We start from the raw sequence: 57,671 nt of genomic DNA, 5'->3' as shown, positions 1-57,671 counted from the left end.
GATACTTATGATGATGTTTATTGCTTAGTCTGGCCAATACGCCATTGATATGGTGGTAATGTCCCATTGACACTAAAGTCACCAATAATTCGCTGTTTAAACACTCTCGGATTATGCGATGATAATGTGCGTACATTACGCCAATAACGATCCAATCCTAATTTTTTATCAGAAGCTGAAGCACCTAAAGCATCGAATAAAATCGTTGTCGCATTTAAAACCAAATCTGTAATAATAACCTGTGCTTGAGCACTTTCCAGCTCGGCAATTGCATTTTGATCTTGTTCATAATTCAAATTATGTTGCAATGCTGCCAAATAAGTACGCTGTAAACTTTGCGCAACTTTTTCTATTAAAACGCCTGAAGTATACGCAGCACTGCGCACCTGTCCTACAATTTGCAAGATTTGTGGATCATTTAAAACCAATGAAGTATTAGCATGAGAATAATTACGTGTTCTATGAGCAACAGCCTGTGATACATCATAAGTCGCTGCTCTGGCAATTCCTGTAATAATTGCCAATTGAATCAATTGATAAAATGCAGCAGAATATTTAAAGCGATTATCATCAATTAAAACTTCTTTTGGATCGACCAAAACATCATCAAATATAGCTGTTCCGCTAGCGGTAAGTTGTTGCCCAAAACCATTCCAGTCATCGATAATTTCTACACCTTCAGCCTTTGTTGATACAATAACTGAACCCGAATTTCCTTCCAAATCAGTAATGCCGACTTCAGTCCAATCCGCATATAAACTGCCTGTTGTATAATATTTTTTTCCTTTAACTCTTAATTTTTGTTCTGAATCCAGAAATAAATGTGTCTGAAACTGATCTATAGATTCATTTCCACCCTCAGACCACGCACTTCCTATGGTTTGCCCTTGCTCAAATCGTTCTAACCAGCGTTGTTTAAATGCTTCGTCCTGAGAAATTAAAATATCTTCTGTAAAACCAAAATGTATACGCAAAACTTGTGGTAAGTTCGAGTCTGCTTCTGCCAGTTCCACTAATAAAGCAAATACTTCCGGGATGGTTGCTTCAAATCCGCCATAGCGTTTGGGTAAGCGTAATCGAGTAAAACCAGCATCTTTTAACCATTGGATTTGTTCAATAGGCAAAGTATGTTCAATTTCTCGTTGTAAAGCATGTGCTTTAATTTTTTTAAATATTGGTCGGAAATTCTTAGCTAAAGCCTCGTACCTTGATGAAGGTGGTTCTCCCCAGACTTGATGAATTTGTGTAGCTTGATCATCAGATTTATAGGCTAATTCACTTGATTCAAGTGTAATATTTAAATTACTCACTTATTAGATCCATAATAAAATTTGTCTTGATCATCATCCTATCTCAAGTAAAGATATGTTGAAAAAATAAATAATGATAACCATAGAATAATAAATGATAATAATTTTTGAATTTTATAAATAGCATCTATCAAATAATATACCCAAAGTAATTTATACAATTACTTTGGGTGAGTATAATAGACTTAAAATTTATAATCTATTGAAAGAAAAACTTCTCTAGGATTACCCGGTGTAACCCAAACATCTTTTAGGCTAGAGGTATAATAAGTTTTATTTAATACATTATTTAATGTAAATTGAAAACGTAATTCTGGATTTAATTGATAATATGCATTTAAATTCAGTAAAGTATACGATGGTAATTCAAATCCATCATCAGCAATATTTCCTGCTCTGGCAGAAATATATTGAATATTTCCACCTACCCCAAGTTTTCGGTCATCTTTTTGCCAAAAATCATACATAGCAAATAAATTTGCACTGTGTTTTGCACTATTTAATAATCTAGCCCCAACAGGAATACCTGAATTATTATCTGATTTACTTACATAAGCATCGGTATAACTATAAGCTAAGCGTAGATTTAAATCCTCAATGGGCTGAGCAGCCAAATCAAATTCAAAACCACGACTTTTTTCTTCGCCAGCCGTGATCATATACGCACTATCTATTGGATTGGTTGTTAAAACATTTTGTTTGGTAATATGAAAAATTGATGTTGTTGCGGTTACACGATCATCCCAGAGTTTCCATTTACTTCCTAATTCATACGTCCATGCTTTTTCTGGATCAAATGCATGATTCTGAATATCTAATCCTGAATTTAAATGAAATGATTGACCGACATTCATAAATATTGACCATTGATTATTGGGAGAATAATTAATGGCAAATTTTGGACTAAAATGATAAATATTTTGACGGCCAGATATAGACTGAATGAATTCTTGATATTTTTGCTGATAATAATCAAAACGTCCACCAAGTAAAACTGACCATTCATCATTAAGGGTCATATAGTCACTTAAAGTTAACGCCAGATTATTTTGATGTTCAATGGTCCGATATGTAGGTGCAACTGTAGGTAAATCAATACCATAAACTGGATAATCAATATTTATTAGATTTTGTTCATTTACACCATCTTTTCGATATCTGTGTAAATCATTATCAACTTTGAGTGTACTTGCAGTTGCACCAATATAAAGTTTATGCTGAATATTTCCTGTATTTAGCTCACCAGTTAAGTCTTGCTGAAATAAATAACTTGTTGTAGCGTATTGACGGTAACGGCGTTCCCGATTTAAATTATCATTTTGTTTTAACTTCCATGCTTCGGTTGAATAACCCTGCCAACTATTATGTTTGAAGTTTATTGTACTTTCACTGTTCCAACCATTATCCATTTGATGCTTTATACGAATTTGCTGTAAATAATCATTCATATTCATTAAACCATCTTTGGGTTCACCCAAAAATCTGGATTTAGGAATCTGCCCTAACTGTTGATTAACGGCAAGTACTCCCCGATCAAACAAATTATTGGTTAATGAATATTCACTATCATAATCCAGTTGTGTTTGATCATTAATTTGCCAGGTGAATTGTGGCGCAATAAACAATCGATCATTTTTAACATAATCTCTGAAACTATGATTATTTTCATAGGCGATTCCCAGACGATAAGCCAGATGATCTGTTATTGCATTACTGCTATCTAGTGCAATACGATATTGATCGTAAGTGCCTGCTCGTAAGGAAATTTGATGTTCAGGGCTAAATGATGGTTTTTTGGTAATGACATTTAAGGTACCACCAGGATCACCTGCACCATACATGGCTGCTTCAGGTCCTTTTAAGAATTCAATACTATCAATATTCACCATGTCACGTGCAGCACTCATGCCCAAGTTTGCATTAATACCATTTCTTAAACCAGATGCTCCGAGAGTTTGATCAGTATTAAAACCACGTATGGAATAATTGTCCCAAAGCCCGCCCATGGGATTAAGTGCTGACACACCACTGACTAAACCAATAACATCACTGACACGTTGTACATCTCGATCACGCAATAAATTTGCATTTACTGTTTGTATGTTCTGCGGAGTTTTTAATTCATCAAGTTGAAATTTTGTGGCGGTTTCTGAGGATTTATTCTGATAACCCATAGGTTGATCTGTTGTGTTAATCACCAGAGTTTCAAGCTGACGAATCTGTTCAGCAAACGATAAGGAAGATATGGTTGAAATGATCATACCTACATAAAAAAAACCTACTGGTCGCATACACAACAGCATTCAGATTCCCCAAAAGCCCATAAAAAAGAAACGTTATATTATAACAATAAAATTATTTTAGAAATGCCTAGTTTAGAAATTTTTATTAAGCAAAAATATTTTTACAATAAAAAGTCAGCAGAACATATTTTTTGCTGACTCATATTAAAACAAAGGTTTAGTTAAAAATTATAAAGTACTTGCAAGTTTAACAAATGGTTGTTGCCATTATCATCACCCGCCCCGTAAGATGCAGATGTACCACCAATATTAAAGTCATTTTTACCCATAATATATTCCGCAACAAAAGTAAGCTGTTTATGATCTACAGAAACGCCCAGAATACTACGGGTTGAATCTTTAAATCCTTCGGTATCTTTTTTGTAGGTACTATACATGGCATAAGGTGTAATTGTTCCAATATTACCAACATTTTTAAAAGCATAACTTACATCTGCAGTATAAAAAGTTCCTTTATTAGCAACATCATAATAATCCTTAAAAGATCCCATGGTTGAAATATCTGGGCTGGTTGTATCTTTATTGTTGACTTTATTTTTACCACCTGTCAACGTCAATGCTAGATTGTCATAGGAAATAGTAGAAAATAAAGCCCAAGCTTTACGATCCCCTGTCAGGTTATTTACCTTATTATCAATATCTGAGTACCAATAAGAACCACCGACTTTAGCATTAAGTTTTCCATCTTCAGATAGTTTTAAATCTTTAGAAATACGGGCAATCCACATATTTTTTTCGTCTAATGATTCTACATAATTTGCGGTATAACGGCTGGCATCAGAACTTGAACCATATTTACCGCCATCTTTGGCAAAGTATGCCAGATCAACGTCTGTAGCATTAAAAGGTTGGAAATGATATTTCACGCCTAAATTATGTACATCTTCCAAACCAAACTGCGTTACAATACCGCCATACCAGTTACTTTCCCAGAAACGACTTGGACCAAATGGTACAGGTTGTAAACCCAAGGTTAAATTATCGGTTTTATTGATGTTGTACCCCACATAACCATCAACTAACGATGAAAAATCACATAATTTATCAAACTGATAACAACGATATTCAATGTGTCCAAAAAACTTTGGTGATTTATAATCAAGATTAACTTTAGCCGCATCAAATGTTAATTTATGATCATTGTCTGACCAACTTTTATCCTGGTATTTTGCACGTAAAAAACCTGATAATGTTAACGCGCCTTTATCTGTAGTTTCATCCCCAATAGTTAAAGCACCTGCTTGTGCAGTTGTGCTTAGACTACCAAATGCTAGGATTGCTACAAATAACGTGTTGCATGTACGATGTTGCATATTATAAATCCTCCAAAAAGACTCTGTTCCTATGCAAGATTAATTCCAATATTTATCTTGCATAGAATATTCCCGTAATTAAGCCTATTGACTTGATAAAATTTAAAAATTTATCTGAAACATTGATGATTTCAGGTCTATATAAAGATGCTATTTTTTGAGGTTACACAAAGCATGTCGTCTTGTTTCTAATCAGCATCTAATCTGTATAAGCTAAATATTTACGTTTGATATTGATATGTTCAGCAATATGTTTGGCGTCATGCCATACTCCCCAAATAAAACTGGAACCTCGACCAGTTAAGTAAGGTAAGCCTAAAAAGTAAACTCCAGCCTCAGAGGTAATTCCCTGCTTATGCTTAGGTCGATGATTTTCATCAAATATATCAAGTTCAAGCCAATCATAATCATAGCCAAAACCAGATGCCCAGATAATGCTTTGAATATCTTCATTAACTAGATCAAGCTCAGTGATGAGATTTTTCACACATTCAGGATCTTCCAAAATAATGCGTGCCTGAGGATCTTCTGGTAAATCAAGCCCACTATTGGTAATAAATGCATCAGCCTCATCCAAAAGTTTGAGATAATTTTCTTCACCTTGATGAATATTGTCTGCCAAATCTGCCTGAAAACTGACTTTGCTATCCGTAAATGCCTTGGTCATCCCAACTAAAGTAATCCCTTGATTTGCCAATTTTTTAAAATCAACTGTATGACCGCCATGTGCGCCACTCACAGCAAACCCTTTGAGAGGACCATTATCCGGTTTTTCGGCTTCCCATCCGCCCAACACACCTAACCACCAAACATTATCCCGATCCCGATAACGACGTGGTGGACGTTCATGTTTACCTACAGATAAAAATACTTTTTTCCCCGCACGATTTAGTTCATCCGCAATTTGTATTCCTGAAGAACCTGCACCAATCACTAGCACATTCCCCTCTGGTAGTTGCTGAGGATTTTTATATTGATCAGAATGTATTTGATATAATGTGTCAGATTTTGGTGCAATTGCAGGAATAACTGCTTTTTGAAAAGGCCCTGTTGCAATCACCAATCGTTGTGCCTCTATTGTGCCTTGTGATGTTTGCAGAATATAACCCAACGCATGTGGTTTTTTTGTCACTTTTAAAACTTCTACTCCGGTATAGACTGGTGCATGGATTTGTTTGGCATACGTTTCAAAATAATCTGCAACCTGATCATGATGTACAAAACTTTGTGGATCAGCAGAAAACGCTAAATTTGGAAAACGATCATGCCAGCAAGGGCCATTTGCCACCAAAGAATCCCAGCGTCTGCTACGCCAAGCTTCTGCAATTCTGGCTTTTTCCAATATAATATGTGGAATGTGCAAATTGCCAAGATGTTCACTCATGGCGATACCCGCTTGTCCACCACCTATAATCACTGTATCGATTTGTTCTGGTAAATTCATCATTAGTCCTGAATTCCTGATTGATTTATACGATTTAGGCATGCATTGCAAACATGAATGCGATAAAACAGAGCAGCCCGTAATATGTTGTTTTGATCTTAGAAACTTGTTTAAAAAAATGAAAATCACATATCCAAAAGAAATGAATCAAAAAAAACTAATCGTCATACGAGAAATTTTTTAATCTCTAATACGGATTATCTGAATTAGAAGCAAGGAAAATAGAAATTGTCTTGTGATCGACTATCCGCATACTAGAAAGCGTAATGAAACAAAGGATAGCAACATGAAACACACTCGTATTCGTACATTCAATACCAAAAAAACTTATCCTGAACAAAATCTTGATAATGATCTATGTCAGGCAGTTGTCGCACGTGGACGTACAGTTTTTTTACGTGGTCAGATTGGTCAAAATCTTGATACATCAGAAAATGTCTGTATTGGTGATGCAAAAGGTCAAGCCGAACAGGCAATGTACAATATTGATATGCTACTTAAAGAAGCTGGTGGTGAATTAGAAGATATTTGCAAAATTACTATTTATATTATTGATCCACGTTACCGTGAAGAAGTTTACCGTGTGGTCGGCAAATGGTTAAAAGGTGTTTTTCCAGTATCTACAGGAATTGTAGTTTCTGCATTGGCCCGTCCGGAGTGGCTGGTTGAAATTGATGCGACTGCGGTGATTCCCGATTAATCATAAGGAGAAGTGTATGACATTTTCCATTGTGGCACGTTGCAAAACTACCGGTCAAATGGGCGCTGCCGTAAGCTCATCATCCCCTGCTGTGGCTGCACGTTGTATACGTGCCCGGGCAGGCGTAGGTGTGGCAAGTAGTCAAAATATTACGGACCCACATTTAGCCCAGATTTTACTTGATTTAATTAAATATGATGTTGCTCCAGATGCTGCTATTCAGGAACTGGTGTCCGATACAGATTTCATTGAATATCGTCAACTTCTTGTACTCAATACGCAAGGTCAAGCTGCAACATATAGTGGTGAAAAAACACTGGGGGTTTATCAATCACATATCGGACAGGATGTAGCATGTGCAGGTAATCTGCTTGCTAATCCTGAAGTCCCCAAAGCCATGTGTTTGGCTTTTGAACAAAGCCAAGGCTGTCTGGCCGAACGCTTGTTGCTGGCCATGCAAGCAGGGCTGACTGCCGGAGGTGAAGCAGGTAATGTGCATTCAGCAGGTTTACTGGTCGTTGACAAAGTCCCGTGGCCTATTGTGGATTTACGTGTAGACTGGACAGATAAAGATCCCATTGCAGAACTCTATAGTATCTGGAAAATCTACAAACCACAAGTTGAAGACTATGTTCTACGCGCACTAAATCCTTCATCTTCTCCAAGTTATGGTGTTCCGGGGGATCCCTAGTTACAACCTTAAATGGAATCATTAAACCGTGTTAAATCGCATTTCGCTACGTCAAATGGAATATTTTGTTGCCACTGCAGAAAGTGGCAGCATCATTATTGCATCTGAAAAAATTCATGTTTCATCTCCTTCTATTTCTGCTGCCATTGCGCATATTGAATCAGAACTTCAAGTCCAGTTATTCATTCGGCAACACGCTAAAGGGCTAATTCTAACCAATGTTGGAGAACAGGTCATGAAAGAATGCCAGTGTATTCTGGCACAGGCAGGCAGTTTATATTCACTGGCAGCCAATTTTTCAGGATCAATACGTGGCCCATTAAAACTTGGCTGTTTTACGGCTTTTGCCCCTATGTTATATGCCGAAATCATTCATGGCTTCAGTAATTTATACAAAAATGTTGAACTGGATTTGTGTGAAGGGGATCAAGAGGTGCTGATCAGTGGATTATTACGTAATGTTCTGGATGTGGTACTCACCTACGATTTGAATATTGATGAAAATTTTATTCATTTTGAATCATTGGCTTGTTTACCACCTTATGCATTATTTAGTGAAGAACATCCACTTGCTCATGCGTCAGCCGTTACTATGGAAGAATTAGCAGAGTATCCAATGGTATTACTAGATATGCCATACAGTAATGATTACTTTATTTCGCTGTTTAAAAGCAAGAATCTTAATCCAAAGATTGTTAAGACTTCAAAAAATTCCGAAGTTATTCGTGCCATGGTTGCCAATAATATTGGCTATAGCATTTTAAATGTCAGGCCAAAAATTAATTATTCCTTAGATGGCAAACGTCTGGTACGCGTACGTATCTCAGGCGATCAAAGACCAATGCATATTGGTTTGGCCACAGCAAAAAATGTGGTTCTAAACACCGTTGCTCAGGCATTTATCAGTCGTTGCCGAGCATTTATTTCCGATCAATACATTCCGGGTATGGGAGCACCACATTTTTATGATCCACATATCCGTACAAAGGAAGATGAATAATGTCTGACCTGCACAGTGTCGAACGCCTAAAGCAATTAATTGCCTTTGATACCACATCCTGCAAAAGTAATCTTGAATTAATCAATTATATTAAACAACTTTTTGAAAGCCACGATATTGAAGTCAAATTAAATTTTAATCAGGATAAAAATAAAGCTTGTTTATTTGCGACTACAGGTCCAAAAGATATTCCTGGTATTCTGTTGTCAGGACATACTGACGTAGTCCCTGTTGCAGGTCAAAACTGGCATAGTGATCCATTCCTTGCACTTGAAAAAGACCAAAAAATCTATGGCCGAGGTGCAGCAGACATGAAAGGCTTTATTGCCTGCGCCATTGAAATCTTGCTACAGGCCAGTCAAAAAAATCTTCGTAAACCGTTACATCTGTGTTTATCCTATGATGAGGAAATTGGCTGTATCGGCGTACGCAATATTTTACAACACCTATCGGAATACATGATTGCACCAATTTGCTGCATTATTGGTGAACCAACTTCTATGCAAATTGCCACCGGACATAAAGGTAAAGCCGTATTTCAGGCCATGTGCACAGGACAAGAAGGACATTCTGCGCTTGCGCCACAATTTACGAATGCCATTCATGTTGCCAATGCGCTGATTAACTCAATGACGGAAATGCAAAAGCAAATTTCTCAAATCGGAGCGCAGGATACCGATTATGATGTACCGTATACAACACTTCATATCGGTAAAATACAAGGAGGTAAAGCATTAAATATTGTTCCCAACGAGTGCATTATAGATTATGAAATTCGTAATATTGCACAGGATGACACTAAGCAAATTCAACAAAGCATTCAACAACATCCAGCTTTAAATGCTTTTAAAAAATTTATTTATATTGAAGAAATTAATCAATATCCAGGATTAATGACTTCGCCAACCATTCAGGCAGTGAAATTTATCCAATCCTTATTACCAGAGCAGACCCAGACCGGTAAAATTTCATTTGGAACAGAAGGCGGACTATTTGCCAATCAATTGCAATGCCCTGTTTTGGTCTGTGGCCCTGGTTCAATTAATGTTGCACACAAACCGGATGAATTTGTGGAAATAGATCAATTGCTACAATGTGATCAATTTTTACAGAAGTTATTACAAACTTTGCAGTAAAAGTTTAAATTTTATTTTAGTACAACCTGAACAGTATGTTTTCTGCTCAGGTTTTTTAGATTCATATTTTCCATATAACTGCATCACGATTTAGAAATTACTTATTAAATCCAAATCCGCTATAAAAATAATAAGCAAAAAATTTATAGATTCTGGAGGTTGGAATGGAGTTCAATTGGACTTACGCATTCAGTTTATTAACTAATCATGATTTTTGGAATGCCACACTTACAGTCATTGAACTCAGTGTTCTGGTGTGGATTTTGGGTATTGTTTTTGGTTTTGTACTGGCATTAGCAAAACAATCAAGATTTAAAGTTATCTCAACAAGTAGCAGTTTGTATATCTGGTTCTTTAGAAGCCTGCCTTTGCTGGTATTATTGGTATTTATTTTTAATTTGCCACAAATTTATCCATCAAGCAGCGTTTTGCTTGCCTCTCCATTTATTTCCGGCTTACTAGCAATGACTTTAAGTGAAGCTGCATATATTGCCGAAATTCATCGAGGTGGTCTGAATTCAATCACCAAAGGTCAAATTGAAGCAGGCAAAGCACTGGGATTAAAGTACACAGGCATCCAACGGTTGATCGTTATTCCACAAGCATTACGAATCGCCTTACCGACATTGGGCAATGAATATGTCACTATTGTCAAATTAACTTCTTTGGTTTCGGTAATTTCCCTGACCGAAATTTTATTGGTTGGTCAACGATTATATACCCAGAATTTTCTAGTCATGGAAACCATGCTGGCTGTAGCTTTTTATTATGTTTTAATTGTTACCGTATTTGGCTGGCTGATGAGCTGGATTGAAAAACGTATGGATGTAACACGTAAAAATCTAGGATTACTTCGGGAAGATGATCCTATTCTGGCAGATATTTCCAGTGCATCTATCTCAAAACGCAAGCAAATTGTCGCAGAGCAACAAGGTCAATATGCACTTGAAGCAATCGACATTCATAAATCCTATGGTGATCATGATGTCTTAAAAGGCATTAATTTAAATGTCAAATGGGGAGAAGTAATTTCTATTATTGGGCCATCTGGATCAGGAAAAACGACCTTTATTCGTACACTAAACGGTTTAGAAAAATTAAATCGTGGTACAGTAAATCTATTAGGTCATCCATTTTTAAAAGATCAAAATCTTACAGATGACTCTGCATCATATAAATCACAGATTATTCATGTGGGCATGGTATTTCAAAGCTTCAATCTTTTTCCACATAAGACTATTTTAGAAAATGTCATGCTGGCACCACAATATCATCGACTGGATACATCCTTAGCCAACAAAGTCACTGCACTTGCCATGTTAGAAAAAGTGGGAATGAAGCAACATGCCAATAAATACCCACATCAGTTATCCGGAGGACAACAACAACGCGTTGCTATCGCCCGTGCCTTGGCAATGCATCCATCTGTTATTCTATTTGACGAACCAACCTCTGCTCTTGATCCCGAATTGGTCAACGAAGTACTTAAAGTGATTGAGGAACTGGCTGATGAAGGTTTAACCATGATCATTGTTACGCATGAAATGAATTTTGCCTTTAAAGTATCAGATCGTGTGGTCTTTATGGAAAATGGTTATGTCGTCGCTGATGACAGCCCAGAAAAGTTATTACAATCGGAAAATAGTCGTCTACAAAATTTTATCCAGAAACATTGATTGAACATGATTACTTTGCAATTTACTCTGTTCTGTAATCAATATAAATAAAGCAAAATAAATTGCTAACCGTGCATAATACAGTGATGGAATATTCTGTAAGGAATCCACCAAGAAATATTTCATCACGAAACATTATTATATGATTGATTTAAAACCTGTTGAGTATAATTGAAGCTTATTTATCAAAGAACCCCGCTCAACCAACATAGAAAATCGACTGATCTAACATTTAAAAGTCATGAGCGAGTTCTTCTGCTCCTTTTTCTATTCCAACTTTTGCGGCTTTTAAAGCACCAACGCTTGCACCAATATTATATGAATTTGGATATTGTTTTACCACTTTTGCTTCAATTAATTTCTGAGTTTGTGCATCGTATATTTCTACCACATACATTACCGATCCCATAAATGCCCCCTCTCTTCCTCTGATACTTTGTACGCCATTATAAAGCGAACCACCAATATCAAATTTAGTTATAGGACCCAAAAAAGTATTTGTTTTTGTTGCGCCTGTAAGTGTTAATTTTATTAGCAATGTTTCTGGTTCAAGTCCGGAAGTAATCTGAAAGCGACTTGATAACGCCTTTTCAAATTGTTGATGCATATATTGAGCAAGTTCCTGTTGTTGTTGTTGATTTAAATCCTGTAATTGGTGGTCTGATCCTTGATAAATTGTTACTGGTGCAATAATAGCTCGATTATACGATTTCCAATTTACATTTGTTTTATAAATATACGGTTCTTTGTATTGTTTTTTATTATGATTCTCAATCAAATGTTGAGATGAGGCAAGATCGCGATATGCCACTGGTTTTATACTAGCACATGCTGTGATTAAACTTACAAGTAAACAGATTAACAAAACTTGATTAGACTTTTTCATATATCACCACTCTACAATAAAAAATTAAAATGATCTTTGTACAAACTAGACAATAAGTGTACATTATCACCTAAAAAACAAACCGTCTAGTCTGTTTTTATATAAAATTTTAGCCATATCTATCTCAGAAGTTACTGTCTACATCACAAAATTTTTAGTTTTAAAAAATCTTTTTTAGATTACAAACATTTTATCAACATAAGCTTCCAAAGCTTTTATATGAATTTTTGCATAGATCTTATGTAAATTACTCGATTCGCTAGGTATGACTTAAAGCACAATGAGTTTGATTTTTAGATAATTTTATCATCAGGGTTATTTTACATTTGCATAGTTAATAACTTTTATGGTAATAACTGAACTATTATCATAAAAGTTATGTGAGATAATCTATTCATTCTTAAAGTCTTATATCATCATTAAAGAATTGCTCTAAGATTAATTATCTGTATGTTTTAATCTTTCCCACTGCGTATTATCTTTTAAGCGATCAAATAATTTTTCACTCTCTTCGTCAGAAATAATACGACCACCCAATAAAGAAAAAATTGCAAGTCCTCTAGCCGCCATCCATCTTAGAATTGCAAGTTCTGGATCTTCAGCTTCTGCTCTAATCTCCTGAATAATTTTTGAATCCTTTTCTAAGCTAGGTGCAAGAAGCATTGGATTTTCCATTAATGCGCCCAGAATGGCAAAAGCAATGGGATCTGGTTTACTGTATATTTCATATAAAGTAGAAATTTGAGCTACCAAATTGGCTTCTTTGTGATGATCTCCAAGTTCTTTTAGATGTTGTTGGTGGTGATCACTAAAATAGGTAACTTGATGTTCCAGTAACGCCTTTATAATTTCTTCTTTATTCTTAAAATGATGTGTTAATCTTCCCTTACTTATTCCACTTTCCTTTGCAATAGCATCAAATGTAAGTTTTGATGCGCCATCACGCGCGATAATGGTTAATGCAGATTGAATAATCAAATTACGGGATTGTTCAGAACGAAAGGTATTTTTCATTTAGGCATATCAACGCAGAAGTTTTAAAATTACAACTAAAGAAAATCATCCATTATTTTCAAAGAACAGTATATATGATTTATGTGGCAAACAAAAAATTATCTTTTTATATGAATTTTTAATCAGAATACATTTGGTAATAATGCGTTTAAAGAAACTGCTATCTCATTAGTATTCATTATGTTTTGGCTAATCATATAAAAAACAGGATCAATTTCTTAATCCTGCTTACTTAATTAAAATTTAAAATATCAATCCATAAAATCAGGCTCTTGCTCAACCAATAAAGCTTTCATTTCCATAAAATGGGCTTCACTAAAACTCTCAATCTTTTCCCAATCCTGAGCCGTTTTTTCTGCAACGGCATCATCCAGAATTTTTAGCGCTTGTCCTGTTGAATAAGCTGTCGTAAGAATCTGACAAGCACGTTCTATGGTATACATATCATCAAAAGCAACACCAATTGAATGTGAACCAATCAACACCCCATGATTACCCATCATTAAGCGTTTTTTGTCTTGCAAAATATTTGCAAGACGTTGACCTTCGACTTTGGAGTCAGCCATACCACCATAATGTTGATCATAGGCAACCCGATTAAAATAACGTGCTGTATTTTGATCAATTGGTCTAATGGTCGGATTTTGTAAACTGGCAATTGCGGTTGAAAATATCGGATGCAAATGCAAAACAACACGTACATCTGGCCTCAACATATGAATTTGACCATGAATTGCCCATGCTGTTGGATCAATTTCACCACGATTAAAACTGCCAACATCTTCGGCATCTACAAGAATCAAATCACTGGCTTTAATTCTTGAAAAGTGCTTCCACTTTGGATTAAGCAAAAACTTCTTACCATCAGCCGAAACTGCTGCACTAAAATGATTGGCAACAGCTTCATGCATACCCATTCTGGCAAATATACGAAAGCATGCGGCTAAATCAATACGAATTTGTTGTTCGTTCACGTGTCTATCTCTCAAACCTTGTTATATTTATTCTATGAACTTTTTACCTGATGCTGGATCGGATTTTTAATAACCATGCATAGGAATTTCAAAATTACTTTCTTGTACGAACTTGAGTATAACTATAGATAACAGATATCAAACTGATATCACAGGAATTAACGATGGGAGCTACCCTATGCGTATTGTAAAATCTTATCTTCATCCGCTATTGGCATTCATGCTTGCCGCTGGCTTAACTGCCTGTAACAAAGAAAGTGCATCAACTGAAAATGCCAGTTCTTCCGGAAATACAGCAGAAACCATTAATATTGGTTCTGATATGACATTTCCACCTTTTGAATATATGGAAAATAACCAGCCAGCCGGATTTGATATTGATTTAATGAATGCCATCCTAAAACAATCTTCTGCTACAGCGAACTTTATGGATACAAGATTTTCAAATTTAATTCCAGGACTAGATGGCAAGAAATATGATGCTGTTATTTCAGGTATGTACATTACACAGGAACGCCTTAAAAAAGTAGACATGATCCCCTATTTTAAATCAACTGAATCAGTTGTCGTATTAACTGATTCCAGTTATAAACCAAAAGTACGTGATGATTTATGCGGAAAAACCATTGCAACACAAAAAGGTTCTTTATATCCGGATCAATTAAATCAACTTTCTAAAGAAAGTTGTCTGGCAAAAGGTAAAACAGCCATTACAGTACGTGAATTCGATACCTCACCACAAGCTGTACAGGCGGTATTAGCCAAAGCTGCCGATGCCCAATATGATGATAGCAGCGTGGCACGAACTACAGTCAAAAAACTTAATGGTAAAGTTGAAATTACTTCTACAGAACCATTCTTTCCATTTTTAGGCGGTATAGCAGTGCGTAAAGGTGATACAACGACTTATAATCGAATTAACGAAGGATTACAAAAACTTAAACAATCCGGTGAATATGATGCCTTAATCAAAAAATATGATTTGCAAGCACCTACTGAAGAAGAAATTAAGAAATTAATGAACTAAGTAACTTATTAAACTTTATAATTGCAGACAACAGGCTACCAAGATTAACATGGTGGCCTGTGTTGACTTTCACATCAGTTTGCTTATTTGAGCATTATAATTTATTGGACAAAATTGTGTTCCCTAATATTTTTCCGATTGGCAATGCGTTCATATCTATTCGACTATTTATACTTTTTAAATAATTCTAAAAAATTTTCCAATTCCTGTTCATCGTAATGATCAGATAAAACATGATTTTTTAAATGTCCTTCCAACAATTCATTCATTAATCCGTTGACAGCACCACGAATTGCTGAAACCTGTTGTAAAACCTCAATGCATGGTGTTTTTCCTTCACTGACAGTTTTATAGACAGTATTCATCTGTCCTTGAAGGCGACTAATACGATTCAAAACTTTTCTGTTGTGTTGTAAATGAGCCATTGAAAATCTACTCCAAATAGCAATATACTCTATGGGGTATTTTAACATGGTGTTAACAATATGCTCAACCGCTTATCAACAAAACATTCGCATCAATTTGATGAAGGTAATCCTCTGGCTCAAAGGAGAATCTTGATTGCGACCATATTTACAGGCCTTATGATGGTTGCTGAAATTTTTGGTGGAATTTTATTTAATTCTATGGCTTTGCTAGCTGATGGTTGGCACATGAGCTCGCATATGGTGGCTTTGGGTTTGGCATATCTTGCTTATCGGGCAGCTCGACACTATGCCCATGATGAAAGATTTTGCTTTGGTACATGGAAAATTGAGATTTTAGCAGGATACACTAGCGCAATTTTGTTAATGGTTGTGGCTGCAATAATGTGCTATAGCTCACTTGAGAGATTATATAATCCGATCCAGATTCATTATAATGAAGCAATTCTCATCGCAATTTTAGGTTTAATCGTGAATCTAATTTGCGCATGGCTACTACATGATAATCATCATAACCATGATTCTCATGAATATCACTCGCACCGCAATACGCATGATCTTAATCAAAAGGCTGCTTTTCTTCATGTTATTGCAGATGCCACGACATCGGTATTGGCCATTATTGCACTGTTTGCAGGAAAATATTTTGGTTGGAATTTTCTGGATGCGATCTTAGGTATTGTTGGTGTAATTTTAGTTTCTAAATGGGCATGGGGATTAATTCAGCAAACAAGCAAAACTCTTTTGGATGCAGAAATGAAAGAACCAGTTGTTGAAGAAATTCGAGACGTTATTAATAATTTAAATCCAGCAATACAAATTACTGATTTACATGTATGGAAGGTCGGTAAAAGCAAGTTTTCCAGTATCCTTGCGCTGGATACGACAGATCATACTTTAACCCCAAAAATCGTAAAACAGGCTTTATCCATACATGAAGAGATTGTACATGCCAGTGTAGAAATAAATTTTAGGTAAGGTAAAATGCGAGATTAAATACCTCGCATTTATAATACAGACTTTAATCAATTTTTGGATGTTGGTCTGCAAGTTTCTGCCGTTTTTCCTGTAATTCTTCAATTTTTTGATCTATTGCTTCTATTTTATTTTCAAGATTATCATGGAACTCTTCGAGTAATTCCACGGCTTCTTCCTCACTGGTTGCCATAGGCGTTGCACCAATCAAAGGTTTATTTGAAGTTTCTTTTAAATAAAAAGCCGTAATAAAACCAACCACACCACAGAGCATCAAATAATAAGCCGGCATAAGAATATCTTGAGTTGTTTCCACAAGTGCTGCCGTTAATGCCGGTGTTAAACCTGCAATCACCACTGAAACATTAAATGCAATCGCCAAAGCACTATAACGAATTGCTGTAGGGAAAAGTGCTGGTAAAGTTGATGCCATAACACCGATCAACATATTCAAAGATAATGCCAGCATCAATAACCCCAGAAAAATCAATGGTTCGTTATCAGTACCTAGTAAATAGAATGCTGGTAATGATAAAAATAATAAACCAAAACTACCTGCAAAAATAAATGGCCTTCTGCCCCATTTATCACTCAACCAGCCAATGAATGGTTGTACAAATAGCATTCCCACCATTACTGCAATGATGATTAGTACACCATGATCTTCTGAATATCCTAAATTATGGGAAAAATAGCTTGGAAGATAGGTCAAGAGCATGTAATAGGTAACATTCGTACACAACACAATACCTACACAAACCAGTAAACTACGTTTATGTTGACTGGCAATTTCTTTAAAACTAATTTTTTGTGGTTTCTGTTGCGTAGTTTGATTTTCACTATGTTGTTGATATGCTGGTGTTTCTTCTAATGCATTACGCAAATATAAGCCAATAACACCTAAAGGTAACGCTAGAAAAAATGGAATACGCCAGCCCCAGTCAATAAAACTCTCTGAACCAACCAAATAAGTAATAAATGATACTGTTCCAGCACCTAATACAAAGCCCGCAATTGAACCAAAATCCAGCCAACTCCCCATAAAGCCACGTTTACGGTCTGGGGAATATTCTGCAACAAAAATGGCTGCACCTGCATACTCACCACCAATGGAGAAACCTTGTGCAATTTTAACAATTAACAATAAAATTGGTGCCCAGATCCCAATCGTTTCAAAAGATGGAATAAGACCAATACCAAAAGTACTTAATGACATGATAATAATGGTTATAGCCAGAACATGCTGACGACCATATTTATCCCCTAAACGCCCAAAAAATAAACCTCCTAATGGACGAAAAATAAAAGGCACAGAAAATGTCGCCAACGCAGCAATCATTTGTATGCTAGGTGATGCATTTGGAAAAAATACTTTTCCCAGCACATATGCAACATAGCCATACACACCAAAGTCAAACCATTCAATCGCATTACCTAATGCAGCAGCAGTAATGGCCTTTTTGGTTTTATCATTGTCAATGATATTAATATCATCAATACCGATCGGTTTTCTTTTTCTTCTAAATGCGCTCATATAAGCATCCTATTTTATCAATCTGCTTTACAGCGCTTAAACTGTTACACAGTAAAATTAAAAAAAGGACTATTGCATAACAAGAAAAAATAAGTTAATAATCAGAAAAATCCGACTTATTTTTTATTATGATGCATTAAATCCAAAATAATCATAGGGTTAGAATAATAAAGAATTTTTGGTGATTAAATGTTTGAATTGATTGGTAATAACTTAGTGTATTTTTATAAGATCAGTTACACTATGTAACTTAATCTTGAATTATAGAATATATTCAGCTATTATGTTTGCAGAGGAGAAAATTTTATTATTATTACTCTAATTATATTTCACCATAAATTCACAATTTTTTTCATTAATTTAGCCCGATAAACTGCTGCCTGATTTTCAGGATTACGTTTATTTTCATTTTCATAAAATGCTTGCCATGATTTAGCCATTTCAAGAGTTAATCCTTTATTTTTCATGACTGCAATATCATCAATATTAACCGTTTCATAACGTTGTTTTGCTTGTTGAGGGCCACTTCCCCACTGAATAACTTCTTTGCCAAATTCAGGTAAAGACATATTGTTTGGGGTAGCAGGAATAGCTTTTCTTGCAATTTCAGGATTAACTGAACCTGATATTTTGACCTGCTCAGTTTGTTGACAGCTCATTAAGAATATAGCTGTTATCATTAAACAGATACTTTTAAAATTTCTATATTTTTTCATCATTTTACCTTTAATTACTGTTCAACCAGTAGAATTCCTGCATTTCTCTTATAGAGTCATCATTATTACCTGTCTAAAAACAGTTCAGCAAAGAATCAAGTAATTTCCAAAGAAATTCCATGGGTTATTCAAATCATAATCCCTAGAATTTGAAATTAACCTCAGCAATAAATTGTCTGCCACTTGCAGAGCGTATCTCACTGGAAGTATTTATATACTGATTTTTGTGATTTGTCAGATTATTAATGGTCAACCCTAATGTTGGTTTCAATTTTGATGTGAGATTAAGATCATAATTGAATTTAACATCCCAACTGAAGTATGGTTTCATTCTTGTTGCTGTATATTGGGTGCTAACAGTTTCACCATTATAAACAAATCTATTGGCTACAGGAATGGTACTTTTTACCATAGCATCATAACTGCCTTTGTAACGTAAAAACTGATTAATTCGTAAGGGAAAATTCTGGAATTCTGTATTCCAGCCCAATCTCAATGTCCACGGCTGATTATAGTTATTTGCTGGACGGTTAATATTTTCAATGACTTTACCATCATATAAAATATATGTAGGATCACTATTTAAAATATCATCATAATCATTGAAATTACGTATGGTGTCTGTATAGTCTGCTGCAAAGTAAAAAGAATTTAAACTATTATAAATTTTGACAGGAATATAATTTTGTAAGGTCAAACTATAAATATCAGATTTACTTCTTCCCGTATTACTATAATTATATATTAATGGTGATGTAGTAATTCTTAGTTTTCTGATCTGATCCTCATATTTTCGATCCAGATATTTTAACTGCCAGTCCAGATGAGAAATTCTACCAGAAACAGCAAATAAAAATTCGTCTGCATAAGGTGTATCTAGTTGTGTACGGCTGATATTTGTAGTCGAATATGCTGAATTATATGCCCAGTCATCATTGATGTTTTTTCTTGTTTCATAATAGGCAAGTGCATTAATGCCATCCTGTAATGCATAGATAAAAGCATTTTGGGCATAATATCTATTCCAGCCTGTAGTAAGTACCAGTCTATCATCAGCAAAAGGCAAATATTCAAATCTAGAACGAGGAGCAAAGTTATTATTTTTCGTTAGGCTATCATAATCTGTACGAATACCTAATCTGGCTCTTAATATATTTTTCCAATTCATCTGATTTTCCAGAAAAGCATAGGCTCGATCCTGCTGGATATCAATTGTACCTGCCTGATGAACCAGTCTTTTGCCATGTGCCTGTCCTGAAGTTGTACCAGAACTATAGGTCAAATCACAATATGGATCGACCGTCCCTTCATCTGTGGTGCATGTGGATACACCCAGAATGCCATTATTTTTACTAGGAACATAATATGAATAAAAATCAACAGGGCGATACCAATTCGCCTGATCATGTCCATAGCCTGCGCCAAGAGTAAATTGGTGTTCTACACTGCCCCAGTTTAATGGCAGAAAAACAGACTTTAGGGCATATTCAAAAGTTTTTTGATTATTTTGTAATGCACCTGCTCCACCTTCCGAAGCAGTAGAACTATTACTCCAATTTTTTGCAGAGGATGTTAACCATACAACAGATGATGTATTATCTGTATCCCGATGAATATCTTTTTCCTGATATACAAGACTTTGAGTGATAATCGCAGAATCAAATTTATGTTTAAATTCCACATCAATGGCATCATTACTGGTGGATTGATCAGATTTACTATTTAATGAATTTGTCACATATTTCTTGGCTTGATCTTCCCCATGAGATAATCTTAATTTAACATCATGTTTTTCATTAAATTGATAAAATACCCCCAGATCTACATGATCAACCGCTCTAGTTTGGTTATAATTCCTACTATCTGCCAGACTGGATAATAAATCAATATTAGACCATCGATGTGATGTAGCTAGGCTTAATCCAAGTTGCTCGGTAACATTGCCATAAACAGATGCACTTATTCCTTGTTTGATAAATTTCTTTTGATAATTATCATCCCTATTTTCTTCAAATTCGGCTAATTCATCATCAGAAACATAATTATATTTTGACCATGAACTACTGGTATAGTCATAATTTACATTACCGTGAATTTCTCCTATTTTAGTTTTGGGCGCACAGGTCGATGCTTTTACCACACCACCTGTAAATTGCCCAAATTCTGCACTAACATTACTATCAAGAACTTGTAAATTACAGATAAGATCTGTGTTTAAAGTTACTGCCTGTGATGAACCTGACACTGCATTAAAATTATTATCATTATCTCCTGCAGCAGGATTCAATAAGTTTCCTACATTGGTATTATCCAGTAAATATTTATTTTCATAATATAATGCACCATTAATACTTATATTTTGTACAGATAATTCTCCCTGTGTACCTGCTGCCTGACTGGCATTATCAAACTGAACATTAGGATGGATTTTCAGGAAATCTGAAATGGTTTTATTACCTGATGTATTTTTTAGCTGCTGCTGATTATATTCTGCTTCACCAACAACTGAAATATGTGCATTTACATGCAATGGGGCAAGTTGTATAACCTCATTTTCAGTTTGATCATCCTGAGCAGAATAGGCATGCTGAACATAAACAAGAGATACAATGAGAATACTCAAATATGTTTTACAATACATAATAAATTCTAATGTTAATATTTATGATAATTATTATCAATATTTGTAAATAAATCAATTTATATTCATCTTTTTTATATTATGTTTTTCATTTTTATATGCTTATTTAACAGATAAGCCAGAATTTACATCATATAAATTTTAGTTTATCTGTGTATCTCGCCTAAAAGTTGATGATGCGTTTATTACTACTTTATCAGCTATGATCAAAGACCTAATTTTTTTGCAACATAGTCCGCATCTTTATCGCCACGACCTGATAAATTGACAACAATATTTGTTGTGGCATCCATTGCGCCAGCTTCACGAATGACCCAAGCCACAGCATGAGAGCTTTCCAAAGCTGGAATAATGCCCTCAACTCTAGATAAAGTCATAAATGCGTCCAGACATTCCTTATCTGTGACAGATTGATATTGTACTCGTCCAATATCTTTAAGATAACTATGTTGTGGACCAACTCCAGGGTAATCCAGTCCGGAAGCAATCGAATGAACTGGTAGTGGCTGACCTAATTCGTCTTCCAGAACATAACATGCCATACCATGAATTTGTCCAGGTTTACCCAGACTTAAAGTTGCTGCATGTTGATCTGTATCAAGCCCTTTCCCCGCAGGTTCTACACCAACTAGCTGTACTTGATCATCTGCCAAAAAAGCACTAAATGCACCAATAGCATTTGAACCACCACCAACACAAGCCACGACATAATCAGGTAATTTTGCAAAATGCATCTGAGCTTGTTGTTTAATTTCCTGCCCAATAATTGCCTGAAAATCCCGTACCATTTTAGGAAATGGATGTGGGCCAACAACAGAACCAATGGCATAGATATATTGCTCAGGATCCTTGAGATATTCTTCAAAAGCACTATCAACTGCATCTTTGAGTGTCGCTGTACCTCGAGTGACTGCAACCAGTTTGGCACCCAAAATTTTCATCTTTACAACATTAGGGTGTTCTTTTTCAATATCAACCTGCCCCATGTGAATTTCGCATGGAATACCTACCAATGCACATGCTGTAGCCAAAGCAACACCGTGTTGACCTGCTCCAGTTTCTGCAATGACTTTGGTTTTGCCCATATATTTTGCTAATAATGCCTCACCCAGACAGTGATTGATTTTATGGGCACCGGTATGATTTAAATCTTCACGTTTAAAATAAATTTTGGCGCCGCCTAGTTGTTCAGATAATCTTTTAGCATAAAATAATGGGCTAGGCCGTCCCACATAATCTGTAAATAGTTCCTGTAATTCTTGCTGAAATTCTGGTTTTTTCCGAATGTTTTCATAAGCAATATTAATATCATCCATGGCTTTTTTAAGATGTGGCGGAATAAATTGTCCGCCATATTGACCAAAGAAACCATTTTGATCCGGAAGTTCTACCCCATTGAGTTGCTGCTGTGTCATATTCTTTCTACCTTATTTTTAACGTGCCAGATAACGTGTCATATCTTCAATGCCTTTTAATGTCATTGCAAACATGTTTTTTTCAAAGATTTCGCTAATGAGTTGAATACTTTGTGTATATTGCCAATATTGCTGTGGTTCTGGATTAAGCCATGCAGCTTTATCAAAATACTGCTGCAAACGTTTTAACCAAATTTGCCCTGCTTCATCATTCATATACTCAACTGAACCACCTACAGACATTAATTCATACGGCGCCATACTGGCATCTCCGACAATAATCACCCGATAATCTTTGCCATATTTATGTAGTAAGTCAAAAGTATTGACCCGAGTATGTTGTCTACGGTGATTATCTTTCCAGACATAATCATAGATGCAATTATGGAAATAAAAAAATTCCAGTATTTTAAATTCAGTTTTGGCAGCACTAAACAGTTTCTCGCATTCCTGAACGTGCACATCCATAGAACCACCAATATCAAATAACATCAATACTTTGACACGATTACGGCGTTCAGGAATCATTTGTACATCCAGTATGCCTTTTTGTGCAGTATGCTGAATGGTAGATTGCACATCAAGTTCTTCTGCTGCACCTTCTCTGGCAAATTTTCGTAAACGGCGTAATACTATTTGCATTTGTCGGGTTGCCAGCACTTGTTCATCATCAAGGTTTTTAAATTGTCTTTGTTCCCAAACCTTAACCGCAGAACGTTTTCTAGCTGGACCAGCTATTCGGATTCCTTCAGGATGATCACCATAGGCACCAAATGGTGATGTACCACCAGTACCAATCATTTTATTGCCACCTTGATGTTTTTTATGCTGTTGCTTTAAACGTTCATCCAGCATTTTTAATAATTGTTCGAGTGAACCTGCTTTTTGTAATTCGGCTCTTTGCTCTGCACTCAAATTTTTTTCTAACAATTCCAGATCAAACCATGCTTTAGGAAGCTGTTGAATTTTTTCTAATAATTGCTCGATATCCAGTTGTTGAATACCATCAAAATAATCTTTATAGGCACGATCAAATTTATCAAAATAACGTTCATCCTTAATCATAATGGTTCGAGCTAGCCAGTAAAATTCTTGCTGATCAGCAAAAACAATACCTGAAGCAATCGCCTGATTTAGATCAAGTAATTCTCTTGTCGATACAGGAATACCATATTGCCTCAGGGTATAAAACAATCGGATAAACATTCTTAACCCCTATTAACGGCGTGCCAAAAATGCCAATCGTTCTAACAGTTGTATGTCTTGTTCATTCTTGATTAAAGCACCATATAAAGGTGGAATACTGTTTTCACCAGATTGTTGCAAAATATTTTCCGGTAAATCATCTGCCATGAGCAAACGCAACCAGTCAATAAGTTCACTGGTTGACGGTGGTTTTTTGAGATTTGGAATGTCTCGCAATTTGAAGAAAATTTTTAGAGCATCGTCCACAAGCTTTTGACTAATTTTTGGAAAATGTACATCGATAATCTGACGCATGGTTTGTTGATCAGGAAATTCGATGTAATGGAAGAAACAACGTCTTAAAAAAGCGTCTGGTAATTCTTTTTCATTATTTGAACTAATAATAACAATTGGACGTTGTTTTGCTGTGATGGTTTCTCCAGTTTCATATACATAAAATGACATTTTATCCAGTTCATGCAACAAATCATTAGGAAATTCAATATCAGCTTTATCAATTTCATCAATCAATAAAACACAACGCTGATCTTGAGAAAAGGCTTCCCATAATTTACCCGGTTTAATGTAGTTATGAATATCATAAACCCGATCATCACCCAACTGACTATCACGTAACCTTGACACGGCATCGTATTCATACAAGCCTTGCTGGGCTTTGGTGGTAGATTTAATATGCCAGGTAATCAGTTTTAAATCTAAACTTTGGGCAATTTGTTCAGCAAGTAATGTTTTGCCTGTCCCTGGTTCACCTTTAACCAACAAAGGTTTTTCGAGAATTCTTGCAGCATTGACTGCAAGTTTTAAGGCATCAGTGGCGATGTATTGTGCTGTACTATCAAATTGCTGTGTTGACATGTATTGCTTATCCATTCATAACTTTATTTTGCTTGGTTGTCTGATACTTTGACCACAAAAATCCGATTAAAAAACCAATCCCTGCGACAAATAAGATTGCTGCCAAATTGGCAATAATCAAAGTATTTTCTTTGGTTAAGATACCAAAGATCAGACCAATAAATGCTGGAGCTAAACCGGCATTACTACCTTCTGAAACAGTTGGTGTAGCCAACAAGGCAAATAAAATAATCCATGTAATTCCACCAATCGGACTCGGTAGACGGCGAGCAATGTTATACCATGCCCAAAGCGCAATAATTGTGCCACCAACATAAACTGTAATGGCAATGGCATTTTCCGGAATGGCATCAAATAGACTTAAAAAGCTATTCCACCATGAAGCAATAAGATCAAGCACCACGCAAACCCTCTGGTTCCACTGCATTCGGATTAATTAATCCTTCCGGTGGCATCTGTACATAATATCCCTGTTTTTCCAGTGCTTCGAGTACAGCAATTGCAGAAACACGTGCTAACTTACGTTGTTCATGCAGTTTAATATTCATGACAAAAGTTGCACGACCAAACGCCTGCATAAGCATTGCCGGAACATTGGCAAAGGTTTCATGTGGTTCATCATCAGGGAAACTGGGGCGAGCGATGTAAATATACATTTCGTCTTTTTTACTTGATTTATAAATATCACAATGCATGGTGCTATTACCTATATTACAACAAATGAAGAATACTCGACTTTTAGCACAACGTCAGTAGGCTTGTTACGAAATTCTTTAATTTCTCGAGGGAAGAGAGAAAATTTTAAACTTATAAATACTTTGGTAGAAAATCTATTTTTAACAAGAAATATTGGATCTTCGTGCCGCAATATCCTGAGCAAGGATTTCAATCAGTGGCAATGTCAGCAAATTTAAACGCCAACCAGTCAGGTAGATATTTAATGTTGATAAATCTTGTCGTTCATTAAGAACAAAGCTTTGTAGTTGCTGTAACCATTTTTTACGCAACAAAACATCTGTTGGAATTCCGTACTGTTGACTGATTACTGTAAGTAATTGCTGAATTTTATGCGTAGTTTCATCTAAATAATAACGATAAGGTTTTGCTAAGCGTTTCGGCCATTGCTTCTGATCGGGTAACTCGTTAAGTAATTTTAGAATATGTTTACCATGCTCACGTAGAATTGCAGGTTTAACCTCTCCGAGTTCAAATAATTGCTGCATGGTATGCGGTGTTCGCTCCAACATACGATGAATGGTATTATTTTTTAATATAAAGCTGCGTGGTTGATTGGTGTCTATCGCAAGTTGTTCACGCCACATGGCCAATTGCTGAAGTTGCATCAGTTGTCTGGAAGAGTGTCTATAGTTAGCTGCATCCAGATATAATTGATCCAGTGGTAATTTTTCTGCCAGACTTTGACAATAATGCTGACAATCTTCCACAACAAAATGATAGATTCCTTGTTGTTTTAATCTTTGAATCACATTTTCAGCCAATTGTGGTAAATAATAAACATCGGATACAGCATAACGAATTTGCTCTTCACTGAGTGGACGAGCCAACCAATCTGAGCGAGTTTGATCTTTTTCGACATCAACATTTAATATTTCAGCCAAGGCAGCTTGATAACCCATCTGCATACCATATCCTAGAAAGGCCAATGCAATCTGGGTATCTAATACATTGTTTAATGGTGCATGTTGAGCATAATGGTAGATTAGATCAATATCTTCACCACAAGCATGAAATATATTTAATCTGGCCTGAAATAATTTTTGCCATAAATCGGCCAAATCCAGATGACCATCAATTAGATAAACCTGATCATTTATATTAATTTGCAGGACGCCTAATTTAGGATAGAGCGTATCAACTTTAATAAACTCAGTATCCAACGCATTTAAAGCACTGCAATTTATTTGCTCGACAAGGTGCGAGAGTTGCGTTTGCTGATCGACCCACTGGTAATACATAGATATCCTTAATTCTTCAATTTCTATTACAGAAATTAAAGATCATGATGACTGGTTAAGTGGTAAACGATGGGTTAGCGCCTGATGTAAGGTATGGCTATCTACATATTCAAGCTCGCCACCTTGCGGTACACCTTGAGCAATACGGGTAATCTTGATTGGAAGATGTTTACAGGATTCAACTAAATAATGTGCAGTCGCTTGTCCTTCGACAGTGGCATTGGTTGCCAGAATGACTTCCCGAATTTGTCCTTGAGATAAACGCTGTACCAAATAAGGAATACCAACTTCTTCGGGGCCAATACCATCCAAAGGCGATAAATGCCCATGTAACACATGGTATTTGCCTTTAAAACTACCGCTTTGTTCTATGGCAAATACATCTGCAGGCGATTCCACAACACACAATAACCCATCATCACGCTCGGTATCCTGACAGATATCACAGATTTCATGCTCTGTCAGAGAATGGCAAATTGAGCATTCATGAATATGCTCAATTGCCTCCTGAAGTGCTTGTGCTAATTCCAGCGCACCAGTTCTTTGTCGCATAAGCAAATGTAATGCCATCCGCTGCGCAGATTTGGAACCTACACTGGGTAACAAGCGTAACTTTTGCACCAATGTACCAAAACGGTCTGTATACACGTGCATTCAACTCCAGTTATTAAAATAAGCCTGATAAGCCCGGTGGTAATCCCATACCGCTATTCGCATCTTTTAGGCGTTCATCAGAAACTTCTTCAGCCTGACGTACTGCATCATTAATGGCAGCGGCAATCAAGTCTTCAATCATTTCTGGATCATCCTGTAAAAGATCAGGATTGATTTCAATACGTTTTACCACAAAACGGCAAGTCATGGTTACTTTCACCAAACCACCACCAGCTTCTGCCTGCACTTCAGTTTGAGCAAGTTCAGCCTTGGTTTTTTTGACATTGGCTTCCATATCTTTTTGCATACGCTGAGCTTGTTGCATCAACATATTAATATTCATAAATTGATCCTTTTGCGATTACACACTATTTAAAAATAACTAATTTAAAGCTGATCCAAACCACGTTTTAGGTCGGCAATAATATCATCAATATCTTCTAGTCCTACAGACAGACGAATTAAACCTTCCGTAATCCCTGCTTCGGCTTTAGCTTCTGGTGAAAGTTTACCATGTGTTGTGGTGGCCGGATGAGTAATGGTAGATTTTACATCTCCCAGATTTCCTGTGATTGAAATAAACTGGGTAGAGTCAATCACCTTCCATGCACCTGTGCGTTCACCCTTAACCTCAAATGCAACGATACCACCAAAGCCAGTTTGCTGAGCTTTTGCTAATTCATATCCTTGATGCTGTGGTAATCCAGCATAATAAACTTTATTGACATTCGGATGCTGTTCTAGCCATTCAGCCAATTTCTGTGCATTTTCACAGTGAGCTTTCATACGAATTTTTAGAGTTTCCAGACCTTTAAGAAAAATCCATGCATTGAATGGGCTTAAACTTGGGCCAAGAGTACGTACTACACCAAAAACTTCTTCAAGTAATTGATGACTACCTACAACTGCACCACCTAAAGCACGTCCCTGACCATCAATATATTTGGTTGCAGAATACACTGCCAGATCTGCGCCTAATGTCAATGGACGCTGTAAAGCTGGTGTGCAAAAGCTATTATCAACAACTAATAATGCGCCATTTGCATGGGCAAGCTCTGCCAATGCACTAATATCAGCAATTGCCGATAATGGGTTAGACGGTGATTCTAAAAATAATAACTTGGTACGCTCAGGTTGAATGGCCTGTTTCCATGCATCTAGATCTACCAAGTTAACAAAATCGATATCAATACCGAATTTACGCACGTATTTATCAAATAAAGATACACTTGAACCAAACATATCTCGTGAACAAACCACATGATCACCAGTTTTTAAAAATGCCAGCACCACAGCCAGAATTGCCCCCATACCAGAACTGGTGGCAACTGCTCGCTCTGCACCGTCCAGTGCAGCCAGACGCTTTTCAAATACGCTTACTGTTGGATTGGTAAATCTTGAGTAAATATTTCCCGGTGTGTTCCCTGAAAATTTCGCGGCAGCTTCTTCGGCATTTTCATAAACAAATGATGATGTAAGAAAAACCGGTTCACTGTGTTCACCTTCAAAGCTACGGCTATGGCCGGTACGAATTGCCAAAGTAGCAAGTTCATATTCGTGGTCAGTTTGCTGACTCATAACGTTATTCAGTCCAAGACTGTCCTATGTAAAAACTTAAGCTCATTGTGCTGCGCCTTGGCATTTCGGTCAAGGTAATATGCGGATTTTACTGCATGATCCTATCACTAAAGTGTTAATTTATGACCACTTTAGCATAGCTATGACCGAGTAAAACATCTTGACAAGATAAATTAATCAGCGTTTATTGATTGGCATCTAAAATATGATTTAAGGTTTCTTCATGAGTTTAACGGCGGCATTTGTTGGATTAGGTGCAATGGGCTATCGAATGGCAGCGCATTTGCCCAAGTCATTTGATCAAGTATTAGTATGGAATCGTACGTTCAGTAAGGCGCAGCAGCATGCCGAACAATACGGAACTCAAGCTGTTAGCATTGAACAAGCAACACAGGCAGATATCATTTTTTCCTGCTTACCTACCAGTGCCGATGTTGAAAGTATTATTCGGCAATATCCACCAAAAGCAGGTGCAATCTGGATAGATTGTACCAGTGGTGAACCCGAATCTGCCAAACGTATGGTCGAATTTTTAAAACAATATCAGGCAGATTATCTGGATGCACCAGTCTCTGGACAAACCATTGGTGCTGAAAAAGGCACATTAACAGTAATGGTTGGCGGTGACACTGCTGTTTTTGAGCGTGCACAGACAGCGATTGAACCTTTTGCAGGATTAATCAAGCATGTAGGCGAACCGGGCGCCGGTTTTGCCGTAAAAGCTGTAAATAATATGCTTTTGGCTGTACATTTATGGGCAACAACCGAAGGGTTTACTGCACTTAAAGCGAATGGTGTTGATCTTCAAAGTGCGCTTGAATGTATCAATACCTCCAGCGGAAAAAGTGGCGTGACTGAAAATGTCTTCCCACAACGGGTATTAAATCGTCATTTCCCATTAACTTTTGCCTTACCTTTATTGGCAAAAGATACTGGTATTGCACTGAAACTTGCACAAAGTGTGAAACTGCCAACCCCATTATTAAGTCTGACACAAAATCTGATTCAGACAGCCAGCTTGACTGCCGCCCCCGATAGTGATTTTTCCGCAGCTGTCAAATTGTATGAATCATGGACCAAAATCACATTAGAATAAATCAGTGTCTACACCTTTTGTATATAATTTGTCAAAAATGCCAATTGCGGTTGTTTTTATCAATGACGACCGCAATATAGACTCTATAATTGAATCTCCATCAACGCCTGATAAAGGAAGATACATGATGAAAATTGCCAAAAATCTTGTTTTAGCTGGTCTGATGTTAACAGGCATGATCAGTGCAACTGTTTATGCAGAAGATTGTAAATCTTTGCAGGAACAAAAAAATGTTCTTTATGCAGCAAAAGGTTATTGTTTTAAAGATAAAGATGCTCAAGCTAAATACGGTGCAGACTGTCATACTAAAAAACCATCTTTTAGTGATGCAGAAAGTAAACGTCTTGCGCAAATTGAAGCAAATTTAAAATCTTTAAACTGCCCGAAAAAAGATTAACCTTCTGTCTGTCGTAACTTACAAGGAACGCATAATGACGTATAACGAGCAAAATATTTTTGCCAGAATTTTACGTGGTGAATTACCTGCAATCAAAGTCTATGAGGATGATAGAACTTTAGCCTTTATGGATATTATGCCTCAGGCCGAAGGACATACTCTTGTCATTCCTAAAACTGCCGCAGTCACTTTATTGGATTTGCCTGCGGAAGATGCTGCTTATACTATTCAGATTGTTCAAAAAGTTGCAAGAGCTATTGAAAAAGCACTCGATAAAAAAGGCATTATCTTGATGCAACTTTCTGGTGAGGAAGCAGGTCAAACTGTACCACATGTACATTTTCATTTGATTCCCGAATCATTACATCAATTACGTCAACATGCTGGTCAAATGGGTGATCAGGAACATATCAAGAGATTGGCAGAGAAAATTAAAGCAGCCATTGCATCTGAATAATTAAATTATTTTAAAGGTTAAATCTCAAACAAACCTCATTAATTAAGCTGCCAAATTTGGCAGCTTTTATTTTAAATTACTTTCTGTGGTGTATATCTGGATTTAAACCACTGTACAATTTTTTCCAGATACAAATAAATAACCGGCGTAGTATATAAGGTTAGGAATTGCCCTAATGCTAAGCCACCGACAATTGCTATACCCAAGGGTTGACGCATTTCTGATCCTTCCCCTAGACCCATAGCTAATGGAATAGCACCGATCAATGCAGCCATATTAGTCATCATGATAGGCCTAAAGCGTAAAATTGCTGCATGTAAGATCGCTTTATGCGCAGTTTCACCACGACGTTGCAACTGAATGGCAAAATCAATCAGCAAAATTGCATTTTTTACCACAATTCCAATTAATAAAAACATGCCTAGTAATGCAATCAGGCTAAAAGGCATTTTGATCAGCCATAAGGTCAATAAAGCACCCAATGCGACTGCTGGAATGGTGGATAGAATTGTTAGTGGATGTATCAAGTTTTCATAACTGATTCCCAGAACAATATACATCAGCACGGCAACCGTAAGAATAATCCAGGGTGTAGATAACCCGGTTTGCAAACTTTCTGCCCGTGCATCCTGATCTGTGGTGATAAAGATACTGTCTGGCAGCATAATTTTAGGCATAATGCTACGAATTGCCTGATCTGCCTGTTCCTGAGTATAGCCATTTTTGACAACATAACCGACCCCAAGAGCCGCATATTGATTACGGTGTGTGACGCGATCATTTGCTAATCCATACGACCATGTCGCAAAACTGGTTAGAGGCACATATTCATCTTGATCATTCAAAACTTGTACTCGAGCTAATGATTCGGGATGTTCCGTAAAACGCTTATCCACCTCCATGACAATATGAAATTGATTACGATCAGCAAAAATTGTACTGACTTGTCGCTGGGAAAAAGAATTATTTAATACACTGGCAATATCAGACATATCAATTCCCAGTAGCTTGGCTGCTTGGCGATCAATTTGTAGTACAACTTGCTGTGCACCTTCATCACCAATGGTTTCAACCTCTTCAAGCTGAGGAAGTTTTTCCATTTCCTTTGCTACCATAGGCGCCCATTTTCTAAGTAAAGCAGTACTGTCCGACTGTAATAATAAAGTGTATTCATTGGCATTGTTACCAAACGGATCATCCAGCATAATGTCCTGATCTACTTGCGCATTAAAAACAGCACCTGCTATAAATGGCGCATTGCGCTTCAAACGATCAGCGACCTGTTGAGAATCTAAACCGCCCCGTTCTGCCTTCGGTTTAAGATTCACCAATAATTTTGCATTGGTAGTACCAACGTCACCTGCTGTTCCAATGACATTTTCCACGGCTGGATCTCTCAATACATATTCGGCAAAGGTTTGAATTTTAGGTTGCATCACCTGAAAAGAAAAACCATCATCACCACGTAGAAATATTGATAAACGCCCAGTATCTTGTTTGGGTAACATAATATTGGGTAAAGTTTTATATAAATATGCAGAAGCTGCAATACAACCAATCCAGATCACAATAACCAGGTAGCCATGTTTAAGTAACCATGCCAATGAATCTCGGTAATAGTAAGTTAGTTGCTTTACCAATGCCTGACTAAATTGATAAAGTCTAGAGTTTTGTACATTGGCCACTGGGGTAAAAATACGTGCCGACAAACTTGGAATTAAAGTTAAGGCAACAATTACCGATAACAAAATAATAAATACCAGTGTTAGGGAAAATTCTCGAAATAAACGCTCAATCACCCCACCCATAAATAAAATTGCGACAAAAATCACCATAAGTACAAGATTCATGGCAATTAAAGTCATACCAACTTCTTGCGCTCCCTTTATCGCAGCCTGATAAGGATTTAACCCCTGCTCGATATAGCGTTCAATATTTTCCAGTACCACGATAGCATCATCAATGACCAATCCAATTGCCACAATAAGTGCCATAATAGAAAGATTATTTAGTGAGAATCCGGCCAGATAAATCACAGAACATACGCCTACCAATGTTACCAGCATGGCAATGGTGGGAATAACTGCACTACGTAATCGTCCTAGCAACAGACATGTCACTATAACAACCAGACACATGGAAAATAACAAAGTAAAACGTGCTTCATCCAATCCATGACGCACTGCTGAAGAACTGTCCATCACCACTGTCAAATCGCTGTCTGCCGGAATCAGAGCACGTAAAAATGGTAACTTTTGTTTGATTCGGTCAATGGTCGCAACTGTATTGGCATTTGGCTGACGACTGATCATCACAATCACCGCAGGCTTATTATTATGAAATCCTGTGACATAGCGGTTTTCTACTGAATCGCTAACTTCAGCAACATCTTTTAGATGTACATAATGATTACCATTACGATGAACAACTATATTGGCAAATTCACTGGCATTTAACTTGCTCGAAGCTAACTGGATCTGCCATCGCAAATTACTCTGTTCCAAAACACCAACAGGTTTCACCTGATTATAATCACTAATCGCCTGACGTACCTGTTCCAAGGAAATTCCCTGATTCATTAAGGCATTTGGATTCAGTACTACCCGTACAGCAGGCATGGATGCCCCATTAATAGTAACTTCGCCAACACCGGGAATCTGGGCAATATGCGGTAAAAGTTTATTGGTAGCAATTTCGTATAAATCACCAGGTGACAAATGATCTGAACTAAATGCCAGATAGAACACAGGACTCTGGCTTGGATTAATTTTTGAATAACGCGGTGGACTTGGCATACCTGATGGCAATTGCGGGATCGCCGCATTAATTGCCGCCTGCACTTCTCTTGCCGCTTCATTAATGTCGGTATCCATTGCAAAATGCAAAGTCACATGACTCGAACCCTGTGTACTGGAGGAGTTAATGGCTTTGACTCCAGATACACCGACCATAGCACGTTCCAGTGGTGTGGCAACGGTTGCCGCCATGCTCTCCGGACTGGCACCAGGTAAACTGGCACGTACAACAATTACTGGAATATCTGCCTGTGGCAATGCAGAAACAGGAATTTTAAAATATGCCAATAGGCCCAATAAAATAATGGCAATTGCAAATAATAGGCTGGCAACAGGTCGCTGAATAAAAATCTGGCTGATATTCAAGACGACACCTCAATATCTGTCGACCGATCTGATTTATCCCAGCTAAACCGATCAAAGAACAAATACACGACAGGTGTGGTAAATAGCGTTAGAATTTGACTGACAATCAATCCACCCACCATGACAATACCGAGTGGTTGCCGTAATTCTGCTCCTGAACCTGAAGCCAGCATCAATGGAATTGCACCAACCAAAGCAGCCATTGTTGTCATTAAAATTGGACGAAAACGCAATAAAGCTGCCTGATAAATTGCTTCCTGAGCCGATAAACCTTGCTCACGTTGGGCTGCAAGTGCAAAATCCACCATCATAATGCCGTTTTTCTTTACCAGACCAATCAATAAGATAATACCGATTAGTGCAATCATATCCATTGGACGTTGCAATATTGCCAAAGCCAGTAAGGCACCAATAGCCGCAGAAGGTAATGTTGAAAGAATAGTCACTGGATGAATAAAACTTTCGTACAGTATGCCAAGCACGATATACATCGTTACAATTGCTGCAATGACCAGCCATAACGTATTACTTTGTGAATTTTCAAAAGCTGCTGCTGCGCCCTGTAAATTCAAACTGACATCATCAGGTAATTGTAGCTGTTGCTTGACAATATCAATTGTCTGAATGGCTCGCCCCAAGGCGATATCATCTGCAACATTAAAGGAGATGGTTGTTGCGGGAAATTGTCCCTGTTGCTGAATAATCGTTGGTGCACTTTTTTCGGTAATTGTAGCAATACTACTTAATAAAATCGGCTGATCATCTGCATTACGTACATAAGTTTGTGATAAATCTGCCAGAGTTTGTGCGTATTGTGGTGCAACTTCCAGCACAATACGATATTGATTGGATTGTGTATATAAAGTCGAAATTTGCCTTTGCGAATAAGCATTCTGTAAGGCTGCATTGACATCGCTCATACTCACATTTAAACGAGCAGCAGCATCTTTATTGACTTCTACAAAAGCCTGCAATCCCTGACCAGTGGTTTCACTGGTAACATCAGAAAATTCGGCATGTTGCCGCAATGCCGTCACAAATTTGTTTTGCCACATTTCCAGTGTGGCTTGATCCGGTGCCGATAAGCTAATCTGATATTGAGTTCGACTAATCTTGTCTTCAATACTCAGTTCCTGAACAGGCTGCATCCATGCCTGAATGCCTTGTACATTGACCAGTTTTTCTTTCAGGCGCTGCATAATATCGTGAACATTATCACGCTCACCATGCGGTTTTAAATTAATTAGAATACGACCATTACTTAACTTGGGATTATTCGCATCCACACCAATAAAAGACGATAAACTTGACACATCCGGATCTTTTAAAATCTCCGTTGTCAGTGCCTGCTGACGTTGCCCCATGGCTTGAAATGAAATTGCATCAGGTGCTTCGGTCACAACCTGAATCACACCACTGTCCTGAACCGGAAAAAAGCCTTTAGGAATCCACCAGTATAATGCTCCTGCTACCACAATTGAACCAAACATTACAGCGAGTGCCAAAGTTTGGTGTGCCAGCACCCAGCGCAACCCAGTAGCATAACGATCAATGATCTTGTCCATGAATCCTGCTTTTCGTTCATGTTGATCAGGATGTTTCTTAAGAATATAGGCGCACATCATTGGGGTTAAGGTCAGTGAAACAACCAATGAAATGGCAATGGCAACCGCCAGTGTAATTGCAAATTCATGAAATAAACGTCCGACTACATCTCCCATAAATAACAATGGAATTAAGACTGCAATCAAAGAAATGGTTAAGGAAATTAAAGTGAATCCAATTTCTCTGGCACCTTTTAAGGCTGCGTTTAAACGACTTTCTCCAGCTTCGTAATGTCGTGCGATATTTTCCAGCATCACAATGGCATCATCTACCACAAAACCAGTTGCAATGGTCAAAGCCATCAAAGTCAGGTTATTCACTGAAAATCCAAGGAAATACATCACCACAAATGTTCCAATAATAGATAAAGGCACGGTGACACTAGGAATAATCGTTGCAGGTAAATTACGTAAAAACAAAAAAGTGACCATCACCACCAGACTAACAGCAAAAACCAGTTCTTTTTGAACATGATGAATTGAACTGCGAATACTTTCAGTACGATCGGTCAAAATGCTGACTTGTACATTTTCCGGTAAATTTTGCTGTAATTGTGGCAAAATCGCCTTGATTTGGTCAGCCACTTCAATCACATTGGCATTCGGTTGTCGTTGTACATTAATCAATATGGCATTTTGTGCATTTGCCCATGCTGCCATATAGCGATCTTCACTACTTTCACTGATGCTTGCTACATCTTTTAAACGGATTGCCGCAGAATTTTTCCATGCCACGATTAAATTTTCATATTCGGCAATACTTCTAATCTGGTCATTGGCATCTAGCATGGTGGTACGAAACTTTCCGTCAAAACTTCCTTTAGGCTGATTAACATTGGCAGAAGTAATGGCACTCTGAACATCTTCAGCCGTTAAATTTAACGACTTTAATGCTGTCGGATTCATCTGTACTCTAACCGCAGGACGTTGTCCTCCTGCCAGACTAACCATTCCGACCCCGGACAGTTGTGATAACTTCTGCGCAACCCGTGTATCGACCATATCGTAGACTTTGGGTAAAGGAAGTGTCGGTGAACTCACGGCAAGCGTAATGACTGGCACATCGGCAGGATTAACTTTGCGATAAATTGGTGGAGTTGCCAGATCACTTGGTAGATTACTATTTGCAGTATTCAAGGCAGCCTGGACCTCCTGCTCAACCACGCCCAGATCCGAATTAAGATCAAATTGCAAAGTCAATACTGAAGCGCCCAATGAGCTGGTTGAGGACATTTGTTTCAATCCTGCAATTTTACCCATTTCCTTTTCCAGCGGAGAACTAATCGTACGCTGAATTGTGTCCGGATTGGCACCAGACTGAAAAGTAAATACCTGAATAATCGGGTAATCAACCTGTGGTAAAGCAGAAACCGGCAACAAACGCCACATCAGTAAACCACTGAATAACAATGCCAACATAAACAGAGTTGTGGCTATCGGACGCAGAATAAATAATCTGGAAATGTTCATTGGACTTATTGTCCTTTTGTCGCAGTGCTATTTTGGGCTGGCTTTAATACATTCACTTGTCTACCTTCTGCTAGGCGGTCAATGCCTTCAAGTACCACACGTTCATTACCATTTAAACCCGAAAGTACCTGTGTCTTTCCATTGGTTGCCATCCCAAGCTGCAACATTTTGATTTGAGCTTTATTCTGTTGATCGATAATATAAACATAAGTTCCTTTGGAACCATGTTGAATGGCATCACTTGGTACAGTTACAGCATTGGCAATGGTTTGTGCTTTTAAGCGAACATTAACAAATTGATTGGCAAATAATTGATGATCTGCATTATTGAACCGAGCTTTCAATTTCAATGTCCCAGTTGAAGCATCAATCTGATTATCCAGTGCAAAAACTTCACCCTGAGCCAGCAAATTCTTTTCATCACGATCCCACGCCTCAACCAGTAAAGGTTTGGCTTGTGTCGCTTGACCACGCAATAAATTCAAATAATTTTCCGAAATGGCAAACTCCACATAAATTGGTGAAGTTTTGGTAATCGTGACCAATCCATTTTCTTCATTTTCCTGAATTAAATTACCAACGTCTTTTTGCCGAAAACCAAGCTGACCAGAAATTGGTGCATAAATTTTGCTATAAGATAATTCCAGTGCAGAGGCATCCACTTGGGCTTTGAGTGATTGTAATTGTGCAGATAATTGACGTACTTGTGCTGCTTGTTGATCAACTTCCTGACGGGAAATTGCATCATATTTCAGCATATTTTGTTTACGTTTTAACTCAGACTCTGCATATTGCAATTGTGCAATAATATTTTGCTGATTGGCTTTGCTTTGATTTAATGTCACCTGCATAGGTTCTGGATCAACCAATGCCAATAATTGCCCTTTTTCGACCAGATCACCATCTTTAAAATATAACTGCTTTAAGATACCTGCAACCCGACTTTGCACAGTGATTGTTTCACTTGGAATGGCTGTCCCAACTGCTTTAAGCTCCAGTTGCAAATTTTCACGTGACAAAGCAACCACTTCTACAGGTACAGGTTGCCGCCATTGACTATACTCATCTGCTTTAGGTTTAGGCTTCAAAACAAATTTCCATAACAAAAATGCGAGCAACAATATAACCAATAGAAAGATAAACAATCTCCACCATTTTTTTTGTGGAGTCTGCCCGCTGTTTAATTCTTTATTTTGTTCCGCCATAACCTAACCCAAATTCTTCCCACAATTAAAATATCATTTTGAATAGTTGCATGCTGATCAAACCTGCAAAAACAACCCAACCCAACCACCATGCTTTTTTAAGATGATAAGCTTGTATAAACACCAACATCCCCACAACAAAAGTTGCCATGCCAAACCATGCAGCAATACCAATACTGATATTCCATGCAGCAATACTGCACATCATGGCAAAAACAATAAATAGCCAACCCACTATGCGTAAAACACGACAATCCAAAGGACGGATCGTACGTTGAAAAACCTGTTTAAAAGGCTTATCCATCGACAAATTCAAACACATCATACCAATATAAATACATGCCAAAGCGCTTAAAATATGCAGAGTCTGAATCATTATTCTGACTCCACATCATTAGGATTGTCGGAATTAAGCTGCTGACTCTTTTGTGCAGATTGGGGTTTGGATTTCTTAACCTGAGCTTTCAGAATGCCATGTCTTTTACGCCATACTGCATAAGCCATCCATAAAAATAACAATCCGACCAATACAAAACCTAAATCCATACTAAATAATGCCCAATCACCATAAACCCAGGTTGTTAAGATATGATGATTTGTGGTGATTGCATTTAAAATTGGCAATAATAATAAAGTAATTGCAATCAAAAAAAGTAATTCATACCATGCTTTGGCAATGGGTCTGAGCCAACCATACAAAAAAGCCAGCAAAATAGATAAAAATAAGGCATTCATTTCCCAATTTGCACGATTTTCCATTTGGACTGGCAATAAACGATTTGCCCAAAAATAAACCGTAATGCCTAAGGGTAATCCAGCAATCATGCCAATATTTAAGCGTTCTACCAATGCATGACCAAATGTCATTTTGCCATTTTTAATTTGTTTTGGACGGCGTTTCACTGTCCAGAGTACCAACCCTGTAGCAATCATTGCCGTACCCAAAAAACCGGTAATGACATACATCCAGCGTAAAAATGCATTTGCATATTCACCTTCATGTAATCCCAATACAACATCAGTAAAACTACGTTCCAGAGGTTTAATATTTTCTGTAAGTAACTGGATATTTTGTCCGTTCACACTATAGCTGATTGAAGGCGCAACACGTGATAAAACTTGTCCTTCTACAGGGAAAAATTTGACTTTAACCGGAGAATATTGCGTAGCAGCCTGAATATCAACACGACTAATTTGATGTTGCCCCCAATAACCTTGTACCTGTTGATACAATCCTTGCAATTGTTTTTCATTTGGAAGCACAGACTTTAAAGCAACAGCTTTGACATCTTCATGTCCAGCATTTGGATAATACTCAGGATAAGCAGCCTGATAGAATTTTTTTGCATTCTCTTCTCCCTGTCCATAAGTCATTGGTAAACCCAGTGGCATATAGGTTGAATAAAAGAAAATCAGACCACTATAAGTAATCATAATATAAAAGGGTAAAGCAATCACACTGATAACATTATGCGCATCTAACCATGATCGTTGCCCTTTTGCCGGACGAAAAGTAAAAAAGTCCTTAAAAATCTTTTTATGTGTAATCACGCCCGAAATAATTGCCACAAACATCAGCATAGTACAGGCGCCAACGATTAAAATACCAATATTATATGGAACATAATGCAAGGCATAATGCATCATATATAAGCTATTTCCACCACCAGTTTCCCGAGGAGTTTGGACTTGTTTAAATTCCTGCCCTGTCTGCGGATCAAGTATTATACGATGATACTTTCCATAACTTTTCCCTTCTTCTGCCGGATCAGTCCAGGAAACGTTTAAATCTTCATGTCCACGCGCAGGTGTCATGAAATTTATTCCCCAACGTTCTGCCTGCGCGGCTTCCGGATGTTGATTCAACCAGTTATATCCCAAATTTAATTGTGTGGCAGCAGTGGGAATACTCTGTTGAATCAATGGTTTTTCTGGTTGCATCCAGCGTGTGATTTCATCTCGGATATATCCCATTGTCCCTGTTAAAAATACAAAAAATAATACCCAGCCGACAATCAGACCTGACCATGTATGAAGCCATGCCATGCTCTGACGAAAACCCTCTTTCATGACAGACTCCATGATTTAAATACAGTAATCAAAATAAATTGCATGATCATGATCAGACTAGACCATATAAAAATTCGTAATAATGATTTTGCACTGAACACATAAATGACAAAAACCAGCCAGATTACAAAACTAAGCAAAAAGCCCAAAAAAGTAGCTCTTGCAAATGCCATAGGAAGTGAAAAAGCCAGCAAAGCAATACTAAGATTGGCGATCAAAAATCCTGAAATAATTGCAATCAAACACCGAGCTAAAACCATTAGCCTGTATTTATGCATATTTGTTAAAGAAGAAAGGTTGGGTTTCATAACATTATTGTCAATAAAAATCGTTTACTCGCCTATATAGACGAATGAAAATTAAAAATAGCTCATGCTGAATTGTAAATTATTGTATACTATTCTAGTTCTAATAATGATAATCATTATTTTAATTTTATTTATCCTCAAGGTTTTGATCATTTAAACCACGGAAGAACAGGATCATGGCTCATCTTACCCAGAAAAATCAGTGGTTCAATCAGATGTATATTGCACATCATGGTACGCTATTAAACTGGTTTAAACAAAAGTTGCAACATCAACATCAAGCTGAAGATCTCAGTCATGAAGTTTTTTATCGTATTTTGAAACATGAGCAATTCCAGAAAATACAGGAGCCCAAAGCATGGTTACTGGGCATCGCCAAACATGTTGTGATTGATTTCTGGCGTAAACAGCAAATTGAACGGCTATATCTGGAAACATTATCTGAGATGCCTGAACAATTCTATCCGTCAGTAGAGCAGGAATTGAGCATAAGAGAAAGTCTATATCAGGTACACTGTATTCTGGAACAATTACCAGCACGTACGGCAAAAGTATTTTTACTTTCCCAGCTAGATGGTTTAAATTACGTTGACATTGCAACAGAACTTAATATTTCTGAAAGCACAGTAAAACGCGATATGAAAACTGCATTTCTCGCCTGTATACAACTTTCCCAGTCTGATTAATTTTTGATACTTTCCTGCCCTGATAATTTTGCATGAACAATGATGATAAACAAGTAATTGATCCAGAAATTTTGGAACAGGCAGCAGACTGGCTGGTATTACTGCACTCCGGAACCATGACGGAATCTCAACAGACACAATTTCAACAATGGCAGGCGGCACATCACGACCATCAAAAAGCCATTGATCGCATGAATCATTTCAATAAAGGTTTTCAGCAATTACCAAAACAATTTCAACCCAAAAAATTGTTAAAATCCAGACAACGGTTTCATCTTCATTTAAGCCAGAAATTGCTTCTGGTATTCTCGCCGTTTATTGCATTCTGGTGTGCTTACCAGTATTTACCCTGGCAATTATGGCAAGCGGATGCCTCAAGTAATACCGGTGAAATAAAAACCATATCTCTACAAGATGGTTCCAAGCTTACTCTTGCCAGTGATAGTCACGTCAATATTCAATTTAATGAACATGTGCGCAAAATCGAACTTCTACAGGGAGAAATTTACATCCATACGGCAAAACAGGTAGCAACACATTATCGCCCGTTTATTGTCACAACAGACAATGGATCCATACAAGCTTTAGGCACACGTTTTAGCGTTCGACAAAATCATTCTGATCAGGATACTACCGTGAACATTTATCAACATGCTGTAGCTATTCAGCCTATACAATCAAACGTACCGAAAAAAACTATTACTCAGGGACAATCCATTCAGTTTAACCAACATCATTATGGCCATACTCAAAAACTACAACAGGCTCAACCTTACTGGATGCAGCATTTGCTGGTAGTAGACAATAAGCGATTGGACCAAGTGCTAACCGAAATTTACCGTTATCAAACCGGAACATATTTTATGGATTCACAGATAAAAAATATTCGAGTTTCCGGTGTTTTTTCATTAAAAAATCCAAAACAAAGTATTGAAACACTGGCTAAGACTTATCATTTACAACTGGATTACTATAGTCAGTATATTTTGCATGTAAAAAAATCAAATTAAATCTTTAGAAAAAACAGTCATAAAGAAAATAATTGAAAAATTCTTTAGAAAAAATGACCTGTTTTTTTGAGTTGTTCGACTTAATTAAATGAAACAATTCTTATTTAGGTTTGATTTATGAAAAATCACATCACTCAAACACGTCTGAATCTGGCATTAAAAGCTATCCTTTGGGGCGTCCCTGTACTCAGTATAACAATGGCTAGTCCGGTTATTCATGCAGCCACTCAATTTAACCAATACGCCATCTCTGCGAATACGCTAGCAATTGTTCTACAACAATTTGCTGTTCAGTCAAATTTAACTTTGGCTTATGAACCTCAGGAGTTATCACATTTAAAAAGTTCAGGTCTAAAAGGACGTTATACCCCTGAACAGGCTTTAAATATTTTGCTTGCACCACATGGTTTGCAGGCAGTGAAATTATCCAATGGTGGTTTCAGTATACAAAAAATCAATGACTCAACTGGTAGCATTACCATTAAACAAAAAGAAGTGATGCAATTACATCCTATCACTGTCAATGCTCGTGGTTCAGCAGCATCTTATAGCAGCTCAGATGACATATCGGTATTACCTGCAATTACAGTAGATGCCAGCAATAACTATACAACTGAAGGTACTCATTCCTATACTGCCAGCAGTGCAAATACTGCAACAAAACTAAATCTATCTTTGCGTGAAACCCCACAATCGGTAAAAGTGCTTACTCGTGAATATCTGGATGATACTAATACAAATTCTTTACAGGAAATGTTAAATGGAGTGACTGGTTTAAGCACAAACCGTATGGATGAACGTCAATACCCAACAGCACGTGGCTTTGATGTCGATTATTTCCTATATGATGGTGTTCCAAGTTATGATGAACTGGATAATGCCATCGATCCTGATTTAAGTCTTTATGATCGGGTTGAACTGGTTAAAGGTGCAAATGGTTTAATGACTGGTGCAGGGAATCCAGCCATCGCTATTAATATGATCAGAAAACATGCCAATGCGAAAGAATTTACCGGGAGGCTAAATACATCCTATGGTTCATGGAACGCATGGTCAAGCTCAGCCGATCTTTCAGCACCATTGAATAGTGATGGCAGTATTCGTGGACGTGTCGTCATCAAACATGAAGATACCGACTCATTTGCAAATCAATATAATCGCACCAATAATCTTGTTTATGGGGTCATTGATGCAGATTTCAGTGATAAAACCTATTTATCTGTAGGGGCAAGCTATCAAAACTTAGAACGTACAGGAGTCAAATGGGGTGGCCTGCCAGCCTTTTACGATGATGGAACAAGAACGAATATCGACCACTCAAAAACAGTAACTGCTGATTGGACATACTGGAATACCGATACTACAACAGCATTTGTGACACTGAAACAAAATTTATTTAATGATGTCAATTTAAATATGAACTATTCTTACCGTGAAATTAAAAACGAAACTGCCTTACTCTATTTATGGTCTTCCGGTTTGATTAACAAGGCAACCGATAGTAGTGATGCACTATATCCTTATTCTGATCAAAAAAATATTACCCAGAATAATGCAGATGCTTATTTTTCTATCCCATTTACCTTGGGTGGTCTAGAGCAGCAAATTATTACAGGATTTATGTACAATCAAAGTAAAACAACAGATGCGTATTGGGGAAGCCCAAATACAGATAGTAATACTATTGACTTTGACGATTATGTTAGTACACAACTAACCAGTTCTATCAGCAACACTAATGCTTCAGCAGACACAAAAACCACACAAACAGGTGCTTACTTGGCAGGGAAATTTACTTTACTTGAACCTCTGAAGTTAATCACTGGTGTACGTTTATCTAATTGGAAATATGAAAGTGCAGATGGTGATGGTAATCGTAAATTTAATCATGAAATCACACCTTATGCAGGTTTGGTCTTTGATTTTTTGAATAACTACTCATGGTATGCCAGTTATACAGGTATTTTTAAACCTCAGGATAAACGAGATTCAAATGGAACATATATAGATCCAATAAAAGGTAAAAGCTATGAGACTGGCTTAAAAGCTGTATTTTTTGACGAAAAATTAAATGCATCTCTTTCTATATTTAGGACGCAACAAGATAACCTTGCCGAAATAATCGATGGTGAACATATTACCATCAATGGGCAACAAGTTGATGTTTATCGCTCAGTAGATGGCGTCACTAGTAAAGGTTTTGAAATTGAGCTAGATGGTGAAGTTACCGATAACTGGAATCTTAGTCTTGGTGTTGCACATTTTTCAGCCAAAGATGCAAATGGCAATCAGGTTCAAACCAAATCAAGTCGTACAACCGCCAATTTATTTAGCAAATATCAGTGGGATAAATTTAGTCTGGGTGGTGGCTTAAACTATAAGAGTAAGTATTATACTGATACAAATTATGGTCGTATTACACAGGATGCCTTTGTCATTGCCAATGTGATGGCTGCTTATCAAATCGATAAAAACATTAAAGTTCAGCTTAATGTTAATAATATTTTTGATAAAGAATATTATGATGGCATTGGTGCAGATGGTATGGTTTATGGCACACCACGCAATGCAACATTAAGCTTGAAATATGATTTCTAAAGCATAGAAATTTACTCAGAATAGCCACAATCCTCTTGGATCAAACAAAGAGGATTGTGAATTCTGCTATACCCTCAAACCACAAGAAACATATTTAAAGCATTTGCTCAAGCAGTCTGAATATGTTATCAATATAGATAAATTGATGATAAAATAAAGGGTCAACAGGAAACACACATGTCTTATAAAAATATTCTGGTCGCTGTAGACGACTCACCTATTTCTTATGCTGCTGTTGAACATGCATTATCACTGGCACAATTAACACATGGAAATGTAACTCTGTTAAGTGTGATCGCAGTCGATCCTTTTGTCGGTGTTGATTTTTATAAAATCGCACCAGCAGTTACTGATTATTTTATGCAGGCTGAAGCCCATGCAAAAAGCCGACTAGATGAGATCAAGCAGTCCTTTGATCGAGATGGTATCAATGTATCTACCAAATTATATCATGGGGTGCCTGCTGCCGAAGGCATCATCAATACGGCGGATGAAATTAATGCAGATTTAATTATTATGGGATCACACGGTCATACAGGTGTAAAAAAATTCGTACTTGGTAGTGTGGCGCAAAACGTTTTGGCCGAATCACATGTGCCTGTTTTAATCATTAAACATTAATTATCAGATATCATCATTTTTGTATTATCCAACACCATTATTTAAAGGCTATACCCTCTATTAGTATAGCTTTTAAGCAGCCTGGCTATGCAGTAAAATTTTAAAAGTTGGTTATATTACATGCAATGCATGGGTAAATTTTACCTTAGGAAATTGATGCTCTGGTATAACAAACTGAGCAGATGACCATAATTCTGCTAAAGGAATGACTACATCATCTGCAAGCGGTAATTTTTTTGTATTAAACTGCATACTGTCCAGATTTTCGCCCCATGCGATTAGATCGACATCAAGAGAAATTTGATGACCTGGACGTTTTCTACCGGATTGTTGCTCAAGACCTTTTAATATTTCAAACATCTGCTCTAATGCTATATTTGCCTGCATTAAACAGGCACCATTCCAGTAATCTGCACCAATACCATCACGACACGGAATTTCATAAATATCGGAAAACTTACATTGACCTAACTGCGTAAGTGTAGTCAATGCAATTTGTATATTCTGAAATTGTTGAAAATTACTCGCTATTGCGATGGCGAAAATAGTCACGATGGCGCTCGATTTGAATACCTACAGATTGGGCAGCAGGAATGATAGCAGGCTTACGGATTATGATGTTAATTTTTTCAATACTAACAAATTGATTAAATAAAGCCTGTATCACAAGATGGGCTGCATGCTCAATCAATTCTGGTTGTGACTGAATAATCGTACTGCTACTGATATCGCAAATTTCGGCGTAATTTAAAGTGTCAGCGAGCATATCACTAGCACAAGCGTTAGATAAATCTGTATAAATTTTTAAATCCAACAATAAGGGTTGTCGAATTTGCCGTTCCCAATCAAAACATCCAATGACAGTTTCAACTTTTAAGCCGTCAATTACGATCAAATCCTGCATTTTCTTCTTACCTTAATGGATAAATTTTGAATCTGGCTCGATGTCATGTAACATTTTTAAGCGAGAGTCGGCATAAATATCACTATAAGGTGCAAGTACACGCATAAAACGGTCAAAATAAAGCATTTGTTTAAATAATAGAGCAAAATCACTTGGGAAACGAATACCATGTCGTTCGCCAACGCTAACCATATCCAGCATGATATCATTTAGTTCATTCGGTTTATTACCAAGCAATTCTTGCGGATCTGTACTCAATACTCCACTAAACAGGCGTTCTATATCTTTGGCAAGTCTATCAATATCAATATTTTGTTTGGTCATACCCATCTTAAGCATGTTTTTGGCCATTTCTTGATAATTAGTCTGCTGAAGTGCATCCATAAATTGCATACATGCCATCCAGACTTCTGGTTCAAGTTGCCCGACAATACCAAAATCAATAAAGCCAATGCGTCCATCTTCTAATAACATGACATTACCGGCATGTAAATCGGCATGAAAACTTTTACACATCATCAAACTACCAAACCACGTATTCATGGTAGTAATGAGTACCTGTGATGGATCTTTACTGTATTTTTTCACTACGTCAAAATCCGTCAGTGGAACACCATAAAGACGTTGCATGGTCAATACTCGTCGGGTTGAATACTGGTGATACACTTTTGGTGCAGTAGCGTATTGATTTTGTGATGCTTGCAAGTACTGTACAAAATCTTCCAAATTTTGCGCTTCTTCAATAAAATCCACTTCTCGAACCATACGACGGCGAATTTCATCGGTTATATCGGATAGAGACGCAAATTTAATTTTGGGTAACGCTTTTTCCAACATTTTACTTATTAAATGAACAACGCCTAAATCCGTATAAAGAATGGTTTCAACATTAGGTTTTTGTACTTTAATTACTACGTTTTCACCCGTTTTCAACACCGCAGCATGTACTTGTGCAATAGATGCTGATGCTAAAGGTTTTTGATCAATAGATTTAAAAATTTGATCCAGTGATTGTCCTTCAAATTCTTCTTTTAATACCTGTTCAATATAACTAAAAGGTAAAACTGGCGTCTTATCCAGACATTTTTGGAATTCTTCCACATATTCACGTGGAAAAAGTGAGGGGGTGCTGGCAATAAATTGTCCAAGCTTGATATAAGTTGATCCCAATTCTTCAAAAGTTTGTCGCATCAATACTGCATTGCTGGGCTTATCCGTTGCATATCTAATTCCTGCTTTTGCGGCAACAAAAGCAGTTTCTCCAATACGAGCAACTGAACGAAATCCTGCCATAATCTGTTTTTTGTGCATTTTCAACTTCAATTTACCCTTAATGCTTTGAATGCTGTACGACTTTTGCTTGAGTGTAGCAAATTTTCAGCTTGATCAGGTTGTATTTTTATAAACATCTGCACAGTAACAATTCGGGTCAGCCTGAATCTTTAAAATTCGTTGTGTCATATTTAAACCATTCCATAACAATAATTTATTCAATAAAGGAGCTTGCCCTAAGCCCAAGTATAGCAAAGCATGATGCGCTTGTAGACTGGCCATAATGACAGGCGTAGTCGTCAATACGCCTGAATTAGCGCAACGCCGCTCGTCATCCTGATCCGTATCATTAAAAATACACTGGTAACAAGGTTGATATCGCACGAATAATAATTGTCCTTCATAACCAATTGCTGCTGCACTCAATAAGGGTAATTGATGTTCTAAACAAAATGAATTGACCAAATAACGTGTCGCAAAATTATCACAACCATCCAGAACTAGATCATAATTAGTGTTCAGTTGTTTTATGGTGTTTTGATCAAGTTTTAACACTAATGGATGAATATCAATATTTGAATTAATATTTTTCAAATGTAATGCCAATGTAATTACTTTTGAATGACCAACATTAGACAATGTAAATGCAATTTGACGTTGTAAATTACTGGTTTCAATATGATCAAAATCAACAATACTAATGTGTCCTACACCAGCTCTGGCTAATAACTCAGCACAGGTACAGCCAATGCCGCCAGCACCGATGATTAAAACCCGAGAAGACTTTAATTTTTCCTGTGCATCAATATCCCAGTCATCCAGTAAAACATGGCGACTGTAGAGCTTTAATTCTTCATTAGATAATGTAGAAGGATGATTAGTACTTAACATGCAAATCCCTTTTCAGTTTTTATGACTTAAATGCGGTAAATGATCATTTTATATAAGGTCACTTGCTTTCAGTTATGGGATAAAACAAATGTGGTAATGCCAATGCTTGTTGAATATATGCATGACGCAAAGTTTCTCTTGATCCAAGAAAGCGCTGATAAAAAGATGAGTTTAACATGCTAGCCGCTCCCTGAGTTAATGACCAGATTGTTGCTAAATAATCTCTGACAGTCATTGGACTTTTTATGGCTGTCAAATATTGTTCTGCGGCCTGTACAATAATTCGCAGACGTTGTTTGCGAAGTGCATAAATTTGGTTAAATAATGACTGTAATCCATGACAAGACATGGAAAGATGTTCTTCGATCTGATGGAATAAAACCGTCCTTTGCGGATGATAAAGGTGATGTAACATGAATATACGTAAATCTTCCGGAAAGCTTTTCTTAGCAGATGACACCATCTCCAGTAACATCTGCTCATTACGCAGAATCAGCAACAAATAAAGTTCATCCTTACTCTGAAAATGCTTGTATAAAGTACCTTTGGCGAGCTCCAACTCTGATGCCAACACATCAAGCGTCATGCCGACTTCACCATTTTCCATCAAAAGCTTTTCGGCAGTCTGAAAAATTAATTGTTCTCTGGCTTTAAAGTGATTTTGACGTTCAATTTGTGATGCTGGTGTTTTCATATCTACCAAACATTTGGAGTTATTGAGGTTATGTCATATTAAATTGGTAATTTTCAGAAAGTTCTCTGTTGTGATTCTGGCAATTTCTTCAATGGGTTTCTGGTATACATTTGCCAGTGTCTGTGCGACATAAGGCACATATTTCGGTTCATTAGATTTGCCACGATAAGGAACTGGAGCTAAATATGGACTGTCAGTTTCAATCAACAATCGATCTAATGGAACCTGTTTTGCTACATCACGCAAATCCTGTGCATTTTTAAAAGAAATAATTCCAGAAAAAGAGATGTAGAATCCCAGATCCAGTGCTGATTTTGCAGTGGCCCAATCTTCGGTAAAACAATGCAAAATACCATGCTGTGCCTGTTCAGCTTTTAAGATATCAATCGTATCGTGTTTCGCACTACGCGTATGAACCACTAATGGTTTATTTACCTGTTGTGAAGCGTGAATATGTCGTACAAAACAGGCTTGTTGCTCAACAATAAATTCATCACTATGATAATAATCCAGACCTGTTTCACCAATTGCCCAAACACAATCAGGTTGTGCCAGTTCAACTAATTTCTCAACACTGGCGCGTTGCATCATTTCTGGTTGTTCACAGGGATGCACCCCGATGCTATAACCCACTTCAGGAAATTCTGCTGCAATTTTGGATAATGCCAGATAGTCATCCAGTTCTACCGAAATGCTCATCATGCGTGTCACACCAGCAGTTTTTGCAGCCGCAATTGCTGCTGATAAATCACCCGCATAAGGGGTTAAATCCAGCATAGTTAAATGGCAGTGTGAGTCAATAAACACGATGAAATCTCTTTTTTACAATGAAATAGATGAACAATAGTATAACTTACATGGTATACGTTGGTTTATCTGCATTAAGTGAACCAGCCAAAATTCGTTCAGCCTGTTGCCTAAATTCAAGGCCTTTTTCTCCAGAAAGCTGAATTGCAAAACCTTTTGGCTTATTACCATTGGGTTTAGGCGAAATCCATACTACTTTTCCGGTTAATGCATATTTTTGGCTCTGTTCCGGTAAAGTGGCAATCAATAATAATTCTTGTCCCATGCTGACGTTCTGCTGTGAAGGAACAAATAATCCGCCACCTGCCACGTAGGGCATATAACTGGCTTGTAAAATGGCTTTATCTGTAATGTTTGCCTGAATAATTGCACCGCCCCGAGGTGGAATCATGCGTCACTCCTGATTTGCTCAATATTCATGAGTTGTATGGTTAATTCATCTAGAATCAATTGTGCTTGTACATTTTGTGCAAGCATGATCTGTATTTTATTGATATGTGCATAGATTGCAAAGAGCTGTTCCAAATCATAACATGCCTGTAGCGCATCGAAATTCAAGTCAATTTGCTTCATGGGTTGTTGTAATTTGTATGCAATGCAATCTTGTACAATATAACGCAGTAAAACCAGAATGTCCCGAATATCCATTTGCTTTGTCCAGTAAGCAGAGAATTTCATCGGATAATTTTTTTGTTGTACTAAACTCGTCAAATCTTTTATAAAGGCTTCCCGATGCTTAAACCATTCTGCATCAAGAATTTGTTGTGCTTTTAGGGGCATATTTGCCGCTAATGCTAATGCAACCTGACTCTGTGCTACATCCTTAATGCCCTGTTGTTGCAAATAATCCTGAGCCTGTTGTGTTGTGACTCGATCCAGTGCGTATTGTTGTACACGACTACGAATAGTTGCAGGCAGACGTAGCATTGCATCACTCATCAAAATGAGAACAATGCGATCTCCAGGCTCTTCAAGAGTTTTTAATAGAGCATTGGCAGCTGCAATATTTAAATTTTCGGCAGGATATAACAATACCACACGCCAGCCTTCAACTTTTTGTTGCACAAAGTCAGCAATTTCACGAATTTGATCTATTTTAATTGCTGCATAACTTTGCTTTTTTTCGTCAAATTCTGCCTGAATAATTTTTAATTGTGGATGTGTGCCGGCAGCAAACCATGCACAATGATTACATTGTCCACATGCACCTTGTGGTGTTTTATGACTACACAACAGCCATTTGGCAAAGTAAGCTGCAAATTGCTGTTTACCACAACCCTGTTTACCATAAAACAATAGACCATGGCCAATTTCTGGAAAACTCTGTTGTAATCGCTGCCAGATTGGTTGTTGCCATGGCAGGAGTTGTTGCTGACCCAGTGCTGCAATATCCATTAGGCAAAGACCGAAGGATCCATGGCATTTAAACGATCCAGATCCTGCTGTGTATCGACACCGGGAGGTAAATTCACTTGTGCAATATCAATAGCAATTCGATGACCATTTTCCAATACGCGCAACTGCTCAAGACTTTCCAATTGTTCCAATCGTCCCATATTCCAGTTTACATATTCCTGTAATAACTGCACACGGTAACTATATAATCCCAAATGACGATAAGCTTGATTATGTAGAGTTTGTGACTGTGTTTTCGCCCCTTCACGATCATAAGGAATTGGGGAGCGGCTAAAATAGAGCGCTTCCTGAGATTGTGACATCACTACTTTTACAATGCTATCCCGTTGAAATTCTTCAAAAGAATGAATCGGTTCACACAATGTTGCCATAGAACAATGATTTTTATTGATCAATAAATCTGCCACTTGCTGCACTAATGCTGCCGGTAATAAGGGTTCATCCCCTTGCACATTGACAATAATATCTTCTGCTGCCCAAGCTCTGAGTTTTGCCACTTCACTTAAGCGATCTGTACCGGATGGATGATTAGCTGATGTCAGCACAACATCGACACCATCTGCCTGACAAATCTCAGCAATACGTAGATCATCAGTGGCGACACATAAATCATCAAATCCCTGTACTTTTTTAGCTTGGTCAACGACACGTAAAATCATTGCACGGCCATGAATTGGTAATAAAGGTTTACCAGGTAAACGTGAACTGGCATAACGAGCCGGAATAACAATATGTTTTTTCATAAATATTTAAACTTCAATATTCAATTGTTGCAATTGCTGGTTTAGAAGTTGATAACAGGCATCCGAAAGTTTTGCTTTTACCGGAACAACCCAAACCTGTTTTAAACGCTCAGGTTGATCATGCCATAATTCCTGTAATTTCACTGCATCTTTCGCAGTTGTAATTATCGGTAATTGGTTAAAATCCTGAAAGTCATCTATTGTATATTGATGATGATCCGGAAAAACACATGGCTGAAACTGAATATTCAGTTGTTGTAATGTGATAAAAAAACGTTGTGGATAGCCAATGCCAACAACTGCTTGATAGGTTTTAGAAGCATCAAATACTTGCATTTGATCACCCAGACAAAATGGCTGCTGTGGCTGTAAATGCATGTTTAATGATGATTGTGGTTGTGTATGATGTTCAATGACAGTGATATCCCGCAATCTGGAAAGCGGTTCACGCAGATAGCCTTCCGGCAATAATTTTTGATTACCCAAACCACGCATGGCATCAATTACTACCCACTCTATATCACGTTGTAAGGCAAAATGTTGTAGCCCATCATCACTTAAAATCAATTGCGTTTCAGGATAATGTTTTAATAACAAGTCGATAGCATGTTGTCGATTCGGTCCAACTGTCATGGGAACATGGGTATTTTGTACAATCAGCATAGGCTCATCACCGACCTGAGAAGGCCGTGATTGTGGTGTAACCTGTGCCGGAAAAGGCCCTTGACCACCATATCCGCGACTAATCACACCAACATGAACATGACGCTGTTGTAAATATTCGACTAGTGCAATAATCAAGGGGGTTTTTCCACTACCGCCCACGGTAATATTTCCAATAATCATGACAGGGACAGGTGCTTTATAAGCTTTTTTTTGTTTGACTGCCTTTTGCAATAAAAATGCCGAACGATACAGGTAAGATAGTGGCCGCAACATGACCAGCCACGATGCTTGATCTTGCCAGGCTTGTTGAAGCTTCTCTGCAAGTTTGTTCATTATATTTGCCTATTCTACAAATTCACGGTGATAAAGTCGTGAATATGCACCCTGTTGCTGCATAAGTTGTTCATGAGAACCAACTTCAATGATTTCCCCCTGATCCATCACCACAATACGATGCGCATTTTCAACTGTAGATAACCGATGTGCGATTACAAAGGTTGTGCGGTTATGCTGTGCCCGCTCAAAGGCTTTTTGAATAAAAAATTCGGATTCGTTATCTAACGCACTGGTGGCTTCATCAAGAATTAAAATCGGTGCATTTTTCAAAATTGCACGAGCAATTGAAATACGTTGACGTTGGCCACCAGATAAAGCAATACCCTCACTCCCCAGCATGGTATCGTAGCCATTCGGTAAACTCATGATAAAATCATGTGCATAGGCAGCTTTTGCCGCAGCGATAATTTCATCCTCAGTGGCTTCCTGAGTAATTCCATAGGCAATATTTTCACGGATTGATCGATCAAAAATTACGACTTGTTGATTAACCATAGCAACATGCTGACGCAAATAGTTGAGTTCGATGTCTTGAATAGACACATCGTCAAAATAAATTTTACCCGAAGTTATGTCCTGTAATCGCATCAAAAGATTGACCAATGATGTTTTTCCCGCTCCTGAACGCCCAACCAGTGCAATGGTTTCTCCTGCTTTAACATCCAGCGTAAAATCCTTTACGGCACATTTGCCATCCTGATAAACAATATTGACTAGATCAAACTTGACTGCACCGGTAATTTTTGGTTTTTGTATCCCAGAATCTGTTTCAGTCGGCAAATCCAATAATTCAAATACTGAATGTGCAGCAGCAAGACCTCGCTGTAACTTTTCATTGACCGTGGTTAGATTTTTAATCGGTTTACTCAACATACCAGCAGCCACAATATAAGAAACAAACTGGGCTGATGTTACCCCTTCAAGTACTGATGGGCGTAATGCAATCCACATAATAATCGCCATAGAAAATGCCATTAATAATTGCACTATGGGTGTATTTAGAACATTAATAATATGCAGTTTCAAGCCTTTTTTCAGATTCTTTTCCGAATGATAAAAAAAACGTTTACGTTCAGCTTCCTGTGCACTAAATCCTTTAATGATGCTTTGTCCCAAAATAGCTTCCTGCACTACATGGTTGACATCCCCCATAGTATTTTGCATTTCGGTAGAGAGTTTACGCATTTTTTTGGCAGCAGAACGAACAACCCAACCAATAATCGGCGCAACTGCTAAAATGATCAGCGTCAATCTCCAGTTTAAGTAAAACAAATAGCTCAACAAACCAATCACAATAAAACCTTCTTTTACCATGATTTGTACGGAATCTGATGATGCTGCTGTCAATTGTTCAATGTTATAAAGAATCTTGGAAGTAATTTGTCCACTGGAATGTGCAGAATAATAAGAGGATGGTAAATATAATAATTTGCTAAATGCTTCCTGACGTATATTGAACACCAGATGTCTGGAAATCACTGCGGAATAATAATCCCCTAAAAATGACGCTACCCCCCGCACAAAAATCAGTAAAATTACCAGTAATGGAAAAATACTGGTTTCATGATGATTTTGCTCCTGAATGGCCTTAAGAATAAATTCAAGCAGTTTTGCAATGGATACTTCGGTACCTGCACTTAATGCAAAACCGATTAAGACCAGAATGGCATATCCCCAATACGGTTTGAGATATGCCAATAATCTTAAATAAACCTGAAATTCATTCTTCACTAATTATAACCTCGGGATGGAACTTTTGTGCTGATATTGATATTCATAAAACCCAGTTTACCTGCCACATCCATCACCCTAACCACATCTTGATGCGTTGCTTTGGCATCAGCAGCAATAGTTAATGGTAAATTATGACGATTAGCCGCAGCCTGTTTGATGGCAGTACTTAACTGTACTTCATCGTGTCCAGCCAATGCCTGCCCATTAACCAAATATTTTCCTGATGACTGAACCACGACCTCAATACGTTGATCAGTATTTTTAGGCGGCACGCCCTGCGCATCGGGTAGTGTCAGATTAATGCGACTATGCTGGTTAAATGTGGTAGAAACCAATAAAAACACCAGCAAAAATAACAGACAGTCAATCATCGGTGTCAAATTGACTTCAATTTCATTGATACGGGGACGATTAAACTTCATCAGTCACCTGCCCTACATATCTGTCTTGTTGAATAAGGGGTTGTGTCTTAGCGGACTTATCATAAAACAAAGCTGCATGAAATATTGTAGCTTGTTGTTCCATTTCTACAACATACTCAACAATTAGACGCTGGAAATAACGATAAAAAATCAACGCTGGAATTGCAACAATCATACCTGCAGCAGTCGTAATTAAAGCTTTTGATACGCCATTGGCAAGCATCGCCGGATCAGTAATACCGCCAGCATTAACCGCAAGAAAAGCCTCGATAATTCCCAATACTGTACCCAACAATCCCAATAATGGTGCGATTGAGCCAATAGTTCCCAAAAAATTGATGTTTTTTTCCAGTTGGTTAATTTGTATTGCTGCTTCTGCCTGCATTTGTGCTTTCACAAATTCAGGATTTTCCTGCCGAAATTGATAGCCTTTTAATAAAATTTGTCCAAGACTAATTTTAGACAGTTGTTGCTCATAATCAGAATTAAACTGATGACTATGCAACTTTAATATTGCTTGCTGACATAATTGTGTTGGTGCGACCCAGATACGTTTTAAACGTAAGAACCGTTCAATAATAATGGCCAATGCTGCGATTGAACATAATACAAGAGGCAGCATTAGCCAACCTCCCGCTTTAATAAACTCCCACATACACCCCTCGAGTTTATAGAATTATTCAGATAAACAAATACTTAAAATGCCATCAAGCTCATCCAGAGAATGATATTTAATGACAATTTTCCCCTTACCTTTAGCATTATGATCAATCTGTACCTGAGCTCCCAGACGATCAGACAAACGTGTCGTTAATTGTTCAAGGTCTGCTGATGCAGTTTTCTGTTGCTTGTGTTGCGATGGTGTCAATAATTCCCGAACCAATTGCTCAGTTTGACGAACAGACAAGTCTTTTTTGATGATATGTTCTGCAATTTGACGTTGTTGCGTTTTTTTCAAGGCTAAAATCGCACGTGCATGCCCCATATCCAGTTTTTGTTCACTTAACAAGTCTTTAACGGAATCTTCCAAACTCAATAATCGCAACAAATTACTGACTGTAGCCCGAGCTTTACCCACTGTATCTGCAATTTCCTGATGACTTAAACCAAATTCATCATGGAAACGCTGCAAAGCTAAAGCTTGCTCCATCGGGTTTAAATCCTGACGCTGAATATTTTCAATCAAGGCCAGCGCTATTGCCACCTGATCGGATATCTCGCGAACAATAGCCGGAATCTGCGTCAATCCTGCCAGTTGTGCCGCACGCCAGCGACGCTCACCTGCAATAATTTCATAACGTGATCCCTCATCATCCAGTTTACGGATAACGATTGGTTGCATTACGCCATGTTGTTTAATTGAGTCTGCCAGATCCTGTAATTCTTCTTCACCCATGTAACGACGTGGCTGATATTCACCTCGCTGCAATAGGGCAACATCAACGTGTTGTAATTCTCCATCAACACGTTGCGTTGCACTACTTTCTACAATGGTTTGCTTTTCTTTTTGAATGGAACCTAGCAATGCATCCAATCCACGTCCTTTGGCAAGCCCACGTTTTCTGGTCATGCTTTTGCTCCTTTTTTAATCTTTTTAGTTAATTCTGCTGCAAAACTCAAATAAGCTATTGCACCTTTTGAGCTTTTTTCAAAG

At 37.4% G+C, this 57,671-nt stretch carries 55 protein-coding genes (1 of these 55 only partly in view); 15 read left to right on the top strand and 40 right to left on the bottom strand.

Annotated elements, in window-relative coordinates; genetic code table 11:
• Nucleotides 1-17: 17 nt before the first annotated feature.
• The 4 genes from F4V57_RS02585 to F4V57_RS02570 form a co-directional block, all read right to left on the bottom strand.
• The gene (locus tag F4V57_RS02585) at nt 18-1,310 is read right to left on the bottom strand and encodes an acyl-CoA dehydrogenase family protein (RefSeq protein ID WP_070068611.1); all 1,293 of its coding nucleotides are present in this window, start codon (nt 1,308-1,310) and stop codon (nt 18-20) included.
• A 185-nt stretch (nt 1,311-1,495) separates the two neighbouring features.
• Complete coding sequence (locus F4V57_RS02580) at nt 1,496-3,613, bottom strand: TonB-dependent siderophore receptor (protein WP_227515648.1); 2,118 nt, start codon at nt 3,611-3,613, stop codon at nt 1,496-1,498.
• Nucleotides 3,614-3,774: 161 nt separating this feature from the next.
• Nucleotides 3,775-4,926, bottom strand: coding sequence for a hypothetical protein (locus F4V57_RS02575; RefSeq protein WP_070068612.1), 1,152 nt, complete (start codon nt 4,924-4,926; stop codon nt 3,775-3,777).
• Nucleotides 4,927-5,125: 199 nt separating this feature from the next.
• Nucleotides 5,126-6,373: a flavin-containing monooxygenase gene (locus F4V57_RS02570; protein WP_228268217.1), complete on the bottom strand. Its 1,248-nt coding sequence runs from the start codon at nt 6,371-6,373 to the stop codon at nt 5,126-5,128.
• Between the two features lie 283 nt (nt 6,374-6,656).
• Between F4V57_RS02570 and F4V57_RS02565 the strand changes: the two genes are divergently transcribed.
• From F4V57_RS02565 to F4V57_RS15045, 5 genes are all read left to right on the top strand, one after another.
• Nucleotides 6,657-7,070, top strand: coding sequence for a RidA family protein (locus tag F4V57_RS02565; protein ID WP_070068613.1), 414 nt, complete (start codon nt 6,657-6,659; stop codon nt 7,068-7,070).
• A 16-nt stretch (nt 7,071-7,086) separates the two neighbouring features.
• Nucleotides 7,087-7,761 (top strand): DUF1028 domain-containing protein, encoded by a 675-nt coding sequence (locus F4V57_RS02560; protein WP_070068614.1) that lies wholly within the window; start codon nt 7,087-7,089, stop codon nt 7,759-7,761.
• 28 nt (nt 7,762-7,789) lie between these two features.
• Entirely contained in the window at nt 7,790-8,761 is a 972-nt protein-coding gene (locus F4V57_RS02555) for a LysR family transcriptional regulator (RefSeq protein WP_070068615.1), read from the top strand.
• The gene (argE, locus tag F4V57_RS02550) at nt 8,761-9,897 is read left to right on the top strand and encodes an acetylornithine deacetylase (protein WP_070068616.1); all 1,137 of its coding nucleotides are present in this window, start codon (nt 8,761-8,763) and stop codon (nt 9,895-9,897) included. Before F4V57_RS02555 ends, argE begins: the two co-directional genes overlap by 1 nt.
• A gap of 164 nt (nt 9,898-10,061) precedes the next feature.
• A complete protein-coding gene (locus F4V57_RS15045; RefSeq protein WP_070068617.1) occupies nt 10,062-11,573 on the top strand; it encodes an amino acid ABC transporter permease/ATP-binding protein in 1,512 nt (503 codons plus the stop codon).
• 232 nt (nt 11,574-11,805) lie between these two features.
• Here the strand turns inward: F4V57_RS15045 and F4V57_RS02540 are convergent, their stop codons facing one another.
• From F4V57_RS02540 to F4V57_RS02530, 3 genes are all read right to left on the bottom strand, one after another.
• A complete protein-coding gene (locus tag F4V57_RS02540; protein WP_070068618.1) occupies nt 11,806-12,459 on the bottom strand; it encodes a DUF3313 domain-containing protein in 654 nt (217 codons plus the stop codon).
• 438 nt (nt 12,460-12,897) lie between these two features.
• A complete protein-coding gene (locus F4V57_RS02535) occupies nt 12,898-13,473 on the bottom strand; it encodes a TetR/AcrR family transcriptional regulator (RefSeq protein WP_070068619.1) in 576 nt (191 codons plus the stop codon).
• 251 nt (nt 13,474-13,724) lie between these two features.
• Nucleotides 13,725-14,447: a class II aldolase and adducin N-terminal domain-containing protein gene (locus F4V57_RS02530; RefSeq protein WP_205634517.1), complete on the bottom strand. Its 723-nt coding sequence runs from the start codon at nt 14,445-14,447 to the stop codon at nt 13,725-13,727.
• 178 nt (nt 14,448-14,625) lie between these two features.
• Here F4V57_RS02530 and F4V57_RS02525 point away from each other — a divergent pair, with 178 nt between their 5' ends.
• Nucleotides 14,626-15,474, top strand: a complete 849-nt coding sequence (locus F4V57_RS02525; protein ID WP_070068621.1) for an ABC transporter substrate-binding protein — start codon at nt 14,626-14,628, stop codon at nt 15,472-15,474.
• 164 nt (nt 15,475-15,638) lie between these two features.
• On the opposite strand, the gene F4V57_RS02520 is transcribed toward F4V57_RS02525, so the two are convergent.
• The gene (locus F4V57_RS02520) at nt 15,639-15,899 is read right to left on the bottom strand and encodes a metal/formaldehyde-sensitive transcriptional repressor (protein WP_070068622.1); all 261 of its coding nucleotides are present in this window, start codon (nt 15,897-15,899) and stop codon (nt 15,639-15,641) included.
• A gap of 60 nt (nt 15,900-15,959) precedes the next feature.
• Here F4V57_RS02520 and dmeF point away from each other — a divergent pair, with 60 nt between their 5' ends.
• Nucleotides 15,960-16,877: a CDF family Co(II)/Ni(II) efflux transporter DmeF gene (gene dmeF / locus F4V57_RS02515; protein ID WP_070068623.1), complete on the top strand. Its 918-nt coding sequence runs from the start codon at nt 15,960-15,962 to the stop codon at nt 16,875-16,877.
• Between the two features lie 43 nt (nt 16,878-16,920).
• Here dmeF and proP read toward each other — a convergent pair whose 3' ends face one another.
• From proP to F4V57_RS02455, 12 genes are all read right to left on the bottom strand, one after another.
• Entirely contained in the window at nt 16,921-18,408 is a 1,488-nt protein-coding gene (proP, locus tag F4V57_RS02510; protein WP_070068624.1) for a glycine betaine/L-proline transporter ProP, read from the bottom strand.
• Between the two features lie 329 nt (nt 18,409-18,737).
• On the bottom strand, nt 18,738-19,124 hold the full coding sequence (locus tag F4V57_RS02505) for a DUF4951 domain-containing protein (protein ID WP_227515649.1): 387 nt from the start codon (nt 19,122-19,124) through the stop codon (nt 18,738-18,740).
• Nucleotides 19,125-19,266: 142 nt separating this feature from the next.
• Nucleotides 19,267-21,765 (bottom strand): TonB-dependent receptor, encoded by a 2,499-nt coding sequence (locus F4V57_RS02500; RefSeq protein ID WP_081409135.1) that lies wholly within the window; start codon nt 21,763-21,765, stop codon nt 19,267-19,269.
• A 206-nt stretch (nt 21,766-21,971) separates the two neighbouring features.
• A complete protein-coding gene (gene trpB, locus F4V57_RS02495; protein WP_070068627.1) occupies nt 21,972-23,180 on the bottom strand; it encodes a tryptophan synthase subunit beta in 1,209 nt (402 codons plus the stop codon).
• An 18-nt stretch (nt 23,181-23,198) separates the two neighbouring features.
• Nucleotides 23,199-24,386 carry a vWA domain-containing protein gene (locus tag F4V57_RS02490; RefSeq protein ID WP_070068628.1) on the bottom strand — a complete coding sequence of 396 codons (1,188 nt, stop codon included), beginning with the start codon at nt 24,384-24,386 and terminating at the stop codon, nt 23,199-23,201.
• A 12-nt stretch (nt 24,387-24,398) separates the two neighbouring features.
• Entirely contained in the window at nt 24,399-25,241 is an 843-nt protein-coding gene (locus F4V57_RS02485; RefSeq protein ID WP_070068629.1) for an AAA family ATPase, read from the bottom strand.
• A 7-nt stretch (nt 25,242-25,248) separates the two neighbouring features.
• A complete protein-coding gene (locus tag F4V57_RS02480; RefSeq protein ID WP_406564508.1) occupies nt 25,249-25,644 on the bottom strand; it encodes a hypothetical protein in 396 nt (131 codons plus the stop codon).
• Nucleotides 25,634-25,936 (bottom strand): YcgL domain-containing protein, encoded by a 303-nt coding sequence (locus F4V57_RS02475; protein ID WP_070068631.1) that lies wholly within the window; start codon nt 25,934-25,936, stop codon nt 25,634-25,636. Before F4V57_RS02475 ends, F4V57_RS02480 begins: the two co-directional genes overlap by 11 nt.
• 141 nt (nt 25,937-26,077) lie before the next feature.
• The gene (locus F4V57_RS02470; protein ID WP_070068632.1) at nt 26,078-27,217 is read right to left on the bottom strand and encodes a ribonuclease D; all 1,140 of its coding nucleotides are present in this window, start codon (nt 27,215-27,217) and stop codon (nt 26,078-26,080) included.
• 42 nt (nt 27,218-27,259) lie between these two features.
• Entirely contained in the window at nt 27,260-27,865 is a 606-nt protein-coding gene (recR, locus tag F4V57_RS02465) for a recombination mediator RecR (protein WP_070068702.1), read from the bottom strand.
• 19 nt (nt 27,866-27,884) lie between these two features.
• Complete coding sequence (locus tag F4V57_RS02460; RefSeq protein ID WP_070068633.1) at nt 27,885-28,214, bottom strand: YbaB/EbfC family nucleoid-associated protein; 330 nt, start codon at nt 28,212-28,214, stop codon at nt 27,885-27,887.
• 44 nt (nt 28,215-28,258) lie between these two features.
• Entirely contained in the window at nt 28,259-29,449 is a 1,191-nt protein-coding gene (locus tag F4V57_RS02455; RefSeq protein ID WP_070068634.1) for an O-succinylhomoserine sulfhydrylase, read from the bottom strand.
• 223 nt (nt 29,450-29,672) lie between these two features.
• Between F4V57_RS02455 and F4V57_RS02450 the strand changes: the two genes are divergently transcribed.
• Genes F4V57_RS02450 through F4V57_RS02440 form a run of 3 tightly spaced genes read left to right on the top strand, consistent with a single transcriptional unit; the run spans nt 29,673 to nt 31,399 of the window.
• On the top strand, nt 29,673-30,545 hold the full coding sequence (locus tag F4V57_RS02450; RefSeq protein ID WP_070068635.1) for an NAD(P)-dependent oxidoreductase: 873 nt from the start codon (nt 29,673-29,675) through the stop codon (nt 30,543-30,545).
• A 4-nt stretch (nt 30,546-30,549) separates the two neighbouring features.
• Nucleotides 30,550-30,942 carry a YARHG domain-containing protein gene (locus F4V57_RS02445; protein ID WP_227515650.1) on the top strand — a complete coding sequence of 131 codons (393 nt, stop codon included), beginning with the start codon at nt 30,550-30,552 and terminating at the stop codon, nt 30,940-30,942.
• 34 nt (nt 30,943-30,976) lie between these two features.
• On the top strand, nt 30,977-31,399 hold the full coding sequence (locus F4V57_RS02440; protein ID WP_070068637.1) for an HIT family protein: 423 nt from the start codon (nt 30,977-30,979) through the stop codon (nt 31,397-31,399).
• 71 nt (nt 31,400-31,470) lie between these two features.
• On the opposite strand, the gene F4V57_RS02435 is transcribed toward F4V57_RS02440, so the two are convergent.
• Genes F4V57_RS02435 through F4V57_RS02415 form a run of 5 tightly spaced genes read right to left on the bottom strand, consistent with a single transcriptional unit; the run spans nt 31,471 to nt 40,909 of the window.
• Nucleotides 31,471-34,560: an efflux RND transporter permease subunit gene (locus F4V57_RS02435; RefSeq protein ID WP_070068638.1), complete on the bottom strand. Its 3,090-nt coding sequence runs from the start codon at nt 34,558-34,560 to the stop codon at nt 31,471-31,473.
• Nucleotides 34,557-37,634, bottom strand: coding sequence for a multidrug efflux RND transporter permease subunit (locus F4V57_RS02430; RefSeq protein WP_070068639.1), 3,078 nt, complete (start codon nt 37,632-37,634; stop codon nt 34,557-34,559). Before F4V57_RS02430 ends, F4V57_RS02435 begins: the two co-directional genes overlap by 4 nt.
• A gap of 5 nt (nt 37,635-37,639) precedes the next feature.
• Nucleotides 37,640-38,839 (bottom strand): efflux RND transporter periplasmic adaptor subunit, encoded by a 1,200-nt coding sequence (locus F4V57_RS02425; RefSeq protein WP_070068640.1) that lies wholly within the window; start codon nt 38,837-38,839, stop codon nt 37,640-37,642.
• Nucleotides 38,840-38,864: 25 nt separating this feature from the next.
• Nucleotides 38,865-39,215 carry a DUF3325 domain-containing protein gene (locus tag F4V57_RS02420; RefSeq protein ID WP_070068641.1) on the bottom strand — a complete coding sequence of 117 codons (351 nt, stop codon included), beginning with the start codon at nt 39,213-39,215 and terminating at the stop codon, nt 38,865-38,867.
• The gene (locus tag F4V57_RS02415; protein WP_070068642.1) at nt 39,215-40,909 is read right to left on the bottom strand and encodes a PepSY-associated TM helix domain-containing protein; all 1,695 of its coding nucleotides are present in this window, start codon (nt 40,907-40,909) and stop codon (nt 39,215-39,217) included. Before F4V57_RS02415 ends, F4V57_RS02420 begins: the two co-directional genes overlap by 1 nt.
• 105 nt (nt 40,910-41,014) lie before the next feature.
• Between F4V57_RS02415 and F4V57_RS02410 the strand changes: the two genes are divergently transcribed.
• The 5 genes from F4V57_RS02410 (at nt 41,015) to F4V57_RS02390 (ending at nt 46,132) form a co-directional block, all read left to right on the top strand.
• On the top strand, nt 41,015-41,257 hold the full coding sequence (locus tag F4V57_RS02410) for a hypothetical protein (RefSeq protein ID WP_141729198.1): 243 nt from the start codon (nt 41,015-41,017) through the stop codon (nt 41,255-41,257).
• Nucleotides 41,258-41,393: 136 nt separating this feature from the next.
• On the top strand, nt 41,394-41,903 hold the full coding sequence (locus F4V57_RS02405) for a sigma-70 family RNA polymerase sigma factor (protein WP_070068643.1): 510 nt from the start codon (nt 41,394-41,396) through the stop codon (nt 41,901-41,903).
• Nucleotides 41,904-41,935: 32 nt separating this feature from the next.
• Entirely contained in the window at nt 41,936-42,913 is a 978-nt protein-coding gene (locus F4V57_RS02400) for a FecR family protein (RefSeq protein WP_070068644.1), read from the top strand.
• 117 nt (nt 42,914-43,030) lie between these two features.
• On the top strand, nt 43,031-45,511 hold the full coding sequence (locus tag F4V57_RS02395) for a TonB-dependent siderophore receptor (RefSeq protein ID WP_323125728.1): 2,481 nt from the start codon (nt 43,031-43,033) through the stop codon (nt 45,509-45,511).
• A 177-nt stretch (nt 45,512-45,688) separates the two neighbouring features.
• The gene (locus tag F4V57_RS02390) at nt 45,689-46,132 is read left to right on the top strand and encodes a universal stress protein (RefSeq protein WP_070068645.1); all 444 of its coding nucleotides are present in this window, start codon (nt 45,689-45,691) and stop codon (nt 46,130-46,132) included.
• 111 nt (nt 46,133-46,243) lie between these two features.
• Here F4V57_RS02390 and F4V57_RS02385 read toward each other — a convergent pair whose 3' ends face one another.
• From F4V57_RS02385 to F4V57_RS02315, 15 genes are all read right to left on the bottom strand, one after another.
• The gene (locus F4V57_RS02385) at nt 46,244-46,687 is read right to left on the bottom strand and encodes a 2-amino-4-hydroxy-6-hydroxymethyldihydropteridine diphosphokinase (RefSeq protein ID WP_070068646.1); all 444 of its coding nucleotides are present in this window, start codon (nt 46,685-46,687) and stop codon (nt 46,244-46,246) included.
• On the bottom strand, nt 46,653-47,036 hold the full coding sequence (gene folB / locus F4V57_RS02380; RefSeq protein WP_070068647.1) for a dihydroneopterin aldolase: 384 nt from the start codon (nt 47,034-47,036) through the stop codon (nt 46,653-46,655). The genes F4V57_RS02385 and folB overlap by 35 nt, the downstream gene beginning before the upstream one ends.
• 12 nt (nt 47,037-47,048) lie before the next feature.
• The gene (locus F4V57_RS02375; RefSeq protein ID WP_070068648.1) at nt 47,049-48,347 is read right to left on the bottom strand and encodes an ABC1 kinase family protein; all 1,299 of its coding nucleotides are present in this window, start codon (nt 48,345-48,347) and stop codon (nt 47,049-47,051) included.
• Nucleotides 48,348-48,422: 75 nt separating this feature from the next.
• Nucleotides 48,423-49,199 (bottom strand): HesA/MoeB/ThiF family protein, encoded by a 777-nt coding sequence (locus F4V57_RS02370; RefSeq protein ID WP_070068649.1) that lies wholly within the window; start codon nt 49,197-49,199, stop codon nt 48,423-48,425.
• 58 nt (nt 49,200-49,257) lie between these two features.
• Nucleotides 49,258-49,893 (bottom strand): TetR/AcrR family transcriptional regulator, encoded by a 636-nt coding sequence (locus F4V57_RS02365; RefSeq protein WP_070068650.1) that lies wholly within the window; start codon nt 49,891-49,893, stop codon nt 49,258-49,260.
• 33 nt (nt 49,894-49,926) lie between these two features.
• Nucleotides 49,927-50,700 carry a TatD family hydrolase gene (locus tag F4V57_RS02360; RefSeq protein WP_070068651.1) on the bottom strand — a complete coding sequence of 258 codons (774 nt, stop codon included), beginning with the start codon at nt 50,698-50,700 and terminating at the stop codon, nt 49,927-49,929.
• A gap of 46 nt (nt 50,701-50,746) precedes the next feature.
• Nucleotides 50,747-51,091, bottom strand: a complete 345-nt coding sequence (locus F4V57_RS02355; protein WP_070068652.1) for a PilZ domain-containing protein — start codon at nt 51,089-51,091, stop codon at nt 50,747-50,749.
• Nucleotides 51,088-52,095, bottom strand: a complete 1,008-nt coding sequence (gene holB / locus F4V57_RS02350) for a DNA polymerase III subunit delta' (protein ID WP_070068653.1) — start codon at nt 52,093-52,095, stop codon at nt 51,088-51,090. Before holB ends, F4V57_RS02355 begins: the two co-directional genes overlap by 4 nt.
• On the bottom strand, nt 52,095-52,859 hold the full coding sequence (gene kdsB / locus F4V57_RS02345; RefSeq protein WP_070068654.1) for a 3-deoxy-manno-octulosonate cytidylyltransferase: 765 nt from the start codon (nt 52,857-52,859) through the stop codon (nt 52,095-52,097). The genes holB and kdsB overlap by 1 nt, the downstream gene beginning before the upstream one ends.
• 6 nt (nt 52,860-52,865) lie before the next feature.
• The gene (gene lpxK, locus F4V57_RS02340; protein WP_070068655.1) at nt 52,866-53,858 is read right to left on the bottom strand and encodes a tetraacyldisaccharide 4'-kinase; all 993 of its coding nucleotides are present in this window, start codon (nt 53,856-53,858) and stop codon (nt 52,866-52,868) included.
• Between the two features lie 9 nt (nt 53,859-53,867).
• The gene (gene msbA / locus F4V57_RS02335) at nt 53,868-55,592 is read right to left on the bottom strand and encodes a lipid A export permease/ATP-binding protein MsbA (RefSeq protein WP_070068656.1); all 1,725 of its coding nucleotides are present in this window, start codon (nt 55,590-55,592) and stop codon (nt 53,868-53,870) included.
• Entirely contained in the window at nt 55,592-56,017 is a 426-nt protein-coding gene (locus tag F4V57_RS02330) for an ExbD/TolR family protein (RefSeq protein ID WP_070068657.1), read from the bottom strand. Before F4V57_RS02330 ends, msbA begins: the two co-directional genes overlap by 1 nt.
• Nucleotides 56,007-56,672, bottom strand: coding sequence for a MotA/TolQ/ExbB proton channel family protein (locus F4V57_RS02325; RefSeq protein WP_070068658.1), 666 nt, complete (start codon nt 56,670-56,672; stop codon nt 56,007-56,009). The genes F4V57_RS02330 and F4V57_RS02325 overlap by 11 nt, the downstream gene beginning before the upstream one ends.
• Before the next feature lie 21 nt (nt 56,673-56,693).
• Nucleotides 56,694-57,587: a ParB/RepB/Spo0J family partition protein gene (locus F4V57_RS02320; RefSeq protein WP_070068659.1), complete on the bottom strand. Its 894-nt coding sequence runs from the start codon at nt 57,585-57,587 to the stop codon at nt 56,694-56,696.
• Nucleotides 57,584-57,671, bottom strand: the end of a protein-coding gene (locus F4V57_RS02315) for a ParA family protein (protein ID WP_070068660.1). Its footprint extends 689 nt past the window's final position; the window shows 88 of its 777 coding nt (coding positions 690-777); its start codon lies beyond the right edge, outside the window — the gene reads right to left on this strand; its stop codon occupies nt 57,584-57,586. The genes F4V57_RS02320 and F4V57_RS02315 overlap by 4 nt, the downstream gene beginning before the upstream one ends.

The organism is Acinetobacter qingfengensis (assembly GCF_008693185.1).
In the GTDB taxonomy this organism is placed as follows: domain Bacteria; phylum Pseudomonadota; class Gammaproteobacteria; order Pseudomonadales; family Moraxellaceae; genus Acinetobacter; species Acinetobacter qingfengensis.
This window is presented reverse-complemented; position numbering and strand designations above follow the sequence as displayed.

Coding starts and splice junctions, on each gene's coding strand:
- F4V57_RS02580 (WP_227515648.1), bottom strand. CDS start 3,613: ATGCTGTTGTGTATGCGACCAGTAGGTTTTTTTTATGTAGGTATGATC.
- F4V57_RS02575 (WP_070068612.1), bottom strand. CDS start 4,926: ATGCAACATCGTACATGCAACACGTTATTTGTAGCAATCCTAGCATTT.
- F4V57_RS02570 (WP_228268217.1), bottom strand. CDS start 6,373: ATGATGAATTTACCAGAACAAATCGATACAGTGATTATAGGTGGTGGA.
- F4V57_RS02565 (WP_070068613.1), top strand. CDS start 6,657: ATGAAACACACTCGTATTCGTACATTCAATACCAAAAAAACTTATCCT.
- F4V57_RS02560 (WP_070068614.1), top strand. CDS start 7,087: ATGACATTTTCCATTGTGGCACGTTGCAAAACTACCGGTCAAATGGGC.
- argE (WP_070068616.1), top strand. CDS start 8,761: ATGTCTGACCTGCACAGTGTCGAACGCCTAAAGCAATTAATTGCCTTT.
- F4V57_RS15045 (WP_070068617.1), top strand. CDS start 10,062: ATGGAGTTCAATTGGACTTACGCATTCAGTTTATTAACTAATCATGAT.
- F4V57_RS02540 (WP_070068618.1), bottom strand. CDS start 12,459: ATGAAAAAGTCTAATCAAGTTTTGTTAATCTGTTTACTTGTAAGTTTA.
- F4V57_RS02535 (WP_070068619.1), bottom strand. CDS start 13,473: ATGAAAAATACCTTTCGTTCTGAACAATCCCGTAATTTGATTATTCAA.
- F4V57_RS02525 (WP_070068621.1), top strand. CDS start 14,626: ATGCGTATTGTAAAATCTTATCTTCATCCGCTATTGGCATTCATGCTT.
- F4V57_RS02520 (WP_070068622.1), bottom strand. CDS start 15,899: ATGGCTCATTTACAACACAACAGAAAAGTTTTGAATCGTATTAGTCGC.
- dmeF (WP_070068623.1), top strand. CDS start 15,960: ATGCTCAACCGCTTATCAACAAAACATTCGCATCAATTTGATGAAGGT.
- proP (WP_070068624.1), bottom strand. CDS start 18,408: ATGAGCGCATTTAGAAGAAAAAGAAAACCGATCGGTATTGATGATATT.
- F4V57_RS02505 (WP_227515649.1), bottom strand. CDS start 19,124: ATGAAAAAATATAGAAATTTTAAAAGTATCTGTTTAATGATAACAGCT.
- F4V57_RS02500 (WP_081409135.1), bottom strand. CDS start 21,765: ATGTATTGTAAAACATATTTGAGTATTCTCATTGTATCTCTTGTTTAT.
- trpB (WP_070068627.1), bottom strand. CDS start 23,180: ATGACACAGCAGCAACTCAATGGGGTAGAACTTCCGGATCAAAATGGT.
- F4V57_RS02490 (WP_070068628.1), bottom strand. CDS start 24,386: ATGTTTATCCGATTGTTTTATACCCTGAGGCAATATGGTATTCCTGTA.
- F4V57_RS02485 (WP_070068629.1), bottom strand. CDS start 25,241: ATGTCAACACAGCAATTTGATAGTACAGCACAATACATCGCCACTGAT.
- F4V57_RS02475 (WP_070068631.1), bottom strand. CDS start 25,936: ATGCATTGTGATATTTATAAATCAAGTAAAAAAGACGAAATGTATATT.
- F4V57_RS02470 (WP_070068632.1), bottom strand. CDS start 27,217: ATGTATTACCAGTGGGTCGATCAGCAAACGCAACTCTCGCACCTTGTC.
- F4V57_RS02460 (WP_070068633.1), bottom strand. CDS start 28,214: ATGAATATTAATATGTTGATGCAACAAGCTCAGCGTATGCAAAAAGAT.
- F4V57_RS02455 (WP_070068634.1), bottom strand. CDS start 29,449: ATGAGTCAGCAAACTGACCACGAATATGAACTTGCTACTTTGGCAATT.
- F4V57_RS02450 (WP_070068635.1), top strand. CDS start 29,673: ATGAGTTTAACGGCGGCATTTGTTGGATTAGGTGCAATGGGCTATCGA.
- F4V57_RS02440 (WP_070068637.1), top strand. CDS start 30,977: ATGACGTATAACGAGCAAAATATTTTTGCCAGAATTTTACGTGGTGAA.
- F4V57_RS02430 (WP_070068639.1), bottom strand. CDS start 37,634: ATGAACATTTCCAGATTATTTATTCTGCGTCCGATAGCCACAACTCTG.
- F4V57_RS02425 (WP_070068640.1), bottom strand. CDS start 38,839: ATGGCGGAACAAAATAAAGAATTAAACAGCGGGCAGACTCCACAAAAA.
- F4V57_RS02420 (WP_070068641.1), bottom strand. CDS start 39,215: ATGATTCAGACTCTGCATATTTTAAGCGCTTTGGCATGTATTTATATT.
- F4V57_RS02415 (WP_070068642.1), bottom strand. CDS start 40,909: ATGAAAGAGGGTTTTCGTCAGAGCATGGCATGGCTTCATACATGGTCA.
- F4V57_RS02410 (WP_141729198.1), top strand. CDS start 41,015: ATGACAAAAACCAGCCAGATTACAAAACTAAGCAAAAAGCCCAAAAAA.
- F4V57_RS02405 (WP_070068643.1), top strand. CDS start 41,394: ATGGCTCATCTTACCCAGAAAAATCAGTGGTTCAATCAGATGTATATT.
- F4V57_RS02400 (WP_070068644.1), top strand. CDS start 41,936: ATGAACAATGATGATAAACAAGTAATTGATCCAGAAATTTTGGAACAG.
- F4V57_RS02395 (WP_323125728.1), top strand. CDS start 43,031: ATGAAAAATCACATCACTCAAACACGTCTGAATCTGGCATTAAAAGCT.
- F4V57_RS02390 (WP_070068645.1), top strand. CDS start 45,689: ATGTCTTATAAAAATATTCTGGTCGCTGTAGACGACTCACCTATTTCT.
- folB (WP_070068647.1), bottom strand. CDS start 47,036: ATGCAGGATTTGATCGTAATTGACGGCTTAAAAGTTGAAACTGTCATT.
- F4V57_RS02375 (WP_070068648.1), bottom strand. CDS start 48,347: ATGCACAAAAAACAGATTATGGCAGGATTTCGTTCAGTTGCTCGTATT.
- F4V57_RS02370 (WP_070068649.1), bottom strand. CDS start 49,199: ATGTTAAGTACTAATCATCCTTCTACATTATCTAATGAAGAATTAAAG.
- F4V57_RS02365 (WP_070068650.1), bottom strand. CDS start 49,893: ATGAAAACACCAGCATCACAAATTGAACGTCAAAATCACTTTAAAGCC.
- F4V57_RS02355 (WP_070068652.1), bottom strand. CDS start 51,091: ATGATTCCACCTCGGGGCGGTGCAATTATTCAGGCAAACATTACAGAT.
- holB (WP_070068653.1), bottom strand. CDS start 52,095: ATGGATATTGCAGCACTGGGTCAGCAACAACTCCTGCCATGGCAACAA.
- kdsB (WP_070068654.1), bottom strand. CDS start 52,859: ATGAAAAAACATATTGTTATTCCGGCTCGTTATGCCAGTTCACGTTTA.
- lpxK (WP_070068655.1), bottom strand. CDS start 53,858: ATGAACAAACTTGCAGAGAAGCTTCAACAAGCCTGGCAAGATCAAGCA.
- F4V57_RS02330 (WP_070068657.1), bottom strand. CDS start 56,017: ATGAAGTTTAATCGTCCCCGTATCAATGAAATTGAAGTCAATTTGACA.
- F4V57_RS02325 (WP_070068658.1), bottom strand. CDS start 56,672: ATGTGGGAGTTTATTAAAGCGGGAGGTTGGCTAATGCTGCCTCTTGTA.
- F4V57_RS02320 (WP_070068659.1), bottom strand. CDS start 57,587: ATGACCAGAAAACGTGGGCTTGCCAAAGGACGTGGATTGGATGCATTG.